This is a genomic window from Paraburkholderia sp. MM5482-R2 (assembly GCF_050436125.1).
Classification (GTDB): Bacteria; Pseudomonadota; Gammaproteobacteria; order Burkholderiales; family Burkholderiaceae; genus Paraburkholderia; species Paraburkholderia tuberum.
The window spans coordinates 3,387,297-3,444,967 of the sequence record NZ_JBNDLP010000002.1 but is presented as its reverse complement, the minus strand read 5'-3'; the positions used below and the strand labels follow the sequence as shown (position 1 = coordinate 3,444,967).

General features: G+C 64.6%; 48 protein-coding genes, 1 other RNA gene and 2 pseudogenes (2 of these 51 cut by a window edge). 34 read left to right on the top strand and 17 right to left on the bottom strand.

Going from position 1 to position 57,671, the window contains the following annotated elements:
• From OKW37_RS18655 to OKW37_RS18645, 3 genes are all read left to right on the top strand, one after another.
• Positions 1-1,646: the 3' portion of a cation:proton antiporter gene (locus OKW37_RS18655; RefSeq protein ID WP_429404811.1), read on the top strand. It extends 112 nt beyond the left edge of the window; the window shows 1,646 of its 1,758 coding nt (coding positions 113-1,758); its start codon lies beyond the left edge, outside the window; its stop codon occupies positions 1,644-1,646.
• A gap of 128 nt (positions 1,647-1,774) precedes the next feature.
• The gene (locus OKW37_RS18650; protein ID WP_429404813.1) at positions 1,775-3,226 is read left to right on the top strand and encodes a gamma-glutamyl-gamma-aminobutyrate hydrolase family protein; all 1,452 of its coding nucleotides are present in this window, start codon (positions 1,775-1,777) and stop codon (positions 3,224-3,226) included.
• Positions 3,227-3,571: 345 nt separating this feature from the next.
• A complete protein-coding gene (locus tag OKW37_RS18645; protein WP_429404815.1) occupies positions 3,572-4,285 on the top strand; it encodes a DUF2968 domain-containing protein in 714 nt (237 codons plus the stop codon).
• 9 nt (positions 4,286-4,294) lie between these two features.
• Here the strand turns inward: OKW37_RS18645 and OKW37_RS18640 are convergent, their stop codons facing one another.
• Positions 4,295-5,320, bottom strand: a complete 1,026-nt coding sequence (locus tag OKW37_RS18640; protein WP_429404817.1) for a hypothetical protein — start codon at positions 5,318-5,320, stop codon at positions 4,295-4,297.
• A 201-nt stretch (positions 5,321-5,521) separates the two neighbouring features.
• Complete coding sequence (locus OKW37_RS18635; protein WP_018421404.1) at positions 5,522-6,046, bottom strand: GNAT family N-acetyltransferase; 525 nt, start codon at positions 6,044-6,046, stop codon at positions 5,522-5,524.
• 322 nt (positions 6,047-6,368) lie between these two features.
• On the opposite strand from OKW37_RS18635, the gene OKW37_RS18630 reads away from it, so the two are divergent.
• On the top strand, positions 6,369-7,670 hold the full coding sequence (locus tag OKW37_RS18630; RefSeq protein WP_184061321.1) for an MFS transporter: 1,302 nt from the start codon (positions 6,369-6,371) through the stop codon (positions 7,668-7,670).
• Positions 7,671-7,744: 74 nt separating this feature from the next.
• On the opposite strand, the gene OKW37_RS18625 is transcribed toward OKW37_RS18630, so the two are convergent.
• Positions 7,745-9,592, bottom strand: a complete 1,848-nt coding sequence (locus OKW37_RS18625) for a tetratricopeptide repeat protein (protein WP_429404819.1) — start codon at positions 9,590-9,592, stop codon at positions 7,745-7,747.
• 231 nt (positions 9,593-9,823) lie between these two features.
• Between OKW37_RS18625 and OKW37_RS18620 the strand changes: the two genes are divergently transcribed.
• Positions 9,824-11,548, top strand: coding sequence for an FAD-dependent monooxygenase (locus OKW37_RS18620; protein ID WP_429404821.1), 1,725 nt, complete (start codon positions 9,824-9,826; stop codon positions 11,546-11,548).
• Between the two features lie 86 nt (positions 11,549-11,634).
• Here the strand turns inward: OKW37_RS18620 and OKW37_RS18615 are convergent, their stop codons facing one another.
• The 4 genes and pseudogenes from OKW37_RS18615 to OKW37_RS18600 form a co-directional block, all read right to left on the bottom strand.
• Positions 11,635-11,895, bottom strand: coding sequence for a formate dehydrogenase subunit delta (locus tag OKW37_RS18615; RefSeq protein ID WP_184027626.1), 261 nt, complete (start codon positions 11,893-11,895; stop codon positions 11,635-11,637).
• Positions 11,896-11,903: 8 nt separating this feature from the next.
• On the bottom strand, positions 11,904-14,888 hold the full coding sequence (gene fdhF, locus OKW37_RS18610) for a formate dehydrogenase subunit alpha (RefSeq protein WP_429404823.1): 2,985 nt from the start codon (positions 14,886-14,888) through the stop codon (positions 11,904-11,906).
• A gap of 15 nt (positions 14,889-14,903) precedes the next feature.
• Positions 14,904-16,480, bottom strand: a pseudogene (locus OKW37_RS18605) (formate dehydrogenase beta subunit).
• The gene (locus OKW37_RS18600; RefSeq protein ID WP_184011028.1) at positions 16,477-16,962 is read right to left on the bottom strand and encodes an NAD(P)H-dependent oxidoreductase subunit E; all 486 of its coding nucleotides are present in this window, start codon (positions 16,960-16,962) and stop codon (positions 16,477-16,479) included. The pseudogene OKW37_RS18605 and the gene OKW37_RS18600 overlap by 4 nt, the downstream one beginning before the upstream one ends.
• A gap of 133 nt (positions 16,963-17,095) precedes the next feature.
• Here OKW37_RS18600 and OKW37_RS18595 point away from each other — a divergent pair, with 133 nt between their 5' ends.
• Positions 17,096-18,175: a substrate-binding domain-containing protein gene (locus tag OKW37_RS18595; protein ID WP_429404827.1), complete on the top strand. Its 1,080-nt coding sequence runs from the start codon at positions 17,096-17,098 to the stop codon at positions 18,173-18,175.
• 130 nt (positions 18,176-18,305) lie between these two features.
• Entirely contained in the window at positions 18,306-18,572 is a 267-nt protein-coding gene (locus OKW37_RS18590; RefSeq protein WP_018421395.1) for a hypothetical protein, read from the top strand.
• A 115-nt stretch (positions 18,573-18,687) separates the two neighbouring features.
• Here the strand turns inward: OKW37_RS18590 and OKW37_RS18585 are convergent, their stop codons facing one another.
• From OKW37_RS18585 to ompA, 5 genes are all read right to left on the bottom strand, one after another.
• Positions 18,688-19,056, bottom strand: a complete 369-nt coding sequence (locus OKW37_RS18585; protein WP_429404829.1) for a COG4315 family predicted lipoprotein — start codon at positions 19,054-19,056, stop codon at positions 18,688-18,690.
• A gap of 232 nt (positions 19,057-19,288) precedes the next feature.
• Positions 19,289-19,658: a transfer-messenger RNA gene (gene ssrA / locus OKW37_RS18580) on the bottom strand.
• Between the two features lie 137 nt (positions 19,659-19,795).
• Entirely contained in the window at positions 19,796-20,509 is a 714-nt protein-coding gene (gene gph, locus OKW37_RS18575) for a phosphoglycolate phosphatase (RefSeq protein WP_429404831.1), read from the bottom strand.
• Between the two features lie 41 nt (positions 20,510-20,550).
• Entirely contained in the window at positions 20,551-21,249 is a 699-nt protein-coding gene (ubiG, locus tag OKW37_RS18570; protein ID WP_429404833.1) for a bifunctional 2-polyprenyl-6-hydroxyphenol methylase/3-demethylubiquinol 3-O-methyltransferase UbiG, read from the bottom strand.
• A 235-nt stretch (positions 21,250-21,484) separates the two neighbouring features.
• Complete coding sequence (ompA, locus tag OKW37_RS18565) at positions 21,485-22,132, bottom strand: outer membrane protein OmpA (protein ID WP_090801331.1); 648 nt, start codon at positions 22,130-22,132, stop codon at positions 21,485-21,487.
• 475 nt (positions 22,133-22,607) lie between these two features.
• Between ompA and gyrA the strand changes: the two genes are divergently transcribed.
• The 17 genes from gyrA to cysM all read left to right on the top strand — a co-directional run bounded on the left by gyrA (position 22,608) and on the right by cysM (position 41,919).
• Positions 22,608-25,238 (top strand): DNA gyrase subunit A, encoded by a 2,631-nt coding sequence (gyrA, locus tag OKW37_RS18560; RefSeq protein ID WP_429404835.1) that lies wholly within the window; start codon positions 22,608-22,610, stop codon positions 25,236-25,238.
• Positions 25,239-25,363: 125 nt separating this feature from the next.
• Positions 25,364-25,969, top strand: a complete 606-nt coding sequence (locus OKW37_RS18555) for a DUF2059 domain-containing protein (protein WP_184027684.1) — start codon at positions 25,364-25,366, stop codon at positions 25,967-25,969.
• Between the two features lie 206 nt (positions 25,970-26,175).
• Positions 26,176-27,258, top strand: a complete 1,083-nt coding sequence (gene serC, locus OKW37_RS18550; RefSeq protein WP_184070725.1) for a 3-phosphoserine/phosphohydroxythreonine transaminase — start codon at positions 26,176-26,178, stop codon at positions 27,256-27,258.
• Between the two features lie 63 nt (positions 27,259-27,321).
• Positions 27,322-28,401, top strand: a complete 1,080-nt coding sequence (gene pheA / locus OKW37_RS18545; RefSeq protein ID WP_018421374.1) for a prephenate dehydratase — start codon at positions 27,322-27,324, stop codon at positions 28,399-28,401.
• A gap of 81 nt (positions 28,402-28,482) precedes the next feature.
• Complete coding sequence (gene hisC / locus OKW37_RS18540; protein ID WP_429404837.1) at positions 28,483-29,604, top strand: histidinol-phosphate transaminase; 1,122 nt, start codon at positions 28,483-28,485, stop codon at positions 29,602-29,604.
• A gap of 63 nt (positions 29,605-29,667) precedes the next feature.
• Complete coding sequence (locus OKW37_RS18535) at positions 29,668-30,609, top strand: prephenate dehydrogenase (RefSeq protein ID WP_184028740.1); 942 nt, start codon at positions 29,668-29,670, stop codon at positions 30,607-30,609.
• Between the two features lie 18 nt (positions 30,610-30,627).
• The gene (aroA, locus tag OKW37_RS18530) at positions 30,628-31,932 is read left to right on the top strand and encodes a 3-phosphoshikimate 1-carboxyvinyltransferase (protein ID WP_184061345.1); all 1,305 of its coding nucleotides are present in this window, start codon (positions 30,628-30,630) and stop codon (positions 31,930-31,932) included.
• A gap of 47 nt (positions 31,933-31,979) precedes the next feature.
• Entirely contained in the window at positions 31,980-32,666 is a 687-nt protein-coding gene (gene cmk / locus OKW37_RS18525) for a (d)CMP kinase (protein ID WP_184061346.1), read from the top strand.
• Positions 32,667-32,830: 164 nt separating this feature from the next.
• Positions 32,831-34,564, top strand: a complete 1,734-nt coding sequence (gene rpsA / locus OKW37_RS18520; protein ID WP_008921410.1) for a 30S ribosomal protein S1 — start codon at positions 32,831-32,833, stop codon at positions 34,562-34,564.
• A gap of 21 nt (positions 34,565-34,585) precedes the next feature.
• The gene (locus OKW37_RS18515; protein ID WP_006050255.1) at positions 34,586-34,909 is read left to right on the top strand and encodes an integration host factor subunit beta; all 324 of its coding nucleotides are present in this window, start codon (positions 34,586-34,588) and stop codon (positions 34,907-34,909) included.
• A gap of 298 nt (positions 34,910-35,207) precedes the next feature.
• Positions 35,208-35,501, top strand: coding sequence for a LapA family protein (locus tag OKW37_RS18510; protein ID WP_184027701.1), 294 nt, complete (start codon positions 35,208-35,210; stop codon positions 35,499-35,501).
• 69 nt (positions 35,502-35,570) lie between these two features.
• Entirely contained in the window at positions 35,571-36,746 is a 1,176-nt protein-coding gene (gene lapB / locus OKW37_RS18505; protein WP_184061347.1) for a lipopolysaccharide assembly protein LapB, read from the top strand.
• 126 nt (positions 36,747-36,872) lie between these two features.
• Complete coding sequence (locus tag OKW37_RS18500; RefSeq protein ID WP_429404840.1) at positions 36,873-38,276, top strand: UDP-glucose dehydrogenase family protein; 1,404 nt, start codon at positions 36,873-36,875, stop codon at positions 38,274-38,276.
• The gene (rfaE1, locus tag OKW37_RS18495) at positions 38,242-39,249 is read left to right on the top strand and encodes a D-glycero-beta-D-manno-heptose-7-phosphate kinase (RefSeq protein WP_311734769.1); all 1,008 of its coding nucleotides are present in this window, start codon (positions 38,242-38,244) and stop codon (positions 39,247-39,249) included. The genes OKW37_RS18500 and rfaE1 overlap by 35 nt, the downstream gene beginning before the upstream one ends.
• 85 nt (positions 39,250-39,334) lie before the next feature.
• Positions 39,335-40,327, top strand: coding sequence for an ADP-glyceromanno-heptose 6-epimerase (gene rfaD, locus OKW37_RS18490; RefSeq protein WP_187612423.1), 993 nt, complete (start codon positions 39,335-39,337; stop codon positions 40,325-40,327).
• A 78-nt stretch (positions 40,328-40,405) separates the two neighbouring features.
• Entirely contained in the window at positions 40,406-40,780 is a 375-nt protein-coding gene (locus OKW37_RS18485; protein ID WP_090805416.1) for a ComEA family DNA-binding protein, read from the top strand.
• 236 nt (positions 40,781-41,016) lie between these two features.
• On the top strand, positions 41,017-41,919 hold the full coding sequence (cysM, locus tag OKW37_RS18480; protein ID WP_090801307.1) for a cysteine synthase CysM: 903 nt from the start codon (positions 41,017-41,019) through the stop codon (positions 41,917-41,919).
• Between the two features lie 111 nt (positions 41,920-42,030).
• Here the strand turns inward: cysM and mltB are convergent, their stop codons facing one another.
• The gene (mltB, locus tag OKW37_RS18475) at positions 42,031-43,209 is read right to left on the bottom strand and encodes a lytic murein transglycosylase B (RefSeq protein WP_429404843.1); all 1,179 of its coding nucleotides are present in this window, start codon (positions 43,207-43,209) and stop codon (positions 42,031-42,033) included.
• 334 nt (positions 43,210-43,543) lie between these two features.
• On the opposite strand from mltB, the gene OKW37_RS18470 reads away from it, so the two are divergent.
• Together OKW37_RS18470 and OKW37_RS18465 are read left to right on the top strand one after the other, a co-directional pair.
• On the top strand, positions 43,544-44,467 hold the full coding sequence (locus OKW37_RS18470) for a histone deacetylase family protein (protein WP_429404845.1): 924 nt from the start codon (positions 43,544-43,546) through the stop codon (positions 44,465-44,467).
• 79 nt (positions 44,468-44,546) lie between these two features.
• Positions 44,547-45,356, top strand: a complete 810-nt coding sequence (locus OKW37_RS18465; RefSeq protein ID WP_429404847.1) for an enoyl-CoA hydratase — start codon at positions 44,547-44,549, stop codon at positions 45,354-45,356.
• Between the two features lie 27 nt (positions 45,357-45,383).
• Here OKW37_RS18465 and OKW37_RS18460 read toward each other — a convergent pair whose 3' ends face one another.
• Complete coding sequence (locus tag OKW37_RS18460) at positions 45,384-46,289, bottom strand: lysophospholipase (protein WP_429404849.1); 906 nt, start codon at positions 46,287-46,289, stop codon at positions 45,384-45,386.
• 239 nt (positions 46,290-46,528) lie between these two features.
• Here OKW37_RS18460 and OKW37_RS18455 point away from each other — a divergent pair, with 239 nt between their 5' ends.
• The 6 genes from OKW37_RS18455 (at position 46,529) to OKW37_RS18430 (ending at position 52,887) form a co-directional block, all read left to right on the top strand.
• A complete protein-coding gene (locus OKW37_RS18455; RefSeq protein WP_429404851.1) occupies positions 46,529-47,563 on the top strand; it encodes a methionine ABC transporter ATP-binding protein in 1,035 nt (344 codons plus the stop codon).
• Positions 47,553-48,206 (top strand): methionine ABC transporter permease, encoded by a 654-nt coding sequence (locus OKW37_RS18450; protein ID WP_187612419.1) that lies wholly within the window; start codon positions 47,553-47,555, stop codon positions 48,204-48,206. Before OKW37_RS18455 ends, OKW37_RS18450 begins: the two co-directional genes overlap by 11 nt.
• Before the next feature lie 48 nt (positions 48,207-48,254).
• Complete coding sequence (locus OKW37_RS18445) at positions 48,255-49,052, top strand: MetQ/NlpA family ABC transporter substrate-binding protein (RefSeq protein ID WP_429404853.1); 798 nt, start codon at positions 48,255-48,257, stop codon at positions 49,050-49,052.
• Between the two features lie 235 nt (positions 49,053-49,287).
• Positions 49,288-50,037, top strand: coding sequence for an electron transfer flavoprotein subunit beta/FixA family protein (locus tag OKW37_RS18440; RefSeq protein WP_184061355.1), 750 nt, complete (start codon positions 49,288-49,290; stop codon positions 50,035-50,037).
• Between the two features lie 13 nt (positions 50,038-50,050).
• Positions 50,051-50,998 (top strand): electron transfer flavoprotein subunit alpha/FixB family protein, encoded by a 948-nt coding sequence (locus OKW37_RS18435; RefSeq protein ID WP_429404856.1) that lies wholly within the window; start codon positions 50,051-50,053, stop codon positions 50,996-50,998.
• Between the two features lie 98 nt (positions 50,999-51,096).
• A complete protein-coding gene (locus OKW37_RS18430) occupies positions 51,097-52,887 on the top strand; it encodes an acyl-CoA dehydrogenase (RefSeq protein ID WP_429404858.1) in 1,791 nt (596 codons plus the stop codon).
• A gap of 139 nt (positions 52,888-53,026) precedes the next feature.
• Here the strand turns inward: OKW37_RS18430 and OKW37_RS18425 are convergent.
• A pseudogene (locus tag OKW37_RS18425) lies at positions 53,027-54,436 on the bottom strand (D-amino acid dehydrogenase); the annotation flags it as partial.
• 56 nt (positions 54,437-54,492) lie between these two features.
• Between OKW37_RS18425 and OKW37_RS18420 the strand changes: the two are divergent.
• Both OKW37_RS18420 and OKW37_RS18415 read left to right on the top strand, forming a co-directional pair.
• On the top strand, positions 54,493-54,981 hold the full coding sequence (locus OKW37_RS18420) for an Lrp/AsnC ligand binding domain-containing protein (RefSeq protein ID WP_090801287.1): 489 nt from the start codon (positions 54,493-54,495) through the stop codon (positions 54,979-54,981).
• A 145-nt stretch (positions 54,982-55,126) separates the two neighbouring features.
• Positions 55,127-56,278 carry a PA0069 family radical SAM protein gene (locus OKW37_RS18415; protein ID WP_184027770.1) on the top strand — a complete coding sequence of 384 codons (1,152 nt, stop codon included), beginning with the start codon at positions 55,127-55,129 and terminating at the stop codon, positions 56,276-56,278.
• Positions 56,279-56,314: 36 nt separating this feature from the next.
• On the opposite strand, the gene OKW37_RS18410 is transcribed toward OKW37_RS18415, so the two are convergent.
• Both OKW37_RS18410 and OKW37_RS18405 read right to left on the bottom strand, forming a co-directional pair.
• Positions 56,315-56,782 (bottom strand): NINE protein, encoded by a 468-nt coding sequence (locus OKW37_RS18410; RefSeq protein WP_090801282.1) that lies wholly within the window; start codon positions 56,780-56,782, stop codon positions 56,315-56,317.
• 191 nt (positions 56,783-56,973) lie between these two features.
• Positions 56,974-57,671, bottom strand: the 3' portion of a protein-coding gene (locus tag OKW37_RS18405; protein ID WP_429357139.1) for a PQQ-dependent sugar dehydrogenase. The gene runs 397 nt beyond the window's last position; the window shows 698 of its 1,095 coding nt (coding positions 398-1,095); the start codon falls outside the window, past its right edge — the gene reads right to left on this strand; the stop codon is at positions 56,974-56,976.

Genomic DNA, 57,671 nt, shown 5'->3' with positions numbered 1-57,671 from the left:
CGGCCGGCGTGATCATCGGACCGTACACGCCGCCGTTCCAATTGATCCACGACGAACAGACGATCCAGACGCTCGGCGAGCTGGGCGTCGTGTTCCTGATGTTTTCGCTGGGCCTCGAATTCAGCCTGCGCAAGCTGTTCGAGGTCGGCGCGACGGCGATCGTCGCCGCGCTGTCCGAAATCGTGCTGATGCTGTGGATCGGCTACGAGATCGGCAGCGCGTTCGGCTGGACTCCGATGGACTCGCTGTTCCTCGGCGCGATCCTCGCGATCTCGTCGACGACGATCATCGTGAAGGCGCTGTCCGATCTCGGACTCAAACGCGAAAGCTTCGCGCAGCTCGTGTTCGGCATTCTGATCGTCGAGGACATTCTCGGTATCGCGATGCTCGTGCTGCTGACCGGCATCGCGCAGACCGGGCAGCTGTCGGCCGGGCTCGCGGCCGTCACGCTCGGCAAGCTGCTGCTGTTCATGACGGTGTCGCTGCTGGTCGGCGTGCTGCTCGTGCCGCGCGCGCTGAACTACGTCGCGCGCACGGGCAGCGACGAGATGATGCTCGTGTCCGTGCTCGGCTTCTGCTTCGGCTTCTGTCTGCTGGTCGTCAAGCTCGATTACAGCATCGCGCTCGGCGCGTTCCTGATCGGCGCGATCATGGCCGAGTCGCGTCATCTGCATCGGATCGAGCATCTGATCGCGCCGCTGCGCGACGCGTTTTCCGCGATCTTCTTCGTGACGATCGGACTGATGCTGAACCCGGCCGTGATGCTCGACTACGCGTGGCCGATCGCCGTCATCACGCTCGCGGTGATCGTCGGCAAGATCGTGTCGTGCGGGCTCGGCACGTTTCTGTCGGGGCAGGACGCGCGCACCTCGATGCGCGTCGGCATGACCGTGTCGCAGATCGGCGAGTTCTCGTTCATCATCGCGACGCTCGGTCTGACGTTGAAGGTGACGAGCGGGTTTCTGTATCCGATCGCGGTCGCCGTGTCGGCATTGACGACGCTGACGACGCCATATCTGATCCGCGTCGCCGATCCGCTCACGCGCCGCATCGGGCAGGCGATGCCCGCCACGTTGTCCAACGTGTTCGGCATGTACGGGCAATGGCTGCGCAGTTTGGTCACGGCGCGCGGCGAGCCGACGCTCATCAGCATGACGCGGCGGATCGTATTGCAGATCGCGGTGAATCTCGCGCTCGTCGTGGCCATTTTCCTCGCCGTGTCGTATAGCGCGCCGCATAGCGGCCGGCTGCTCGCGCACTGGCTCGACGACGAGCCGCTGCAACGCGTCGTGCAGTGGAGCGTCGCGCTCGTCGTTTCGCTGCCGTTTCTCGTGGCCGTGTATCGCAAGACCAAGTCGCTCGCGCTGCTGCTTGCCGAAGTCGGCGTGCAGCCGACCACCGCGGGACGCTTCACGAGCGCGCTGCGTCACGCGATCGCCGATCTCGTGCCGATCGTGTCGATGATCGGCGTGTTTGTGCTGGTGGCGGCGCTGTCGGGCAGCATCCTGCCGCCGACTGGCCTGCTCGTCGCCGTGCTCGTGTGCGCCGCGCTGCTGCTCGCGCTCGTGTGGCGCTGGTGCGTGAAGATTCATGCGTCGATGCAGATCGCGTTGCGGGAAACCTTCGAAGAGCGGCCGGATCCTTGACTCATCGGGGTCGGTGTAACGCTTCGCAACAATGTGAGCAATTGTGTGCGGGTTTGCGGGGCCTGCAGCACTGACGGATAATCAGGGCATATTCATTCGTTCGCGTGTAAGGCGCCCGTCCGACAGTCATGAGCGAAAACAAACCCGAAAACGCCGGCACGACCGGCAGTCCGCAGCCGGCCTCCCCCGCGCCGAGCAGCGCGCCGGCCGAACCGGCCGCCTCGCTTCCTCCGTCGCGTGAAGATGCCACCCAGTCGGCCGCCAAAGACACGAGCCCGACGGCCGAGGAGGCGACCGCGAGGTCGTCGACCGACGATCCGCTCAGCGCATCGTCGGTCACGCCCGAAGATCCGCGCACGGCGCGGCTGCGCGACGCGGCCGAGGCGCGCAGCGCCGCCGCCGAATCGACCGCGCGGCAGGAAGCCAAGGTGCACGAGCGCGAAGCGCAGCGCGCTGGTACGTACGCCGGCGGCGCGACCATGGTGAAACCCGAGCCGCTCGCGAAACCGACGGTGGCCGCCGGCGAGCCGCGCGCGGCTGGCGGCAGCGCCGCGGACCTCGCCACCGAAGACGAAATCGCCAGCGAGGCAGCCGCCGCACCCGCGGCGCGTGCGCCCGGCTCGCCGCCGCCCGGTTTCGGCGCGGCACCCGATTTCAGCGCCACGAACCCGCCGCCACCCAACGCGCTGCCGCCGTCGCCACCGCGTTATCTGAAGCAGAGCGACTCCGCGTGGAGCGTGTTCGGCCGCATCATCGCGGCGCGCGCGCGGCAGCTGTTCGATCGCGCGGGGCAGCGGATCACGCAGCGCACGCTGCGCATCGGCGTGTCGGCGCGCATCTTCCATCCGGAACCGGGCGCGAAGGGCTTGCGCGGCAAGACGCTGCAGTATCTGGAGGAGTCGGTCGCGCACTGGGTGATGTCGCGCGACGTGCTGGTGTTCATGATCCCGACCGTTGGTCATCAGGGCATGCTGCACCCGAGCAACATCCGCCTGCGCGACTATGCGAAGCATCTCGATGGCCTGCTGCTGCAAGGCGGCGCCGACGTGTCGCCGCAGACGTATGCGGAATCGGCGACCAGCCACGAATGGCCCGGTGACCGCGTGCGCGACATGTACGAGCTCGAACTGCTGCACGAGTTCGTCGAATCGGGCAAGCCGGTGCTCGGCGTGTGCCGCGGCTGTCAGCTGATCAATGTCGCGTTCGGCGGCACGCTATATCAGGACATCGCGACCGAAGTGCCCACCGCGAACGTCCACGTCAACGAAAACTACGATCAGCACCGGCACGGCGTGCATTTTCCGGATGGCTCGACGCTGGTGAACATGTTCCCCGGACGGCGCGACGCGATCGTCAACTCGATCCACCATCAGGCGGTAAAGACGCTGGGCCGCGATCTGAATATCGAGGCGGTGTCGGCGTCGGACGGCATCATCGAGGCCGTGCGCTACCGGCGCGCGCCGTTCGTGATGGGCGTGCAGTGGCACCCGGAGTTTCATCGCGCGGGCGGCCCGGAGCTGCTCGATTGCACGCCGTTGCTCGATACGTTCCTGCGGGTCGCGCGGGAGACGCGGTTTTAAGCAAGGCGGGTTTGCGTTGGCGCGGCGTGCGCGGTCGAGGTTGAGTCCGCGGCGTGGTTGCGCATCGGTCCCGCGCTTTCGCTGTTTTCCGCAGCCCGACGGAGCCATTCCATCCATCTGACGCACTGTCACGTTATGTGGCAGTGCGTTTTCTTCTCTCGAAATAATCAGGAGTGCGAGCTGGGTGGCGTCTTTATTTTGCGACTGTGATTTTGGATGGAGTGGTTCGCTGCGCCAACCGTCTATCTCGATTTCGAGCGTGTCCATACAGTGCCCACGAGCTTCGCGTCGCGATAAATCCGCGCGATAATCCAACGTCATTCTCGATCGGCGTGGAGCAGGCATATGAAGTACTCCTTGGTTATCCGGCGCGCTATGTTGCTCGCCGGTGTCTATGCGTTGTGGCATACGGGTGTTGCGGTGGCTCAGCAGGACAGCGTGAGCGCGCCGCTGGCGGGCACGCGGCCGGCTCCAGGGGAGTTGGCGCCGCGAGAGGCTGGCCCCCAGTCCGTCGCTGAGCCCGAGGTGTCCGCGAATACCCCCGCCGCCGCGCGCGGCGACGTCGCCGATTTGATCCAGTTGATCCAGGACGCGAACCTCAGCGAACTGCGCACGACCTACAACGGCAGCTATGGTGCGAGCCTGTTCTTCCATCCGCCGCGGATGACGTACTACGTCGCGTTGTTTCAGAACAAGCATTTCTGGCGCGTGATCAGGAGCGATTCGGCAGAGCGCGCGGAAGCGATCTACGCCGGTTTCGCGCAGCAGACGCAGCAACTCGCGGACGTCGAGATTCATCGCACGCGGTTGCAGGCGCAGAATGCGTATCTGCAGGGCAGCATCGCGATATCGCAGCAGCAGGCGCAACGGCTGCAGACCGATCTCGACGTCGCCCGCACGCAGCAGGCGAAGGTCGACGACCGGCAGCGGCAGACGCGCGACGAGGCGCTCGCGCTGCGCGCGGAGCGCGACAACGCGCAGGCGCAATTGCGTCAGCTTCAGAGCGCGGTCACGCGCTTGCAGCAGCAGACGGAAGCGGGTTTGCCTGCGTCGAAGTAACGGCGGCGCTCATTGCGCGAATTGTTCCGGGATTTCGGTGACGCGACGCTGCGATATGTGGTTCATCCACTCGGTGCTATTTACCGGCAGATTGTTCGACACGGTGGAGCGCGGCAGCGGCGCGACGTCGCGCAAAGACATCATGGCGAACGTCGTTACATCAGCGTATCCGTCTTCGCCGAACCGGGTACGAACGCGCGCTTCATGCGATGGGTCATTCGCGGCAGGGCGATTTACCGGAAGCGGATGCGTTTGCACGCGAAGCGCACGACGCGGAGGCGACGAGCGAATCGCGTCACGCGGGGTGGGCGCATGTCGCGTGGCGGTGCCCTGAGGCAAAGCCACGATGCGCGCGGGTGCGGCGGCGGCCACGTCGACAGGTAATGGCGGAAGGACAGGAGCCGGTGTGACGGCCTCCGCAATCACCGGTGCCTCGGGACTCGCAACCAGATGCTGCGCACGACGCTTTTCTACCGGCGCCGGCGCATCGCGACGGGGCATCAGAGCTTGCGCCGATTTCAGCATGTCGGAGGCCATATGCCGCGGCGCCAGAGGCTGATCGACGATCCACCACGCCAGCACCGCGACGCAGCCGATTACGACGGCACTCGCCGCGACCGTTCGCCGATGCCGCACAGTGCGCCGCTGCGCGATTCGCGGCGAGCGGGCCTTGAGCGCGATTCGCATTGGACCCTGAGGCACCTTCCGTTGCATAGCGGGATGCGCCGCCGTCGCGGTATTCGACGGTTCCCCGGCAGGCTGCGTGGCGTTCGCGACGGGCGTCTCTGCCGGCCGCTTCATGTCAGTTAGCACGCCGGTCAGCACGCCGTCGATCGACACCCACTGCCCATACGACAGCAACTGCTGTTCTCTGACGCACACGGTGCGCAGCAGCGCGGCATACAGCGAATCGAGCCCGGTTCGCCAGGACAGCAACGCCCAGTCGCGGCCGAACGGTTCGGGCAGGTGGTCGAGCGTACGGAGAGGGGGAAGCGCGAATGCGCCTTCAATCAGGATGAGCGGCGTGCTGGTCATCGGTTTCTTCCGGTGTCTCGGACAGGCTCACCGGTGGGGCAGTGACAAAATCTGTAGGGGGCCGATGAAGCCATCGGCAACAGAAAATCATGCCTCGAAACTACGTCGTCCACCGTTCAGATGACTCCGAAAAACAGGGACGCGGCCGGCGCGCGCCGTCCCCGCGACGCCACGCGCTTCACGCACGCTCAACCACGGCGTTCAAGCCTTCAACCGGTACACGTAGCGCAACGCGGTGATATCCACGCCGCCCATCTGATCGGGCTCCGCGCCGACCAACTGCCAGCCGTGTCGCTCGTAAAAGCCGATCGCCGCCGTATTGCCCTCGAGCACGTACAGATACAGCTGTGCCTCGCCTTGCGCGCGCGTCCAGTCTACGGCTGCGTGCATCAATGTTTTGCCGACGCCGATGCCCTGATAACCGGGCAGCGCATGCAGGTTGTCGAGCAGCACGCCCCACGCGGACTCGGGCTGGCGCTCGACACACACGAAGCCGGCCGGCTCGCCGGCCAACTCGGCGATCAGCACGATGCGGCGCTCGCCGCCCGGCGCGCCGAGACGTGCTTCCCAATAGGCGGCGCGTTCGCGCGTGACTTCGCCGTCGAGGAACGCGTCGGGCAACAGACCGCGATAGGTCGCCTGCCAACTGGCGCTGTGGATCGACGCAATCAGCGCGGCGTCCTCGAGCGTGGCGGGGCGCAGGGAAAGAGCAGGGGTGGTTCGCATCGGCGTAATCGACTGAATGGCCTCGCGCGGACAGTCTGCGGCCGCCCGCGGGTGTCGCGCGTAAGCAAACTGTATGCGTTTCGCGTCGACCCTATCAGCAGTAACATTACGTGGCATCAGCCCGGCATCGAGCTCAGCGTTTACCCTCATATCGAATGAGCGCCGTGAGCAGCAAAATGCGGCGCCCCCGGGCGCACTTGCTTATACCTGTGCGTCCGCCTGCGGCATCCGCTTGCCAAACGCAGTGGATCGTTCCAACTGCCCGCTCGTCACCGTCCGCGTCGATCCGTCCGACAGGGCGACGGGCTTATCCGAGAGTGTCATGTCTACAGCGACCCACGCCGCTTCCACCACCCAAGAATCCAAGGTCAAGACAGTGTTCCGCGTTGTCAGCGGCAACTTTCTTGAAATGTACGACTTCATGGTCTATGGCTACTACGCTTCCGCGATCGCCAAGACCTACTTTCCTGGCGGCAGCGATTTCGCATCGCTGATGCTGTCGCTGTCCGTGTTCGGCGCGGGCTTCCTGATGCGTCCGCTCGGCGCGATCGTGCTCGGCGCCTACATCGACCATCACGGCCGTCGCAAAGGCCTGATCCTCACACTGAGCCTGATGGCGCTCGGCACGCTGACGGTCGCGACGATACCGGGCTACGCGACCATCGGGCTCGTGGCGCCCGTGCTGGTGCTGCTCGGCCGGCTGCTGCAAGGCTTCTCCGCCGGCGCTGAGCTCGGCGGCGTGTCGGTGTATCTGTCGGAGATCGCGACGAAGGGCAACAAGGGCTTCTATTGCTCGTGGCAGTCGGGCAGCCAGCAGGTCGCGGTGGTATTCGCCGCGCTGATCGGCGTGGGGCTCAACAAGATTCTGCCCGCCGACCAGATGTTCGCGTGGGGCTGGCGCGTGCCGTTCCTGATCGGCTGTCTGATCGTGCCGTTCCTGTTCATCATCCGCCGCTCGCTGCAGGAAACCGAGGAGTTCACGGCGCGCAAGCATCGTCCGAGCGTGGGCGAGATCCTGAAGTCGATGCTCGCGAACTACCCGATCGTGCTGGGCGGCATGGGCATGGTCGTCATGACGACCGTGTCGTTCTACATGATCACCGCTTACACGCCGACCTTCGGCAGGGAAGTGCTGAAGCTGTCGGCGATCGACGCGCTCGTCGTCACCGTCTGCGTCGGTATCTCGAATCTGATCTGGCTGCCGTTGTCCGGCGCGTTGTCGGACCGCGTCGGCCGCCGTCCGGTGCTGCTCGCGTTCACGATCCTGACGATCCTCACCGCGTATCCGGCGCTGCAATGGCTCGTCGCCGAACCGTCGTTCGCGCGTCTGCTCGCCGTGCAGCTGTGGTTGTCGTTCCTGTACGGCTGCTACAACGGCGCGATGGTCGTCGCGCTGACCGAAGTGATGCCGGTCGAAGTGCGAACCGCTGGCTTCTCGCTCGCGTACAGTCTCGCGACGACGATCGGCGGCTTCACGCCGGCCATCGCCACGCTGCTGATCCACGTGACCAGCAACAAGGCGGCGCCGGGCCTGGTCCTCGGCGTGGCGGCAATCTGCGGTCTGCTCGCGACGCTGTTCCTGTATCGCACGCCGGAGTCACGCAATCAGTATCGGGCGGCCTGACGGTTCACTTCGTGTTCTGAAAACAAAAGACCCCGCGCTAGCGGGGTCTTTTGTTTGCGGCGCGTGGTCTGTGGCTACCCGTGCCGCAATTCGCTAGCGACCACCTCGACGACTTCATCCCACGCGCCCGGCCGCGGCTGACGCACGAGCGTCGCGCCGGGATACCACGGGCTGGGCGTGTCGCCGTCGAACCAGCGCCAGTCGGCGGCGCACGGCAGCATCAGCCACAGCGGCTTGCGCAGCGCGCCCGCGAGGTGCGCGATCGACGTGTCGATCGACACCACCGCGTCGAGCCGCTCGACGATCGCCGCGGTATCCGCGAAGTCGCCGATGCGGTGGTCGAAGCGATGGATCGCGGCCGCGCGCGGATGCGCGTCGAGCGCCGCGCGGTCGTCCTCGGACAGATCGGGCTGCAACACGATCCAGTCGATGCCATCCAGTGCAAACAGCGGCTCCAGCGCGGCGAGCGGCATCGTGCGGGTTTCGTTGCGCTGGATGCGCCCCGACCATGCGAGCCCGATCTTGCGCTTCGCCTGACCGCCGAGCGAGCCGCGCCATTTGCGGCCATAGGCCGGCGGCACGCTCAGATAGGGCGTGCGCGCGTCAATCGTGTCGTAGCGCGTGCCGAGCGCTAGCGGCAGGCTCAAGAGCGGAATCTGCAGATCGGCGGCGGGGCGCGGCTGGCCCTGCGCGATCAGCGAGACACGCCATGCCTGCGCGACGGGCGCGAAGAGCGGCACCAACTGCGGCTGCACTTCCAGCACGACGCGCGCGGCGCGAAGCGCTGCGAGCGGTACGAAGCGCACGAACTGCAGCGTGTCGCCGAAACCCTGTTCGGCATGGATCAGCAGCGTGTATTTTTCGATCGACTCGCCGTGCCAGCGCGGCAACGTCTGGATCACCGGTTGCGCGACGGTTTGCAAGCGCCATTCGTATTCGGGCAGCCCGCGCTCGAAGTCGCGCATCGCGAGCCACGCGAGCGCACGGTTCATATGCGCGGACGCGAGATCCGGGCGCAGCCGCAACGCCTGATCGAGCGCGCGCACCGCGGCCGCGTGCGCGCCGAGCGCCTGGTGCGCGGTGCCGAGCGCAAGCCACGCGAGCGCGAATTGCGGATCGAGCCCGACCGCGCGCTCCAGATACGGCAGCGCCTGTTCGGCACGGCCGAGCGCCGCGAGCGCGTTGCCCATGCCATAGATCGCCGGCGGCAGGTTCGGCTGCAGACGCAGCGCCGCTTCAAATGACGCGACTGCCCGCGCATGGCGGCCGGTCGCATCGAACGTATTCGCGAGATTGAAGTGCGCGGCGACGAAGCGCGGCTCGGCGGCGAGCGCGGCCTCGAAGCAGGGCACCGCCTCGTTCGGTCGATCGAGCGCGTTCAGCGACATGCCCATGTTGTTCAGCGCGCCCGCGTGACCGGGGCGCAGCTCGAGCGCGCGCCGGAACGACGCGATCGCGTCCGCGTGACGGCCGAGCGCGTGCAGCGCGTTGCCGAGATTGTTGTGCGACGACGCGTCGTTCGGCTGCAGGCGCAGCGAACGTTCGAACGCATCGGCGGCGTCTTCGTGACGGCCTTGCGACGCGTACGCGTTGCCGAGGTTGTAGTGCGCCATCGGGAAGCTCGGCGCGAGCGTCAGCGCGTTGCGGAACTGCTCGATCGCGGCGTCGATCTGGCCGAGCGCCCTCAGCGCATTGCCGAGGTTCAGCTGCAGCGCCGCGTCTTCGGGGCGCAGATCGACCGCGCGCCGCACCAGCGCCGCGGCTTCGGCGTGCTGGCCCTGCTGGTGGCGCAGCACGCCGAGCAGATGCAGCGCGTCGACGTGGCTGGGGTCGTGGTCGAGCGTGGCGCGGTAGCCGCGTTCGGCGTCGTCGAGGCGGCCGTCACGATGCGCCGCGAACGCGCGGTCAAATACAGGTTGCATGACGGGGAGGGCATTTGGATCAATCAGACTGAGGGCGCATTTTCCCATACTTGCGCAAGCGGCCCGGATTTGCGCGGAGCGTGAGTTCATGGGCAACGACGGATGGACCCCCCGCGCGACCCGTCTTGCCGACGCGCGATTGATGCAGCGCACCCGTGTGCGCAAGAGCGGCGGCGTACACTAGGGTCTGTTTACATATGGAACGCACGTGCGTTGCCTCCGGAGTTCCGCATGGACGCTGCCGCCTACGACGCGTCGCCGGTGCTGATCGTCGGGGCCGGTCCCACCGGACTTGCCGCAGCGATGAGTCTCGCGCGCGCCCACGTCCCCGTGCGCCTGATCGACAAGGCGCCGCAGCCGAACCCTTACTCGCGCGCGATCGGCATTCAGGCACGTACGCTCGAACTGCTCGAGCAGCATCGGCTGGTCGAACCGTTTCTCGAGCTCGGCCATCGCGCGCGCGTGGCGAATCTGTTTTCGAACGGCATGCGGCTTGCGCAGCTCGATTTCGACCCGTTGCACACGCGCTATCCCTATCTGCTGTTTCTCGACCAGTCGGTGACCGAGCGGCTCCTGACCGAGCATCTGGCGACGCTCGGCGTGAAGGTCGAGCGCGGCGTCGAGCTCGTGGCGTTCATGCAAGGCTCCGCGAGCGTTCAGGCGACCTTGCGCCGCGCGGACGGCCGCACGGAAGCCATGCGCCCGTCGTATCTGATCGCGGCCGATGGCGCGCACAGTTCGATTCGCCATCGCCTCGACCTGAACTTCGAGGGCAAGACCTTCGACCAGACCTTTCTGCTCGCCGACCTGCACGCCGAAACCGACTGGCCCGACGACGAGTTCCATATCTTCGCGTCGGGCGACGGTCTCGTCGCGCTGTTTCCGATGGGCCACGGCCGCCATCGTCTGATCGCCGATCATGCGGTCGAGCCGTCCGGCAGCGCCGCGCCGCCGGCCCCCGCGGTGCTCGGCGAGCCGCCGCTGGAGCGGGCGCCGGCGCCGTCGCTCGAACAATGCAAGGCGCTGATCGCGCGACGCGTGCGCGAGCGCGTCGACGTGTCGGATCTGGCGTGGTCGGCGTACTTCCACGTGAACAGCCGGATGGTCGATCGGCTGCGCGTGGGCCGCATCTTCCTCGCCGGCGATGCCGCGCACGTACACAGCCCCGCGGCCGCACAAGGCATGAACACCGGCATCCAGGAAGCGCTCAATCTCGGCTGGAAGCTCGCGCGCGTGATCGGCGGCGCGGCGCCGGATCGCCTGCTCGACACGTATCACGCCGAGCGACATCCGATCGAGCGCGAGGTGCTGCGGCAGACCGGTTTCATCACGCAGATGGCCGAGGCCGATCACGGACCAATGAAGCTGCTGCGCGAGCGCGTGATGCCGGTGCTGGCCGCGTTCGGTCCGCTGCGCGATGCCGCACGCGCGACGATCAGCGAGCTGTCGATCCAGTACCGGCGCAGTCCGCTGACGCTCGAACGCGTGCTCGACGGCGGCCCGCGCGCGGGCGAGCGCGCACCCGATGCGCTCGTGCACGTCGTCGACGGTCCGCTGGGACGCGCGCCGGGCGTCGGCTGCATTTTCGATCTGCACGATCCGGCGTTCTTCTCGCTGTTTCTGCTGTTGCCGCCGCTGCCCGTCGATGGCACGCCGCTCGATCCCGCCGCCAAACATGCACCGCCGCCGGACCCCGAAGTAGAAAAGCTCGCCGCCGAGGTCGAGCGGCTGCTGCCGAACGCGGTGCGAATCTGGCGCGTCACCGATACGAGCGGCGACGGCGGCCCGGCGTTGTCCGAATCGTATGGGCGCACGCGGCCGTCGTTTTATCTGGTGCGGCCCGACGGCTACATCAGCGCGCGCGGACGCACCGGCTCGGACCTGCACGGTCTCGTACGGCACTGCGAAGCGTGGTTTACGGTTGGGGGAGAGATATCGGAACAGGCGACGTTGTGATTGGCGCCGCCCGTTGCGTGGCATGGGCACGCACGCGGCAGCGGATCGCGCCACCGCGCCTGGTTGATTGGGGAAACCGCCCGAGCCTAAGCCGCCGGCGCCTGGGCCGGCGCCGGCGTCAACTTCTCGCGATACCTGACGATCGCCTCGCGCGTGAAGTCCGATAGCGCGATGTCATACGTGTCCGGCGCTTCGTCGAGCGTCGCGAGCAGCGCGCGCCGCATGCGCGGCTCCCAGAAGCGGCGGATGTGTTCGGCGACGCCGGTCAGCGCTTCCTCGTGGTCGGGCATCGACTCGAAGAAGTCGCCGATCCGGTTCGCCATGTCGATCAGATTCCGATTGTCCATGGCTCGCCTCACTTGCCCGCGGTGACGGCCGCAGCCGCATTGGCCAGCTCGCGCTGCTTCAGCAGTTCGAGCTGTTCGCTATTGAAGCGCGAATAGTCCTTCTGCCATTGCGACGGCTGCTCGACCGGCATGACCTGCACCGCGGTCACCTTGTATTCGGGGCAGTTGGTCGCCCAGTCGGAGCTGTCGGTCGTGATCACGTTCGCGCCCGATTCGGGGAAGTGGAACGTCGTATAGACGACGCCCGGCTGCATCCGCTCCGTCACCTTCGCGCGCAACACGGTCTGCCCCGCGCGCGATTCGATGCCGACCCAGGCGCCGGTTTTGATGCCGCGTTCCTCGGCATCGTGCGGATGCAGTTCGAGCCGGTCTTCGTCATGCCAGCGCGAGTTCTCGGTGCGGCGCGTCTGCGCGCCGACGTTGTACTGCGACAGAATGCGCCCGGTCGTCAGCAGCAACGGATACTTGCGCGTGACCTTCTCCGGCGATGCGATGAACTTCGTGATCACGAACCTGCCCTTGCCGCGCACGAAGGTGTCGACGTGCATCGTCGGCGTGCCGTCGGGCGCGTCCTCGTTGCATGGCCACTGGATGCTGCCCATTTCGTCGATCTTCTGGTACGACACGCCGTGGAAGGTCGGTGTGAGCCGCGCGATTTCGTCCATGATCTCGGACGGATGCGTGTAGTCCATCTCGTAGCCGAGCGCGCGCGACAGCAGCAGCGTGACTTCCCAGTCCGCGTAGCCGGCGAGCGGCGGCATCACCTTGCGCACGCGCGAGATGCGGCGCTCGGCATTGGTGAACGTGCCGTCCTTTTCGAGGAACGACGAGCCGGGCAGCAGCACGTGTGCATACTTGGCGGTCTCGTTCAGGAAGATGTCCTGCACGACGATGCATTCCATCGACGACAGCGCCGCCGCCACATGATGCGTGTTCGGGTCCGACTGCACGATGTCCTCGCCCTGGCAGTACAGACCTTTGAAACTGCCGTGCAGCGCGGCGTCGAACATGTTCGGAATGCGCAGGCCAGGTTCCGGTTGCAGTGTGACGGCCCAGGCGTTTTCGAACTGCGTGCGCACGAGCGGATCGCCGATGTGACGATAGCCGGGCAGCTCGTGCGGGAACGAGCCCATGTCGCACGAACCCTGCACGTTGTTCTGGCCGCGCAGCGGATTCACGCCGACACCTTCGCGGCCGATGTTGCCGGTCGCCATCGCCAGGTTCGCGATGCCGATCACCATCGTCGAGCCTTGCGCGTGTTCGGTGACGCCGAGGCCGTAGTAGATCGCGGCGTTGCCGGCGCTCGCGTAGATGCGCGCGGCTTCGCGTACCTGTTGCGCGGGCACGCCGGTCGCCGCTTCGGTCGCTTCCGGCGAGTTCTCCGGCAGCGCGACGAAATCGCGCCACTGTTCGAACGCGCGGGTTTCACAGCGCTCGGCCACAAACGCTGCGTCGAGCAGGCCTTCGGTGACGATCACGTGCGCGAGCGCGTTGACGATCGCGACGTTGGTGCCGGGCCGCAATTGCAGATGGTGCGACGCCTTCACGTGCGGCGTATCGACGATATCGATCCGGCGCGGATCGACGACGATCAGCTTCGCGCCCTCGCGCACGCGTCGCTTCAGACGCGAGGCGAACACCGGGTGGCCATCGGTCGGATTCGCGCCGATCACCATGATGACGTCGGCCTTATCGACCGATGCGAACGTCTGCGTGCCAGCCGATTCGCCGAGCGTCGTCTTCAGACCATAGCCGGTCGGCGAGTGGCACACGCGCGCGCAGGTGTCGACGTTGTTGTTGCCGAACGCGGCGCGCACGAGCTTCTGCACGAGGTAGGTTTCCTCGTTCGTACAGCGCGACGACGTGATGCCGCCGATCGAATCGCGCCCATGCTTCGCCTGGATGCGACGGAATTCGGATGCCGCGTATGAGATCGCTTCGTCCCAGCTGACTTCGCGCCACGGGTCGGTGATCTTCGCGCGGATCATCGGCTTTTTGATGCGGTCCTTGTGCGTCGCGTAGCCCCACGCGAAGCGGCCCTTCACGCATGCATGGCCTTCGTTGGCCTGGCCGTTCTTGTGCGGCACCATCCGCACGACCTGGTTGCCCTTCATCTCTGCCTTGAACGAGCAGCCGACGCCGCAATAGGCACAGGTGGTGACGACCGAGTGCTCGGGCTGGCCGAGCATCACGACGGACTTTTCCTGCAAGGTCGCGGTCGGGCACGCGGCCACGCAGGCGCCGCACGACACGCACTCCGATTCCATGAACGGCTGGTTCTCGCTGGCCGCGACGCGAGATTCGAAGCCGCGTCCGGTGATCGTCAGCGCGTACGTGCCCTGGGTTTCCTCGCACGCGCGCACGCAGCGATTGCAGACGATGCACTTCGCCGGGTCGTACGTGAAGTACGGATTCGATTCGTCCTTCTGGTCCTTCAGATGATTCGCGCCGTCGAAGCCGTAGCGCACTTCGCGCAGGCCGGTCACGCCCGCCATGTCCTGCAGTTCGCAGTCGCCGTTGGCGGGGCAGGTCAGGCAATCGAGCGGATGGTCGGAGATGTACAGCTCCATCACGTTGCGACGCAGCGACTGCAGACGGTCGGTCTGCGTGCGCACCTTCATGCCGGCTTCGACCGGCGTCGTGCACGAGGCCGGATAGCCGCGCCGTCCTTCGATTTCGACGAGACACAGGCGGCATGAGCCGAACGGTTCGAGCGAATCGGTCGCACACAGCTTCGGCACGTTGACGCCAGCTTCAGCCGCCGCGCGCATCACCGACGTGCCCGCCGGTACGGTCACCGCCTGGCCGTCGATTTCGAGCGTCACGTCGACGTCCGAGTGGCGGGCGGGGGTGCCGTAGTCGGTGTCGTCGGCGAACGCGTTGGCGGCGCGTGCCTGGGCTTGCGACTTGCACGCGCAGTTGCCTGAGCCGCAGCCGCCCCCCAGGGGGACTTCCTTCGGGGCGCCGGCAGGGGAGTTGAACTGGTCGGACATGGTGAACTCCTGGAGTCAGGCCGCGGCCGCTTTGGTGGCGTGGTCGGCAGTGGGATCGGCGGCGAGACCGAAGTCTTCAGGGAAATGATCGAGCGCGGACAGCACCGGATACGGCGTCATGCCGCCCATCGCGCACAGCGAGCCGGCTACCATCGTGTCGCACAGATCGCGCAGCAATTGCACCTGACGCGTCGACGTGTCGCCGCTGCGAATCCGCGCGATCACCTCGACGCCGCGCGTCGAGCCGATCCGGCACGGTGTGCATTTGCCGCACGATTCGAGCGCGCAGAAGTGCATCGCGTATTGCGCGAGCTCGGCGAGGTTCGAGGTGTCGTCATGCACGACGAGACCGCCGTGGCCGATCACCGCGCCGACTGCCGCATACGCCTCGTAGTCCATCGGAATGTCCCACTGGCTTGGCGGCAGATAGGTGCCGAGCGGACCGCCGACCTGCACCGCGCGCGCCGGCCGGCCGCTCGCGGTGCCGCCGCCGAAGTCGTCGAGCAGTTGGCGCAAGGTCACGCCGAACGCGAGTTCGACGAGGCCGCCTCGCTTGATGTTGCCGGCCAGTTGGAACGGCAGCGTGCCACGCGAGCGGCCCATGCCGAAGTCTTTATAGAACGCGGCGCCGCGCGCGAAGATGATCGGCACGGTGGCGAGCGTGATCGCGTTGTTGATCACGGTGGGCTGGCCATAGAGACCCACGAGTGCGGGCACCGGCGGCTTTGCGCGGACGATGCCGCGCTTGCCTTCGAGCGATTCCAGCATCGCGGTTTCCTCGCCGCACACATACGAGCCCGCGCCTTTCGCGACGAACAGCTCGAAACGCTGCCCGCTCGAGAGCACGCTGTCGCCGAGCCAGCCGGCTGTGCGCGCACGGGCGATGGCAGCTTCGAGCGTCGCGATCGAGTGCGGGTATTCGCTGCGCACATAGATGTAGCCGACGGTCGCGCCGGTCACGACGCCGGCGATGATCATGCCTTCGATGAGCACGTACGGATCGCTTTCCATCACGAGACGATCGGAGAAGGTGCCGGAATCGCCTTCGTCGGCATTGCAGACGACGTACTTCTGCGCGCGGCTTTCGCGCCGCGCACCGTTCGCCACTTGATGCCGGCCGGGAAGGCCGCGCCGCCGCGGCCGCGCAGACCGGATTCGATCAGCGCTTCGCAGGCGGCATCGCCGTCGGTTTGCAGGGCGTTGCGTAGGCCTTCGAGGCCGCCGTGCGTGACGTAATCGTCGATGGACAGCGGGTCGGTGATGCCGATCCGCGCGAAGGTCAGGCGCTGCTGCTTCTTCAGATACGGAATCTCGTCGACCACGCCGACGCGCCGCGCATGCTCGCCGCCGTCGACGAAGCCCGCGGCGAACAACGCGGCGACGTCTTCCACGTCGACATTCGCATAGCCGATGCGGCCTTCGGGCGTCGCAACTTCGACGAGCGGTTCGAGCCACAGCAACCCGCGCGAACCGTTGCGGATCAGTTCGATCGCAATGCCGCGGCGCGCGGCTTCGCTGGCGATGGCTTCGGCCAGCGCATCGGCGCCGAGCGCGAGCGCCGACGAATCTCGCGGAACATAGATGCGCGTCATGCCGGCACCTCCACGCATTTGCGGGCAGCGGCGAACAGCGCGTCGAATTTTTGCGGCGACACGCGCGCGTGCAGCGTGCCGTTGAGCATCATCGCCGGCGACAGCGCGCATTGGCCGAGGCAGTACACCGATTCGAGTTCCACCGTTGCGCCGTCATGGTGACCGGCGTCGAAGCGGCAACCGGTGTGCGCCTCGATGTGCTGGGCCAGCGCCTCGGTGCCCATGCTGCGGCACGCTTCGGCGCGGCACAGCTGCACCGTGACGGGCGCGGCCGGCGAGGTGCGAAAGTGATGGTAGTAAGTGATGACGCCGTGCACTTCCGCTCGCGACAGGTTCAGCGCGCGGGCGAGCGGTCCGACCGCCGCGGGTGGCACAAAGCCGAGTTCGTCCTGGATCGCGTGCAGGATCGTGATGAGTGTGCGGCCCGGCTGCGCGTGACGTTGCACGAGCTGATCCGGCGCCGTGGCGAGAGAATCGTCCAAAGGGGGCTCCTCCAAAGCGATATATGCACTTGTTATTCATAATACGCGCACGTATGCTTCGCTTATTCGACATGGTATAGCCGAAAGATAGGCGGGCCGACCGGCGCGCGCAATAGGAAACGGTCAAGCATATATGGTCAGGATCGAATGTCAGGTCGAGCTGGTGGTGAAGGGCGCGGACGGCCGCGAGGCCAGCCTGTCTGACGTGGTGCCGCTGCTCGCGCTCGTCGATGAATCTGGCAGCATTGCGCAGGCCGCGGCGCTTAAGGGTTTGTCCTATCGGCACGCATGGGGCTTGCTGCGCAGCATCGAGGAGCGGTTTGGTGGTCCTCTGATCGCGAAAGAGCGTGGGCGCGGCTCGGTGTTGTCCGAGCTCGGTCACGCGGTGCTGCGCGGGCAGCGGCTCTGCGGCGAGCGGCTCGACGGCAATTTGCAGGCGCTCGCGAGCGAAGTGGCGAGCGATCTGAACCGCTGGCTTGCGCCCCCCGCCGATGACGTGCGCATCCACGCGTCGCACGGTTACGCGGTGGCCGCGCTTGTTACGGCGCTGGTCGCCAACGATCTGCCGGTCGAGATCAAGTACCGCGACAGCGCCGAGGCGGTCAGTGCGCTCGCGCGCGGCGAGTGCGATCTGGCGGGCTTTCATCTGCCGCTCGGCGAGTTCCGCGCGGTGTGCGCCGATACCTACCGGCGCTGGCTCGATCCGCAACGCCATGTGCTCGTGCATCTGACCCGACGCAAGCAGGGTCTGTTCATCGGCAAGGGCAATCCGAAGCGGATCGGCGGGCTCGGCGATCTGGCGCGCGACGACATCCGTTTCGTCAACCGCCAGCCGGGCTCGGGTACGCGGATGCTGCTCGATCTCGCGCTGCGACAGGTCGGTGTGGACCCGGACCGCGTCAACGGCTATGCGTCGACCGAGCTGACGCACTCGGCGATCGCGGCGTTCGTCGCGAGCGGCATGGCGGACATAGGCTTCGGCGTCGAGCCGGCCGCGCATCATTTCGGGCTCGACTTCATTCCGATCGTCGACGAGGACTATTACTTCGCGTGCGATCGCGCGCACCTCTCTCGCGCGCCGCTCGCGACGGTGATCAACCTGTTGCGCGGCAGCGCGTTTCATCAACGCGTCGAGCAGCTCGCCGGCTACGATCCGTGCGACTGCGGCAGGCTCGTCGATCTGGACGAGGGGCTCGGCGGCGCGCTCGCGTAACGGCGGAGTAAGAGCCTGTAACCAGAAAAGCGGTGGCGCTCGGCGTGCGCGGCTGCGCAGCGCGCCGGTTTCGGCTACTCTCTTGGCTTCGTATCCGCCTCTACCGCGCGCCAAGCCGCGCTGAACCGACATGAAAGCTCTTCTCCATGCATGTGCCGCCGCTGCCGCGGCTGGTGTGCTCTGTGCCACCGTCTCCGTCGCTTACGCGCAAAATTCGCCTGGCGTGCCGGGTGGCATCCTGACCGACGAATTCCGCATTAACGAGCATCCGCAGATGCCATTCGCCGCGTCCGCCCCGTCGGACAAGTATCAGCACGGCCGACGTTCGCAAGCGCGCAAGCGCGGCGACATGGGAGACCCGAATGGCTGCAATCTGCAGTGCCCGAAAGACGAATAAGAATTGGCTCGGGCTTCGCTCGAGCTTCGAGGTTTGACGTAACGCCGGCCCTTGGGTCGGCGTTGTGCTTTGTGGCGGGGGCGATGGCGGCCCAGTTGCCGGCCGGAGTGGCTTCTTATGGCCTGGCGATGTGCCAGATTTCCTTGAAACCGTCCCCCTTTGCATCGCCCACCTGCTTGTCGGCCGCATAGTGATACAGCGGATGGTCCTTGTACGTCCATTGTTGCTTACCGTCTGCGCTCGGGATCAGCGTCCAGTCGCCAGACGGCTTGTCGGTCGGCGCCGCCGTGGCCGCCGGCCAGTTGCTCATGCAGCCGCCGGTGCAGGCGCTGACGCCGGGCGTGGTGTCCTTGTCGAACGTGTAGAGCGTCATGCCGTCAGCGGTGACGAAGCGGCCGTCGGATAGTTTGGGCGGATCGGCGAAGGCACCGGCGTGTAGCACGGCGAGTGCGAGCGGGGCCAGCAGAGCGATGGTCTTGCGCATGACGCAGGCTCCTGTTTTGGCGACGTGGTTGACGAGTGACGACTCGCTTCGAGCTACGAGTATAGGCAGCGGCCGCGGATTTACCGGGGCGTGTTGTGCGTCCCCGCTGAGTGAAGGGGAGACGTGTGGCCGGCCCGCAAAGCGTCGCGGACGGTGCCGAAAATAAAAAACCCCGGCAGCGTTACGCTACCGGGGTTTTTTGGGGCCGTTCATCGCGAACGTTCCAGGTATTTGGTGGAGGCGGCGGGAATCGAACCCGCGTCCAGAAGTCCTCTACGACCAGTTCTACATGTTTAGTTCTGTCTTTTGATTTAACCGCAGCGACGCGGACGAACACGCTGCGCTACGGCGATTCACTAAATTTTCGACCCGGACGTCGTGACGCCGCCAAGGCTTAACTGACGTATATGACCTCTGTCGGTATTGCTACCGGTCTTGCGACACTAGCCCGTCAGTGAACTAGGCAGAGGACGGCGGCCCTTAGGCTGCCAGTGCGAACGTATCGTCGTTTGCAGTTACGTTTTTCCCATTGATTAACGAGGTGACGGGTCCTCGACATGCCCTAGCCGCTTCGCAACCCCTGTCGAAACCAGGTCGCCCCCGCGGTTCGTTGCTCACATATGTGAGCCAACGGAGATTTTACAATAGATCGAGGGGCCGCGTCGTGCGTCTTTGGTGCCTGCTGAATGTGGTTAACAAGAGTGCGGGACGGGACCTTCAGCCGATCTGTCTGACTTTGTCAGCCCATGTCGCGCAGCAGGGTTTGCAACTCGGCCGTCGATTCTACGACGTGTTGCGCGTGCCACCGTGTCGGCGGAATGTCGTTGCCGCAATAGCCGTACGCCGCGGCGACGGTCTTCATGCCGGCGGCAAAACCGGCCTGCACGTCGCGCAGATCGTCGCCGATATAGACGACGCGCTCCGGCGCGATGTCCAGCTCACGCGCCGCGTGCAGCAACGGCGCGGGGTGCGGCTTCGAATGCGGGGTCGTGTCGCCGCTCACCACGCAGCCGGCGCGCTCCTCGAGCCCGAGTTGCGCGACGAGCGGCTCGGTGAGCCGCGCGACCTTGTTCGTGACGATGCCCCAGCGCACGCCGCGCGCGTCGAGTTCGTCGAGCACTTCCGCGATACCCGGAAAGAGCGTCGTCTCGATGCACAGATCTGCTTCGTAGTTCGCGAGAAACTCCTCGCGCATCGATGCGAATTCGTGATGATCGGGCCCGATGCCGAACGCCCCGCAGATCAGTCCGCGCGCTCCGGCTGAAGCCAGCGGGCGCAGCTTCTCGAGCGGCACCATCTCGAGCCCCCGGTCGTGGCGCATCTTGTTGACGGCGGCCGCGAGGTCGGGCGCCGTGTCGGCAAGCGTGCCGTCGAGGTCGAAAAGCACGGCGAGGCAAAAGCCGAGCGTGTCGTCGTTGTGTTCGCGTTGCGGCAGGGGAGTCGGGTCGCTCATTGTTCGTTTCGGATACGGCGGATCGGGGCGGTTCGGGCAATTCAGGCGTCGCGGCGACAGGCGAGCATATAGTTGACGCTCGTGTCGGACGACAGCGCGAAAAGCTTGCTGAGCGGGTTGTACACGATGCCCTTGATGTCCGCCGTGCGCAGCTCGGCGGCGCGCACGAAGCCGGCGAGCTCCGACGGGCGGATGAAGCGCGCGTAGTCGTGCGTGCCCATCGGCAGCATTCGCGCGATATATTCGGCGCCGATCACCGCGAACAGATACGACTTGACATTGCGGTTCAGCGTGGAGAAAAACACCCAGCCGCCCGGCTTCACGAGATTCTTGCAGGCCTCGACGATCGCGGCCGGCCTGGGCACGTGCTCGAGCATTTCCATGCAGGTGATCACGTCATAGGTGCCCGGTTCGCGTGCGGCCAGCGCCTCAGCCGCGATTTCTTCGTAATCGACGGTTACACCGCTTTCAAGACTGTGAAGATCGGCGACACCGAGTGCCTGCGTCGACAGATCGATGCCCTTCACATGAGCGCCCAAACCTGCCATCGATTCCGACAGGATGCCGCCGCCGCAGCCGATATCGAGCACCTTTTTGCCGGCGAGATGGGCGTGGGCGTCGATCCAGCCTAGACGAATCGGATTCAGTTCGTGCAGCGGCTTGAATTCGGCGTTCGGGTCCCACCAACGATGCGCGAGGTCGCTGAATTTCTGTAGTTCGTGAGGATCGGCGTTGGTCATGGTGAAGGCTGCCTCGATGAAAGCGGTGAGCGGACGCTCGAGGATAAACCCTAAGTATATAGGGCGAGAGAAAGAGCGGCAAAAGCGCGTCGGGTAGCGGGCGCTGATGCAAGCTGCGAGCCGCTGGTAGCTGAGCGGGACCCTCCTGCGTCGCGCATCACGCCAGGCCGCGGTACCCGCGCATAAAAAAAGCCCCGCCGAAGCGGGGCTTTCGATACTGCGGTAATTTTCCAGCTTACTGCTTCGGCGTACCGACAACTTCGACTTCCACGCGGCGGTCCGGTGCGAGGCAGGCGATGAGTTGCTTGCGGTTCTTCTGGTTGCAACCGGTGGTAACCGGGTTGCGCGGACCCTTGCCTTCCGTGTAGATACGGTTGGCTTCGACGCCCTTGCTGACCAGGAAGGCCTTCACAGCTTGAGCACGACGCAGCGACAGACGGTCGTTGTAGGCGACGGAACCGATACGGTCGGTGTGGCCCGTAGCGACGACGACTTCGAGGTTGATGCCCTGGATCTTCGATGCCAGTTCGCTCAGACGTTCCTTGCCGGCCGGCTTCAGGATTGCCTTGTCGAAGTCGAACAGCGCATCAGCTTGATACGTAATCTTTTCGCTGGAGATAGCCGGAGGCGGAGGGACCGGTGCCGGCGGGGTCGGAGCCTGAGCAACCAGAGCGCCGTCGCACTTGGCGTTAGCCGTTGCGGGCGTCCAGAATGCATCGCGCCAGCAAAGCTCGTTCGTGCCGTTCATCCACACGTATTCGCCAGTACCATTCACCCAGTTGTCGTTGGTAGCTTGTCGCGACGCCGGCACCGACTGCGCCATGGCGGATGCAGCCATAACTGCGGTAGCTGCAATGAACGCGAGCTTTGAAAGTTTATTCATATTTCTCCTCTCGAAATTGAGATTACCGCAGGTTTACTGCGAGCCTGTTGACGAAGACCAGTCATACATTGCTCGAAGTATAACATTGGTGCGGAACAAAAACCGTTTGTGTAGACTTCGAGCAGTGTCTGACTCTTTGTGCGTTGGCATTTTGCCATATCGTTCCCTTCCGACGAAAAAAAAATCCGCCCCCGATCAAATCCCCCTCCAATTGTGGTGCATGCGCAACAAATGTTTTCGTCTGAGCGGTCCGCCGGCTCTGGCTGAGCGGCGGATTGGTCCCACGCAGGAATCGAGCCTGACGAGACTGAAATTGTGCGATCGGCGAGGTGTTGGCGGGTGCCCCTCTAATATGTATACGTACCTTCGTCGGGCGTGGATTCGTGGCATGTTAGAATCGCGTGATGCGTTGCGCCTGCAATGCTTACGCGAAGAAGCGGCGAAACCCCGCCTTCGCACGTAAAAGATACGGATAATGGATCAATTCGCCAAAGAGACTCTGCCAATCTCCCTTGAGGAGGAAATGCGCCGTTCGTATCTCGATTACGCGATGAGCGTGATCGTAGGGCGAGCGCTTCCCGATGTCCGCGATGGCCTGAAGCCGGTGCACCGGCGCGTGCTGTTCGCGATGCACGAGCTGAACAACGACTGGAACCGCGCCTACAAGAAGTCGGCGCGTATCGTCGGCGACGTCATCGGTAAATACCATCCGCACGGCGACACCGCTGTCTACGACACGATCGTACGGATGGCGCAGGACTTCTCGCTGCGCTACATGCTCGTCGACGGCCAGGGGAACTTCGGTTCCGTCGACGGCGACAACGCCGCGGCGATGCGTTACACCGAAATCCGCATGGCGAAGATCGGCCACGAACTGCTGGCCGACATCGACAAGGAAACGGTCGACTTCGCGCCGAACTACGACGGCAGCGAGAACGAGCCGGCCATCCTGCCCGCGCGCATCCCTAATCTGCTGATCAATGGCTCGTCCGGCATCGCGGTCGGCATGGCGACCAATATCCCGCCGCACAACCTCAATGAAGTCGTCGACGCGTGTCAGCATCTGCTGAAGAACCCGGAAGCGACGATCGACGAGCTGATCGAGATCGTCCCCGCGCCCGACTTCCCGACCGCCGGCATCATCTACGGCGTGGCCGGCGTGCGCGACGGCTATCGCACCGGCCGCGGCCGCGTCGTGATGCGCGCGCTGACGCACTTCGAGGAAATCGACCGTGGCCAGCGCATGGCGATCATTGTCGACGAGCTGCCCTATCAGGTGAACAAGCGCTCGCTGCTCGAGCGCATCGCCGAGCTCGTCAACGAGAAGAAGCTCGAAGGCATTTCCGATATCCGCGACGAATCCGACAAGAGCGGCATGCGCGTCGCGATCGAGCTGAAGCGCGGCGAAGTGCCCGAGGTCGTGCTGAACAATCTGTACAAGGCGACCCAGCTTCAGGACACGTTCGGTATGAACATGGTCGCGCTCGTCGACGGCCAGCCGAAGCTCCTGAATCTGAAGGAAATGCTGACGTGCTTCCTGTCGCATCGCCGGGAAGTGCTGACGCGGCGCACCGTCTACGAACTGCGCAAGGCGCGCGAACGTGGTCACGTGCTCGAAGGTCTCGCGGTTGCGCTCGCGAACATCGACGAATTCATCGCGCTCATCAAGGCCGCGCCGACACCGCCGATCGCCAAGCAGGAGCTGATGTCGCGCGCGTGGGATTCGTCGCTCGTGCGCGAAATGCTGTCACGCGCCGAGTCGGAAAACGCGTCGGCGGGCGGTCGCGAAGCTTATCGTCCGGAGGGACTGAACCCGTCGTTCGGCATGCAGACCGACGGCCTTTACCGTCTGTCCGATACGCAGGCGCAGGAAATCCTGCAGATGCGCCTGCAGCGACTGACCGGCCTCGAGCAAGACAAGATCATCGGCGAATACCGCGACGTGATGGCGCAGATCGCTGACCTGCTGGACATTCTGGCTCGCCCGGAACGCATTTCGGCGATCATCGTCGACGAACTCGCGTCCATCAAGGCCGAATTCGGCGATGCGCGTCGCTCGAAGATCGAGTTGAACGCGACCGAGCTGAACACCGAAGACTTGATCACGCCGCAGGAAATGGTCGTGACGATGTCGCACGCGGGCTACGTGAAATCGCAACCGTTGTCCGAATATCGAGCCCAGAAGCGCGGTGGTCGTGGCAAGCAGGCCACTTCCATGAAGGAAGACGACTGGATCGACACGCTGTTCATTGCCAATACGCACGACCACATCCTGTGCTTCTCGAACCGCGGCCGTGTGTACTGGGTCAAGGTCTACGAAGTGCCGCAGGGTTCGCGCAATTCGCGCGGCCGGCCGATCGTCAATATGTTCCCGCTGCAAGAAGGCGAAAAGATCACGGTCGTGCTGCCGGTCAAGGAGTTCTCGGCCGACAAGTTCGTGTTCATGGCGACCGCGTTGGGAACGGTAAAAAAGACGCCGCTGGAAGCATTTAGCCGGCCGTTGCGCAAGGGTATTATTGCGGTCGGTCTCGATGAGGGCGATTACCTGATCGGCGCCGCGATCACCGACGGCCAGCACGACGTGATGCTGTTCTCGGATTCGGGCAAGGCAGTGCGCTTCGACGAAAACGACGTGCGTCCGATGGGCCGCGAGGCGCGTGGCGTGCGCGGCATGCAACTCGAGGACGGCCAGAACGTGATCGCGTTGCTGGTGGCCGACGACGAGCAGCAGTCGGTGCTCACCGCAACCGAGAACGGCTACGGCAAGCGCACCCCAATCACCGAGTACACGCGTCACGGCCGCGGCACGAAGGGCATGATCGCAATCCAGACGTCGGAGCGTAACGGCAAGGTCGTTGCCGCGACGCTGGTGGACCCGGAAGCGCAGATCATGCTGATTACCACGACGGGCGTGCTGATTCGCACGCGCGTGTCGGAAATTCGCGAAATGGGACGCGCAACGCAAGGTGTTACACTCATCAGCCTTGACGAAGGGACCAAGCTGTCCGGTCTGCAACAGGTAGCGGAGGCCGAGGGCGAGTCGGAAAGCGATTCCGACGGCTCCGCTGAAGGTGATAACGGCGGTGAGGGCGGCGGCGCGGCTTGATCCGTGCCAGCCGGCTTTCAGTCTCAGTTAATACGTTGAAGCTACGCTGCGGGTCACCGCGTATCGGGCCGGTACGCTTTCCCGTGTGGCGTGCAGTTCAAGTTAATTTCTCTTAGGGAGTAGTGATGCAAAAACGATTCAAACAACTGATGTTGCTGGCTGCCATCGTGCCGACCTTCGCCATGGCTCAAGCGCTGCAGAACCAGGCGCCTGCGGCTCCGGCTGCCGCAGCAGCACCGGTTGATCCGGCCAAGCAAGCTGCCATCAAGGAGCTGCTCGACGCCATCGATGCGCAGAAGCTGGTTGGCGCAATCGGCAACAGCGCGCAGATGCAGGCCAAGCAGCTCGTTCCGGCAATCCTGTCGGACGCGCTGACCGAGAACAAGACGATGACGGACAAGCAGAAGCAGGCCGCCGTGCCGACGCTGCAAAAGAACGCGGTACCGAAGCTGGTGGACAGCGCGGGCCAGGTGTTCGCGACCGACTCTTTCCGTCAGGACGCGATGCAATCTCAGTACGACGCGTACGCGAAGTACTACAGCACGTCGGAAATCAAGGATCTGACCACGTTCTACAAGAGCCCGACCGGTCGCAAGTTCATCCAGGTGCAAGACCAGGTTGGTCGCGACGTCGTGAACGGTCTGATGCAGAAGTACATGCCGGAATCGATCAAGGCAACGCGTGACCAGGCCGACAAGGAAGTCGCATCGGTCAAGCCGGCTGCCAAGTAAATTCCGCGCGCAGGCTGCGCTGATCAGCCGGCCTGTCGTCGCGCCCGCAGGGCCACCCGGCGTGGCGGGTTGGCGGCGACAATGCGATAATGGTCGTTTGCGCACTGGCGCAGACGGCCATTTTCTTTTTCGGCGAGCCATTTCGCAGTTCTTTTCGCCGATTCCCGCGCGACTTCGTTATTTCGCGCCCGCTTCCAGGACCTCACATGCGCGTCTTTAATTTCTCCGCCGGCCCGGCGGCCATGCCCGAAGAAGTGCTGCGCCAGGCAGCCGACGAGATGCTGAATTGGCAAGGCAGTGGTATGAGCGTGATGGAAATGAGCCATCGCGGCAAGGAATTCATGTTGATCCACGAGGAAGCGCTGACCGATCTGCGCGAGTTGCTGCAGGTGCCGGCAAGCCACCGCATCCTGTTTCTGCAGGGCGGCGGACTCGGCGAAAACGCGATCGTGCCGATGAACCTGCTCGGCTCGAAACCGCGCGCGGATTTCGTCATCACCGGCTCGTGGTCGGAGAAATCGTTCAAGGAAGCGCAGAAATACGGCAGCGTGCATCTCGCCGCGACCGGCAAGACAGCCGAGGGCTTCACCCGCGCGCCGGCGCGCTCGGAATGGCAACTGTCGGACGATCCGGCTTACGTGCACTTGTGCACCAACGAGACCATTCACGGCGTCGAAACCTTCGAGATTCCCGACCTCGGCGATACTCCGCTCGTCGCGGACGCGTCGTCGCATATCCTGTCGCGCCCGATGGACATCGCCAAATACGGCGTGCTATTCGGCGGTGCGCAGAAGAACATCGGCATGGCCGGCGTGACGGTCGTGATCGTGCGTGAGGACATGCTCGATCGCGCGATGCCGATCTGCCCGTCGGCGTTCGAATGGAAGACCGTCGCCGAGAACAATTCGATGTACAACACTCCGCCCACCTACGCGATCTATATCGCCGGGCTCGTGTTCAAGTGGTTGAAGAAGCAGGGCGGCCTCCTGGCGATGGAGGCACGCAACCTCGAAAAATCGAAGCTGCTGTACGACACGATCGACTCGAGCAGCTTCTATCTGAACAAGGTCGAGCGTGGCTCGCGCTCCCGGATGAACGTACCGTTCTTCCTCGCCGACGAGTCGCGCAACGAAGATTTCCTGTCCGGCGCGAAGGCGCGGGGATTGGTGCAGCTAAAGGGCCACAAGTCCGTCGGCGGCATGCGGGCGTCGATTTATAACGCCGTCCCGCTCGAAGGCGTCAAAGCGCTTGTCGAATACATGAAGGAATTCGAACAGCGCAGTGCCTGAGCCACACTGACCGGCAGGCGTGCGCATCTTTTCCAGCATTTACCCGGCAAAGCCGTTTTACGCATGGACGACGAACTCAATACACGACTCAAACCTCTGCGCGATCGCATCGACGCGCTCGACGCGCAGTTGATCGCGCTCCTGAACCAGCGCGCGTCGGTCGCGCTCGAAGTCGGGGAGGTCAAGAAGCATTTCAACGCACCGGTGTTCCGACCCGAGCGCGAGATGCAGGTGATCGCGCGCCTGCAGGAGATGAGCGCGGGGCCGCTTGCGGACGAACACATCAGCGCGATCTGGCGCGAGATCATGGCCGCAAGCCGCGCACTCGAAAAGACCATCAAGGCCGCGTACCTCGGGCCCGTCGGCACCTATAGCGAACAGGCGATGCATGAGTACTTCGGTCAGTCGATCGAAGGGCTGCCGTGCCCGTCGATCGATGAAGTGTTCCGCTCGGTCGAGGCGGGCGCCGCCGACTACGGCGTCGTGCCGGTCGAGAATTCGACCGAAGGCGCGGTGTCGCGCACGCTGGATCTGCTGCTGCAAACGCAGCTGACCATCGGCGGCGAACTCGCATTGCCGATTCATCACAACCTGCTCACGCAAAACGGGCTCGCCGGCGTCACGCGCGTGTGCGCGCACGCCCAGGCGCTCGCGCAGTGCCAGCGCTGGCTGTCGACCAACGCGCCGCATCTCGAGCGCCAGGCGGTGTCGAGCAACGCGGAAGCTGCACGGATGGCAGCCGAAGATCCGACCGTCGCGGCCATCGCCGGCGACCGCGCCGCGATCCACTACGGCCTGCAGGTCACCAACGCGCTGATCCAGGACGATCCGCACAACCGCACACGCTTCGTGATGATCGGCAAGCAGCCGACCGGTCCGAGCGGCTACGACCAGACCTCGCTGATTGTGTCGGTCGTGAACGAACCGGGTGCGATGGTCAAGCTGCTCGAGCCGCTGGCGCGCCACGGCGTGTCGATGACGCGTTTCGAATCGCGCCCGGCGCGCGTCGGCACGTGGGAGTACTACTTCTATATCGATGTCGAAGGCCATCGCGACGACCCGGCCGTGGCCGCCGCGCTCGCCGGGCTCGGCGAGAAGGCCGCGTTCCTGAAAATACTCGGCTCGTATCCGCGCGCCCGGTAAGGGCTGGCAGCGCAGTCCGGGCGGCGCCAAGTGCACTGCCCGAACGCATATTTCACTATCCATCGTCGTTCGGAGATTTTCATGACAGCGTCTTTCGGCCCTTCCTATGTGCGTGCGATCGCGCCGTACATCGCCGGCAAGCCGATTTCGGAAGTGGCCCGCGAGTTTGGTCTCGACGAGGCGAGCATCGTGAAGCTGGCATCGAACGAGAATCCGCTCGGCATGCCGGAATCCGCGCTGCGCGCGATGGCGCAGGCGATCGCCGACCTCGGCCGCTATCCGGACTCGAACGGTTTCGAACTGAAGGCGGCGCTCGCCGCGCGCTACGGCGTGCCGGCCGAGTGGATCACGCTCGGCAACGGCAGCAATGACATCCTCGAACTCGCCGCGCACGCGTTCGTCGAGAAGGGCCAGGCGGTAGTGTTCTCGGAGTATTCGTTCGCGGTCTATGCGCTCGCAACGCAAGGCGTCGGCGCGCGCGCGATCGTCGTGCCGGCCGTGCACTATGGTCACGACCTCGACGCGATGCTTGCCGCGATCGACGACGACACGCGTCTCGTGTTCGTCGCCAATCCGAACAATCCGACCGGTACGTTCGTCGACGGTCCGACGCTCGAGGCGTTTCTCGGCAAAGTGCCGCGCCATGTGGTCGTCGTGCTCGACGAGGCGTACACCGAGTATCTGTCGGCGGACAAGCGCTATAACTCGATCGACTGGGTGCGCCGCTATCCGAACCTGCTGGTGTCGCGTACTTTCTCGAAGGCGTTCGGCCTGGCGGGCCTGCGTATCGGCTTCGCGATCGCGCAGCCCGGCTTGACCGATCTGCTGAATCGACTGCGTCAGCCGTTTAACGTCAATACGCTCGCGCAGGCCGCGGCGATTGCGGCACTGAACGACAGCGCATTTCTGGAAAAGAGCGCGGCGCTGAACGCGCAGGGCTATAAGCTTCTGACCGAGGCGTTCGACAAGCTCGGTCTCGAATACGTGCCATCCGAAGGTAACTTCGTGCTCGTGCGCGTCGGCGGTGACGACGAAGCCGGCGCCCGGGTGAATCTCGCGCTGCTGAAACAGGCTGTGATCGTGCGACCGGTCGGCAACTACGGTTTGCCGCAATGGCTACGCATCACGATCGGCCTGCCGGAGGAAAACGGAGCGTTCCTCGCGGCGCTCGAAAAGACGCTTGCCGAGCCTGCCGCTGCGTAAGCATTGCTCCTTGATCCCGCGCGCGTCGGCCGGCAGGAGCGGCGCGCTTATTGTCCGTATTGTGTGAGCGACGTGGCCGCGTTTTCTTTTAACAAGCTGGTGATTTTCGGTGTCGGCCTGATCGGCGGATCGCTCGCGCGCGCGTTGCGTGAACGCGGCGAGGCCGGCGGGGCACGCACGGTGGTTGGGGTGGGACGGACGTCCGCGTCGAGCGAGCGCGCCTTGGCGCTCGGGGTGATCGACGGCGCCGCGGCGCTCACCGACGACGCCGCGCTGCGCGACGCGCTAGCGGGCGCGGACTTCGTGCTGCTCGCGGCGCCGGTCGCGCAGACACAGCCGCTGCTCGAACGCATCGCGCTGCATCTCGACGCCAACACGATCGTCACCGATGCGGGCAGCACCAAGTCCGACGTGGTCGCCGCCGCGCGCGCGGCGCTCGGTGCACGGATCGGCCAGTTCGTGCCGGGCCATCCGATCGCCGGCCGCGAGTCGAGCGGCGTCGACGCCGCGTTGCCCGATCTGTACGTGAACCGCAACGTCGTGCTGTGCCCGCTGCCGGAGAACGCGCCGGAAGCGGTCGAGCGCGTCGCGGCGATGTGGCGCGCCACCGGCGCCTTGGTGCGGGACATGACGCCACAGCAGCACGACCGCGTGTTCGCGTCGGTCAGTCATCTACCGCACGTGCTGTCGTTCGCGCTCGTCGAACAGATCCTCAGTTCGCCCGACGCCGCTTTGAAGTTTTCGTTCGCGGCGGGCGGATTCCGCGACTTCACGCGCATCGCCGCGTCGAGTCCGGAGATGTGGCGCGACGTCTGCGTCGCTAATCGCGCGGCGCTGCTCGACGAACTCGACGCGTATACCGCGGTGCTCGCGCGCCTGCGCACGGCGATCGAGGCCGGCGACGGCGCCGCGCTCGAAGCGGTGTTCGCGCGCTCGCGCGTCGCGCGCAGTCAGTGGCAGGAGCAGCGCGCGGCTGGCGTGGCCGCCAGCGACGCGTCCAAATAACCGGAAACTGGACACATCATGGAATTCCTCGATCTCGGACCTTTTTCCCGTGCGTCCGGCACGATTCGTCTGCCCGGCTCGAAGAGCATCTCGAACCGCGTGCTGCTGCTCGCCGCGCTCGCCGAAGGCGAGACGACGATCACGAACCTGCTCGATTCCGATGACACCCGCGTGATGCTCGCTGCGCTCGAAAAGCTTGGCGTACGTCTGAAGCGCGACGGTGACACCTGCGTCGTGACCGGCACGCGCGGCGCGTTCACCGCGCGAACGGCCGACCTGTTCCTCGGCAACGCGGGTACGGCGGTGCGTCCGCTGACCGCGGCCCTCTCCGTGAACGGCGGCGACTACCGGATCCACGGCGTGCCGCGCATGCACGAGCGGCCGATCGGCGATCTCGTCGACGGCCTGCGCCAGATCGGCGCGAAGATCGACTACGAACAGAACGAAGGCTATCCGCCGCTACGCATCCGTCCCGCCCAGATCACGGCCGACGCGCCGATCCGCGTGCGCGGCGATGTGTCGAGCCAGTTTCTGACCTCGCTGCTGATGACGCTGCCGCTCTTGCGCACCGCGAGCGGCGTCACCACCGTGCAGGTCGACGGCGAGCTGATCTCGAAGCCGTACATCGAGATCACGATCAAGCTGATGGCGCGCTTCGGCATCGACGTCGAGCGTCACGGCTGGCACCAGTTCGTGGTGCCGGCCGGGCAGCGTTATCAGTCGCCAGGCGCGATCATGGTGGAAGGGGATGCGTCGTCGGCGTCGTATTTCCTCGCCGCGGGAGCGCTCGGCGGCGGCCCGCTGAGAGTGGAAGGTGTGGGCCGCGCGAGCATCCAGGGCGACGTCGGCTTTGCCGATGCGCTGATCAGGATGGGCGCGAACCTGCAGATGGGCGAGGACTGGATCGAAGTGCGCGGCGTCGGCAACGACCATGGCAAGCTCGATCCGATCGACATGGACTTCAACCTGATCCCCGACGCGGCGATGACGATCGCGGTCGCCGCGCTGTTCGCGGACGGCACGACCACGCTGCGCAACATCGCAAGCTGGCGCGTCAAGGAAACCGACCGCATCGCCGCGATGGCGACCGAGCTGCGCAAGGTCGGCGCGAAGGTGCAGGAGGGCGAGGATTTCCTCGTCGTCACGCCGCCCGAAAAGCTCATCCCGAATGCCGCGATCGACACCTACGACGACCACCGTATGGCGATGTGCTTCTCGCTCGTGAGCTTGGGCGGTGTGCCGATCCGCATCAACGACCCGAGGTGCGTCGGCAAGACGTTCCCGGATTATTTCGAGCGCTTCACGGCGCTCGCGCAAGCCTGATGCAATCCAGATTCGCGTGCGAATCGCCCGATGTGCGACATTTTTAGATGAAACCGATCCGTCCCTTTCACCAGACGCCCGTCATTACAATCGACGGCCCCAGCGCCTCCGGCAAAGGCACTGTGGCCACGATGGTGGCCGCCAACCTCGGCTTTCACCTGCTCGACAGCGGCGCGCTCTACCGGCTCGCGGCACTCGCGAGCCTGCGCTACGGCATCGCGGCGGACGACGTCGACGCACTTGTCAAACTGATCGACGACCTCCATATCACGTTTCGCGAGGGGCTCGCGCAGCTCGACGGCGTCGATGTATCGACCGAAATTCGTGCGGAGGAAGTGGGCAGCCGCGCCTCGGCGATCGCCGTTCACGGGCCGGTGCGAACCGCGCTGGTGGCGCGTCAGCGGGCGTTTCGCAAGGAGCCGGGGCTCGTCGCCGACGGGCGCGACATGGGCACCGTGATCTTTCAGGATGCCGTGCTGAAGGTGTTCATGACGGCGAGCGTCGAGGCCCGCGCGACGCGCCGGCATAAGCAATTGATCCAAAAAGGATTTTCTGCTAATATAGATGACTTGCTCCGGGATTTGCGTGAGCGCGACGAGCGTGACAGTCAGCGCGCGGCCGCGCCGCTCAAGCCCGCGGCGGATGCAAAACTGCTTGATACCTCCGCATTGTCGGTCGACCAGGCGGTCGAGCAGGTGGTGCAATGGTATGAAGCGCTGGTCCCGCATGCGTAACTGAAACGGTCATGCGGTAGTGGCCAGACAGCGGCAGTCCTGTTGTTGGTAGGTGCTTCGCGATGGTCGCGAAGCGTTGTTTTTTTAACCCTTTAACCCCGCGTGGCGTTCGCGTATTTGCCGCAGTTGCTGACCAGTCCGGTGAGCCAGGCGTTGCGAAGACCATGCAAACTCTGATTTTTATGTCCGACCTGCAAACCTCTACCCCGAATACCGAATCTTTTGCGGCTCTGTTCGAAGAGTCGCTGACCAAGCAGGACATGCGCGCTGGCGAAGTGATCTCCGCGGAAGTCGTGCGTGTCGACCACAACTTCGTGGTCGTGAATGCTGGTCTGAAGTCCGAAGCCTACATCCCGCTCGAAGAGTTCCTGAACGACGCGGGCGAGGTAGAAGTGCAGGCGGGCGACTTCGTTTCCGTCGCGATCGACGCGCTGGAAAACGGCTATGGCGACACCATCCTGTCGCGTGACAAGGCGAAGCGTCTGGCTTCGTGGCTGTCGCTGGAAAAGGCGCTGGACAACAACGAACTCGTAACCGGCACGATCACGGGCAAGGTCAAGGGTGGTATGACCGTGATGGTCAACGGCATCCGCGCGTTCCTGCCGGGTTCGCTGGTTGATACGCGTCCGGTCAAGGACACCACCCCGTACGAAGGCAAGACGCTCGAATTCCGCGTCATCAAGCTCGACCGCAAGCGTAACAACGTCGTGCTGTCGCGCCGCGCTGTCATCGAGGCAACGCAAGGCGAAGAGCGCGCGAAGCTGCTCGAAACGCTGAAGGAAGGCGCGATCGTCGAAGGCGTGGTCAAGAACATCACCGACTACGGCGCGTTCGTGGACCTCGGCGGTATCGACGGCCTGCTGCACATCACGGACATCGCATGGCGTCGTGTGCGTCACCCGAGCGAAGTTCTGTCGGTTGGCCAGGAAGTCACCGCGAAGATCCTCAAGTTCGACCAGGAAAAGAACCGCGTTTCGCTCGGTATCAAGCAACTGGGCGACGATCCGTGGGAAGGCATCTCGCGCCGTTACCCGTCGGGCACGCGTCTGTTCGGTAAGGTCACCAACATCACCGACTACGGCGCATTCGTCGAAGTGGAATCGGGCATCGAAGGCCTCGTCCACGTGTCGGAAATGGACTGGACCAACAAGAACGTTGCTCCGTCGAAGGTTGTCCAATTGGGCGACGAAGTCGAAGTCATGGTTCTCGAAATCGACGAAGACCGCCGTCGTATCAGCCTCGGCATGAAGCAGTGCAAGCCGAACCCGTGGGACGACTTCAGCCGCAACTTCAAGAAGGGCGACAAGATCAGCGGCGCCATCAAGTCGATCACCGACTTCGGCGTGTTCATTGGTCTGCCGGGCGGCATCGACGGTCTGGTTCACCTGTCGGATCTGTCGTGGAGCGAAACCGGCGAGGAAGCCGTTCGCAAGTACAAGAAGGGCGACGAAGTGGAAGCGATCGTTCTCGGCATCGACGTCGAGAAGGAACGTATTTCGCTGGGTATCAAGCAGCTCGAAGGCGACCCGTTCAGCAACTACGTTGCAATGAACGACAAGGGTTCGGTCGTCGACGGTACTGTCAAGTCGGTGGACGCGAAGGGTGCTGTGGTCCAGCTGTCGGGTGAAGTCGAAGGCTACCTGCGTGCTTCGGAAATCGCCCAGGACCGCGTGGAAGACGCTCGCAACGTGCTGAAGGAAGGCGACAAGGTCAACGCGATGATCATCAACATCGATCGCAAGTCGCGTGGCATCAACCTGTCGATCAAGGCGAAGGATTCGGCTGAGCAGCAGGAAGCCATCCGCGGTCTCGCTGCTTCGGATTCGAGCGCAGCCGCTACCGGCACGACGAACCTCGGCGCGCTGCTGAAGGCCAAGCTCGACGGCCAGAACCAGTAAGCCTGAGAGGTCTGCTGCAGTATGACCAAATCGGAATTGGTCGCCCAGCTGGCTACGCGATTTCCGCAACTTGTTCTCAAGGATGCGGATTTCGCGGTGAAGACGATGCTCGATGCGATGTCGGAGGCACTTGCCAAAGGTCATCGCATCGAAATTCGAGGCTTCGGCAGTTTCGGGCTCAACCGCCGTCCCTCCCGCGTTGGACGCAATCCGAAGTCGGGCGAGAAGGTGCTGGTACCTGAGAAGTACGTACCGCACTTCAAGCCAGGCAAGGAATTGCGCGAGCGGGTGGATCGTCGCGCGGGCGAGCCGCTGAAGGCCGAAGAGCCGGATGACGACCTTTAATGACTCCGCTGTGCGTCTTGCAGCGTGGCATAGCTAGCGTCAGCGGCCAAAGCCAGTCGGCAAAAGACCAGGAAAAGCGCCTTCGGGCGCTTTTTTTTCGTCCATCGTTTGAGAAGAGGGCGCTTCCCGGTGCGGCCTTTGCATTTCGCGAATCACCCGTCAGTGCGCCATCCCGCCACTTGCTGTCCGGCCCCGAGGTCATCCATTACAATACGGGTCACTTCGGCGCGGGCAACACCTTGGCGCGACGCGTCATCGAGCCGGCGTCACCCCGCAACTGCCGTCAAGAGATCTATTCATGAAATTTATCGTCTGGCTGATCCGTGTGCTGGTGTTCGTGCTGCTGCTGGTGCTGGCGCTCTCCAACACGCAACCCGCTACGCTGAATTTCCTCGCCGGCTACGTCTGGTCGGCGCCTCTGATTCTGATCGGTCTCGCGTTTTTCGTGATCGGCTTGCTCGCGGGGCTCGTGTCGGCGGTGCCGGCCGTCGTACGTCTGCGCATGGAGAATGGCCGGCTCAGGCGCGAGTTGCGCGTGGCGCGCGAAACTCCAGCCGTCGTCGAGCAGCCGCCGATGCCGCCGCTGATCTGAACTCCGTTGCGCCGCGCGCTCTGCGCGCGGCTTTTCGTTTTCGCTTTCCCGCACATTTGCATTAATCGCATGGATCTAGACTTCTGGTGGCTGCTGGTCATACCCGTCGCATTCGCGTTCGGCTGGATGGCGGCGCGCTACGACCTCAAGACGCTGCTGTCCGAAAGCGCGAACCTGCCGCGGTCCTATTTTCGCGGCCTGAACTTCCTGCTCAACGAGCAGCCCGACCAGGCGATCGACGCATTCATCGAGGTCGTCAAGCTCGATCCTGAAACGGTCGAATTGCATTTCGCGCTCGGCAATCTGTTCCGCCGGCGCGGCGAAACGGATCGAGCGATCCGCGTGCATCAAAATCTGCTGAGCCGCGCGGACCTGCCTGTCAGTGAGCGCGATCACGCGCTGTACGAACTCGGCCAGGACTTCCTGAAAGCGGGTCTGCTCGACCGTGCCGAGGAAACCTTCCGCTCGCTGCAGGCGGGCGATTACGCACTCGGTGCTCAACGCGCGCTGTTGACGATCTACGAGATCGAGAAGGACTGGGTCAAGTCGATCGATACCGCGCGTCACCTCGAAACGATGGGCGCACCGTCGCTCGACAAGGAAATCGCGCAGTTCCATTGCGAACTTGCTCAGGAAGCGCTGCAGCAGAAGAAACCGGACGAAGCGCGTCATCAGCTCGGTCTCGCGCTGAAGGCGAACCCGACCAACGTGCGGGCGACGATCCTGTTCGGCGACGTCGACGCGGCCGGCGGCGCGTCCGAAGCGGCGATCGGTCAATGGCGCGGCGTCGAGGAGCAGAACCCCGCGTATCTGCCGCTCGTCGCCGAGAAAATCATGAAGGCGTATGAAGCGCTCGGCCGCGCGCAGGAGGGCGCCGATCTGCTGACCACGTGGGTCGACCATCATCCGAGCAACGATCTGCTCGACGTCGCGTATCAGCACGTCGCGTTGCTGCGCGGCGCCGATGCCGCGCATGCGCTCGCGCGCACGCAGATGCAGAAGTCGCCGAATCTGGCCGGCATGACGCGTCTGCTCGAAGCGCAGCAGGCCGTCGCCGAAGAGCCGCGGCGCAGCGAGCTCGAACTGATGCACACACTGATCCGCCAGCGCACCAAGAATCTGCCACGCTATACGTGCCAGAATTGTGGTTTCCGGGCGCGGCTTTTCTACTGGCAGTGCCCCGGATGCAGCGGTTGGGAAACCTATGCACCGCGCCGCGTCGAGCCGATTACCGCGCCGAGTTGACGCCGCACGCGCGGCTTTGGCCGCGTCGGCGTTCATTGCGACGCAACCGCTCCGCGAATTTCGCAACGAGTTTATCGCCGGCCTCATGAGCGGCATTCATTACCGGAACCTTCCACCGGAAAGCGTATGAAAATCACCATTATCGGCACCGGCTATGTGGGCCTTGTCACCGGCGCGTGTCTCGCCGAAATCGGCAATGACGTCTTCTGTCTCGACGTCGATCAGCGCAAGATCGACATCCTCAACAAAGGCGGCGTGCCGATTCACGAACCGGGCTTGCAGGAGATGATCGCCCGCACGCGCGCGGCTGGCCGCATCACGTTCTCGACCGATGTCGCCGCGAGCGTCGCGCACGGCGACGTGCAGTTCATCGCGGTCGGCACGCCGCCCGACGAAGACGGCTCCGCCGATCTGCAATATGTGCTCGAGGCCGCGCGCAACATCGGCCGCACGATGAATGGTTTCAAGGTGATCGTCGACAAATCGACGGTGCCGGTCGGCACCGCGCAGCGCGTGCGCGCGGTGATCAATGAAGAGCTCGCGAAACGCGGGCTCGCCGGCAGCGCGCAGCATCGCTTCTCGGTCGTGTCGAATCCCGAGTTCCTGAAGGAAGGTGCGGCCGTCGACGACTTCATGCGCCCCGACCGTATCGTGATCGGTATCGACGAAGACGAACCGGGCGTGCGGGCGCGCGAAATGATGAAGCGTCTGTACGCGCCGTTCAACCGCAATCACGAACGCACGCTGTACATGGACGTTCGCTCAGCCGAGTTCACCAAGTACGCGGCCAACGCGATGCTCGCGACGCGCATCTCGTTCATGAACGAGATGTCGAATCTCGCGGACAAGGTCGGCGCCGACATCGAAGCGGTGCGCCGCGGCATCGGTTCCGATCCGCGCATCGGCTATCACTTCCTGTATGCGGGCTGCGGCTATGGCGGCTCGTGCTTCCCGAAGGACGTGCAGGCGTTGATTCGCACCGCGAGCGAGAGCGGCCACAACCTGCGGATTCTCGAGGCGGTCGAGGAAGTGAACTACCAGCAGAAGGACGTGCTCGTGAACAAGATCACCGCGAAGCTCGGCGAGGATTTGAGCGGCCGCGCGTTCGCGGTGTGGGGTCTCGCGTTCAAGCCGAATACCGACGACATGCGCGAGGCGCCGAGCCGTCGCGTGATCGGCGAGTTGCTTGCGCGCGGCGCGAGCGTGCGTGCGTACGATCCGGTCGCCGTGACCGAGGCGCGTCGCGTATTCGCGATGGATCTGCACGCTGCGCCGGAGCAGCTGGCGCGTCTCACGTTCACGAGCACTCAGGACGAAACGCTGATCGGCGCCGACGCGCTCGTGATCGTGACCGAATGGAAGGAGTTCAAGAGTCCTGATTTCGTGCATCTGAAATCGGTGCTGAAGACACCGCTGATTTTCGACGGCCGCAACCTGTACGAACCGGACGCGATGACCGAGCTCGGTATCGACTACCACGCCATTGGACGCCCCTATGCCCAACCCTCTGAACTTCCGGTCGATGCCTGAGGCCATGCCCGCGGCGCCCGCGTCCACGACGGCGCAGAAGCTCACGGTCGTGCCGCGCGCGCAGCTCAACGCGGCGCGCGTGCTGGTGGTCGGCGACGTGATGCTCGACCGATACTGGTTCGGCGACGTCAACCGCATTTCCCCGGAAGCGCCCGTGCCGGTCGTGCACGTGCAGCGCCAGGAAGATCGGCTGGGCGGCGCGGCGAACGTCGCGCGCAACGCGGTCGCGCTCAGCGCGCAGGCGGGTCTTTTGTGCGTGGTCGGTCATGACGAGCCCGGCGAGCGCATCGTGCAGCTGCTCGGCGAAAGCGGCGTCACGCCGCATCTGGAACGCGATCCGGCCTTGCTGACGACGATCAAGCTGCGCGTGCTGTCGCGTCAGCAACAGTTGCTGCGCGTCGATTTCGAAAACTCGCCGGCACACGAGGTGCTGCTCGCGGGCCTCGCGCGTTTCGACGAGCTGCTGCCATCGTACGACGTGATCCTGATGTCCGACTACGCGAAGGGCGGCCTCACGCACGTCACGCAAATGATCGCGAAGGCGCACGCGGCCGGCAAACCGGTGCTCGTCGATCCGAAGGGCGACGACTGGGAGCGCTATCGCGGCGCGACGCTGATCACGCCGAATCGCGCGGAATTGCGCGAGGTCGTCGGACAGTGGAAGTCCGAGGAAGATCTGATCGCGCGCGTCACGAAGCTGCGCGCCGAGCTCCAGTTCGAGGCGCTGCTGCTGACGCGCTCGGAGGAGGGCATGACGCTGTTCTCCGACGATGGCATCCTGCACGCGTCGGCCGTTGCGCGCGAAGTGTATGATGTTTCGGGCGCGGGGGACACCGTGATCGCGACACTCGCCGCGATGCTCGGCGCGGGTCTTTCGCTCGTCGACGCGGTCGGACTCGCGAATCGCGCGGCCGGCATCGTGGTCGGCAAACTGGGCACCGCCACCGTCGACTACGACGAACTCTTTTCCTGATGCAGCCCGCGGGGCGCCGTCGTCCGACGGACCAGCGGACCCCGCGCGGCGTTGACTGAACGAAGCTCACTACCGCAGGATCACCATGACCGTCATCGTCACCGGCGCGGCCGGTTTTATCGGCAGCAATCTCGTGAAGGCGCTCAACGAGCGCGGCGAACAGCGCATCATCGCCGTCGATAACCTCACGCGTGCGGACAAGTTCAGGAATCTGGTCGACTGCGAAATCGACGACTATCTCGACAAAACCGAATTCGTCGAGCGCTTCAGGCGCGGCGACTTCGGCAAGGTGCGCGCGATATTCCACGAAGGCGCCTGCTCGGACACGATGGAAACCGACGGCCGCTACATGATGGACAACAACTACCGCTATAGCCGCGACGTGCTGGACATCTGCCTCGCGCAGAACGTCCAGTTCCTGTACGCGTCGTCGGCGGCGACGTATGGCGGCTCGAGCCGCTTCGTCGAGGAGCGCGAGGTCGAGCAGCCGCTGAACGTGTACGGCTATTCGAAGTTCCTGTTCGATCAGGTGATTCGCCGCGTGCTGCCCACCGCGAAGAGCCAGATCGTGGGCTTCCGTTATTTCAACGTCTACGGTCCGCGCGAAACGCACAAGGCGCGCATGGCGTCGGTCGCGTTTCACAACTTCAACCAGTTCCGCGCCGAGGGCAAGGTCAAGCTGTTCGGCGAGTACAACGGCTATGCGGCCGGCGAGCAGACGCGCGATTTCATCTCGGTCGAAGACGTCGTCAAGGTCAACCTGTTCTTCTTCGATCATCCGGAGAAGTCAGGCATTTTCAATCTCGGCACCGGCCGCGCGCAGCCGTTCAACGATATCGCGAGCACCGTGGTCAACACGCTGCGCGCGCTGAACAACGAGCCGGCGCTGTCGCTCGCGGATCAGGTGCAACGCGGGCTGATCGAATACATTCCGTTCCCCGACGCGCTGCGCGGCAAGTACCAGTGCTTCACGCAGGCCGATCAGTCGAAACTGCGCACGGCCGGCTACGACGAGCCGTTTCTGAGCGTGCAGGAAGGTGTCGATCGTTACGTGCGTTGGCTGTTCGGCCAGGTGTGATTCGTACGTCATCCTCTTTAAACTGGAATCTCCTGGCTGGTGATGGTCGCCGGCCAGTGGCAACAGGGAGATTCCAATATGTTTCGAAAAGTACTGGTTACCGCGGCGATGCTCGCCGCTTTCGGCCACGCATATGCGGCGGTCGACGTCAACACGGCTAACGAAGACGCGCTGCGCGGCATCAAGGGCATCGGTCCGGCAAAAGCCAAAGCGATTGTCGAGGAACGTAATGCGCACGGCCCGTTCAAGGACGCGGCGGATTTCGGCAAGCGCGTCAAGGGCATGGGCGGGCACACCATCGAGCGCCTGCAGGCGGAGGGTCTCGCTGTCGGACCGGCTGGCGCGGCTGCTAGCACGCAGGTTGCGGCAGCTGCGGCGGGCAAGGAGCCGGCCGCTACGGCCGCGTCCGCCGCCACGCAGAAGGGCGCCGCCGCAGTGGCGGTGAAGAAGTAAGCGGCCGCGAGCCTTGCGCGTGCCATGCTGACGAGCGGCTTGCGGCGCGCAGGGTTCGCGAACGTTCCATTGCATCGATTGGTACACACGTGTTCCCGCGGCTCGCAGCCGCGGGCTTTTGCGTGGCAACACCATGCATCCATGCGGGCAGAAGGGCTGCAGGGCAGCGCCGGAGATCGTGGTTTAGAATCGATGGATTGAAGACACTCTTTCACGCATCGATCGCTAGACCCCATATGGCATACCAAACGATTGAAGACACGGTCGGCAATACGCCGCTCGTACAACTCGTCCGGCTTCCCGACGACGAGATCCGTAGCCGCAACAATGTGATTCTCGCGAAGCTCGAGGGCAACAATCCTGCGGGGTCGGTGAAAGACCGGCCGGCGTTGTCCATGATCAAGAAGGCCGAAGCGCGCGGACGCATCAAGCCGGGCGACACGCTGATCGAATCGACGAGCGGCAACACCGGCATCGCGCTCGCGATGGCCGCCGCAGTCCGCGGCTACAAGATGGTGCTGATCATGCCGGAAGATCTGTCGGTCGAGCGCCGCCAGAGCATGGCCGCTTACGGCGCGGAAATCATCCTGACGCCTGTCAAAGGCGGCATGGAGTACGCGCGCGATCTCGCCGAGCAGATGCAGCGCGAAGGCAAGGGCATCATCCTCGATCAGTTCGCGAACCCGGACAATCCGGCCTCGCACATCGAAGGCACGGGCCCGGAAATCTGGCGCGACACGGAAGGGCGCATCACGCACTTCGTGTCGTCGATGGGCACGACCGGCACGATCATGGGCGTGTCGACGTATCTGAAAACGCAGAACCAGCAGATCGAAATCATCGGCGCGCAGCCGGAAGAGGGCTCGCGTATTCCGGGTATTCGCAAATGGCCGGAAGCGTATCTGCCGAAAATCTTCGACCGCAGCCGCGTCGACCGCGTGGAGAACGTCAGCCAATCCGCGGCCGAGGCGATGGCGCGCCGCCTGGCGTCGGTCGAAGGCATCTTCGCGGGCATTTCGTCGGGTGGCGCGTGCGAAGTCGCGCTGCGCATCGCGCGTCAGGTCGAGAACGCGACGATCGTGTTCATCGTCTGCGATCGCGGCGACCGTTACCTGTCCACGGGGGTATTTCCAGCGTAAGCGGGTCGCCGGCGCCTTCGCGGGCACACGAGCTAATGAAAAGCGCCGGTCGAGCCGGCGCTTTTTTTGCGTTTTTCAACGCGAGGCGCCCGCGGCGACTCGCGGCGTGACTCACTGCGAATCAGAGTTCGACTGATCCGCCTGGCCTTGCGACGCGCTGCCGTTGTTGGCCGCTTTTGCGGCATTCGCCGCGTCGATCGCTTGCATCTGCGCCTTGACCTTCTGACCCAGCTGATACACCGCGAGCGCATAGAAGAAGCTGCGGTTGTAGCGCGTGAGCACGTAGAAATTCTTCAGGCCGAGCACGAACTCGGTGCCGCGTCCCGGTGTCGGCAGATCGACCACCGTGACCGGGGTGCCCGCTTCGGAAGCAATGTCGACATTCGGCTCGTTCAGCACGAGGCCGGCACGCAGCAACTGGTCGAGCGGCCAGTGCGGCTCCGGCTGCCCATTGGCCGCGGCCTGCGCGACACCGAGGCTGCCCGCGTCCGAGCCGATTCGCCATACCACCGGCCGGCCGCTTTCCCAGCCGTTCTGGCGCAGATAATTCGCGACGCTGCCGATCGCATCCGCATCGCTCGTGCGCAGATCGATGCGCTTGTTGCCTTCGTAGTCGACCGCGTATTGGACGATGCTGCTCGGCAGGAACTGCGGAATGCCGATCGCGCCGGTGTACGAGCCGAGCACTGTGTTCGGGTCGATCTGCGCGTCGCGCGTCCACACCAGGTAGTCTTCGAGATTCTTGCGGAAGGTCGCCTGGCGGTCCGCGCGATTCGCGGTGTTCGGATAATCGAAGCTCAGCGTGGTCAGCGCATCGAGCACGCGGAAATTACCCATGTAGCGACCGTAGATCGTCTCGACGCCGATGATGCCGACGATCATCTCCGGCGGCACGCCGAACTCCTGATACGCGCGCTGCAGCGTGGCCCGGTTCTCGCGCCAGAACTGCACGCCGGCATTGACGCGCACCGGGTCGAGGAAGCGCGCCTGATACGAGCGCCAGTTCTTGACCGACGGCGTCGGTGACGGGGTGACCAGCTTCACCGCGGTCGCCGAGTAGCTGACGCCGGTGAACAGCGCGTGCAGCGACGCTTCGTCGAAATCGTAGCGCGCGACCATCTCGTTGATGAACGCATCGACGTTCGCGTTGTGCGCATAGCGCTGCGGAATGATCTCTTCCTCGAACGTCTGTCCTTGCGGTACCGGCTGCTGCGGCTGGCTCTGCGCGAGTTGCACCGGTGCTTTCCTCTTGGCGTTTTGCGCGCTCGCGGGACTTGCTGCGATGAACATGCACGATGCGACGATCAGTGAGGCGGCGTGGGTGCCGAGGCGAAGACGGTTGCGTGGGGATCCTGCGGACAGAGCAAGCTTGACGGTCATGGTGAGCAGTGAGCGCGATGCGTGAAAGGCTGGAAGCAGTCGGAAAGCTGCAGGAACGAAACGGCGAATAACGGGTCGGGGAAGTATATCCGACGACTTCCGCAAAACCGTGCTGAATCGGCGACAGCGGCGTCGTGTGGTAACTTGACGAATGGAGGCGCGCGGGGGCGCGCGCCGCTCGACGGAGACACGCCGCGCGCGCAGTTCATGCGTCGCGCCGTAGAAGAGACGCACAACACGAACTATGGCAACAGGCTTCTATTCCCACCCCGACTGTCTGCTGCACGACATGGGGCAGTGGCACCCCGAGTGTCCCGCGCGCCTGCAGGCGATCGAGGATCAACTGATCGCAAGCCGCATCGACGCGCTGATCGAGCGCGAATCGCCGCCGCTCGTCGACGAGGCCGCGCTGCTGCGAGTGCACACGCAGGCGCATGTCGACTACATCCGCGGTCGCTCGCCCGTCGAGGGCGTCGCCGAGATCGATCCCGACACGACGATGAATCCGCACACGTGGCAGGCCGCGCTGCGCGCGGCGGGCGCGGCGGTCGCCGCCACCGACGCGGTGATCGAAGGCCGCTACGACAACGCGTTCTGCAGCGTGCGGCCGCCGGGCCATCACGCGGAACCGGCGCGTGCGATGGGCTTCTGCTTTTTCAACAACATTGCGATCGCCGCGCGCCACGCGCTCGACGTGCATGGTCTCGCGCGCGTCGCCATCATCGACTTCGACGTGCATCACGGCAACGGCACCGAGGCCGCGTTCTCGGGCGACCCGCGCGTGCTGATGTGCAGCATCTTCCAGCATCCGTTCTATCCGTTCACGGGCGCCGACAACCAGGCGTCCAACATGTGCAACGTGCCGATGCCGGCGCGTTCGAACGGCATGGCCGTGCGCGAAGCGGTCGATATGCTGTGGTTGCCGCGCCTGCACGAATTCAGGCCGGAGATGCTGTTCATCTCGGCCGGCTTCGACGCGCATCGCGAGGACGACCTCGGCAACATGGGCCTCGTCGAAGACGATTACGCGTGGATCACTGACCAGATGCGCGAGATCGCGCGGCGTTATGCGGGTGGGCGCATCGTCAGTTGTCTCGAGGGCGGCTACAACCTGTCGGCGCTCGGGCGCAGCGTGGTCGCGCACGTGCGGTCGCTGGCGGAGATCTGAGGTTGCCCGACTGCACGCGGCGACAGTGGCTCGAAAGCCAGCGAGCGAAAATCGACATTCACGTACCGAGGAGCGAGCCATGAACGCCAGTCCCGCCAGCACCGGCGACGCGTCGCCGGTCACGATCGAACACGACGCGTATCGCGTAGCGGGCGTCGTGCGCGTGACGATGAACCGGCCCGACGCGTTCAACGCGCTGTCCGAAGCGTTGCTCGACGGACTGCAGCAGACGCTGACCGGGATCGCGAAGACCGATGCCCGCGTGGTCGTGATCGCCGGCGCTGGCCGCGCGTTCTGCGCGGGGCACGACCTGAAGGAAATGCGCGCGGCGCCATCGCTTGCTTATTACCAGCAGCTGTTCGCGCGCTGCACGAAGCTGATGCTGACGATCCAGCGCATGCCGCAGCCGGTGATCGCGCGCGTGCATGGCATCGCGACCGCCGCCGGCTGCCAGCTGGTCGCAATGTGCGATCTCGCGGTCGCCGCCGATACCGCGCGCTTCGCCGTATCGGGCGTGAACCTCGGATTGTTCTGCGCGACACCGTCGGTGCCGCTGTCGCGCAACCTGTCGCGCAAGGCCGCGCTCGAAATGCTGCTGACCGGCGATTTCATCGACGCCGCCGAAGCGCGCAAGCAGGGGCTCGTGAACCGCGTCGCCCCAGCCGATGCGCTCGACGACGAAGTCGCGCGGCTCGCCGCGAGCATCTGCGCGAAGCCGGTCGAAGCTGTCAGCGCGGGCAAGGACCTGTTCTACCGGCAGCTCGAAATGGGTATCGAAGCCGCGTACCAGCTCGCGGGGCAGACGATGGCCTGCAACATGATGGACGACTCGGCGCTCGAAGGCGTGCAGGCTTTCATCGACAAACGCGCGCCGGAGTGGAAGCGCTAGTCGACGGCCAGCAAGCGCCGCGTCTTGTCAACTCGGTCCCACCGCCCGCCTTTCGATCCACTCGACCAACGCCTCGATCACCCGATCGCGATCGAGGTCGTTCATCGTCTCGTGGTAGCTACCCTCGTGCAGCGTGAGCGTCTTGTCCGGCGAGCCCACGTGCTCGCCGAACGCACGGCTGCCGTCGGGCTCGGTCAGTTTGTCGTCGGTGCCATGAAACACGAGCAGCGGCATGCGCAGCCTCGCGCGTCCGCGTTCGATGCGCGCCATCGCGAGCAGCAGCTCGGCGCCCGTGCGCGCCGGAATCGCGTCGTGATGCACGAGCGGATCGTTGAGGTTGGCTTTGACCACCGCCTGAAGGCGCGAGAGCAGCGCAGGGTCGATCTTCATCGCCGGGAAGGTTGGGTAGACGCGGCTGATCACCTGGCTTAGCGCGAGCATCCACTTCGGCACGTCGCGGCCCGGCGCGAGCGCGGGGCTCGACAGGATCAGGCCGGCGAGGCGCCGCCCGCTCGCGTCGAGGCGCTCTATCGCATACAGCGCCGCCACCGCGCCACCCATGCTGTGACCCATCAGGAATAACGGCGCACAGCTTTGCGCGGCGGCGTCGAGCAGCGCCTGCGCATCGAGCAGGTAGTCGTCGAAGCGTTTCACATAGGCGCGCTTGCCGGGCGCGTGGCCGTGGCCGCGCAGATCGATCGCGACAAGCTCGATGCCCGCCGCGTTGAGCCGGCCCGCAACGGCGGCGTAACGGCCGGCGTGTTCGGCGAGGCCGTGCAGCAGCGCGACCGTCGCGCGTATGGGACCGTTCGGCCGCCAGCGATACAGCGGCAATTCGATGCCATCGCCGGTCGTCACCGACCCGCGCTGCGGCACATCTTTATTGAGACTGCCGGCGCTCGCGCGCACGGTGTGGCTCGGAGAAGTCTGCATGGCGGCGGCCTGTGCTGAGGAAGGGTGGCTCGATCATAGTCGTCGCGGCGCGAAGCGCGTGAGCTTCGTGCATAAGGTGCGGCTCTAATGCCCGCAGGTTATGAAAAGATCGAAATTGATTATTAAAGGGCATGTCGTCGCTGCGGTAGAATGACGACCTCAAATCCCAATAAAAGAAACGGCGGCCGCTTGTCGGGAGCACGATGCTCGCCGGCAGCCTCCGCCGTTTTCGTTTGTCCATGATCGAAATACGCAATGTTTCCCAGCGGTTTGCCGGGCCCCGGGGGTGGGTCGAGGCGCTGCACAACGTCAATCTGACGATTCCGGCGGGCGAGGTGTTCGGCATCATCGGCCGCAGCGGCGCGGGCAAGAGCACGCTCGTGCGCACGATCAACCTGCTGACGCGCCCATCCGAGGGCAACATCCTCGTCAACGGCCGCGATCTGACGACGCTGCCCGCCGCGCAACTGCGCGACGCGCGTCGCGAGATCGGCATGATCTTCCAGCACTTCAATCTGTTGTCGTCGCGCACCGTGTACGAGAACGTCGCGCTGCCGCTCGAACTGGCCGGCATGAAGCGCGACGAGATCGAGGCGAACGTGCTGCCGCTGCTCGAGCTCGTCGGTCTGTCGGCGCAGAAGGACCGCTATCCGGCGCAGATCAGCGGCGGGCAGAAGCAGCGCGTGGGCATCGCGCGTGCGCTCGCGAGCAAGCCGAAGGTACTGCTGTCGGACGAGGCGACCTCCGCGCTCGACCCCGAAACCACCCGCGCGATCCTCGATCTGCTCAAGCGCATCAACCGCGAACTGAACCTGACGATCGTGCTGATCACTCACCAGATGGACGTGATCAAGCAGGTCTGCGATCGCGTCGCGGTGCTCGACGCGGGCCGCGTCGTCGAAAAGGGCAAGGTGATCGACGTGTTCCTGCAGCCGCACCACGAAGTCACGCGCGCGCTGATCGGCGACGTGATCGCGCAGGAGCTGCCGCCCGCCCTGAAGGCGCGCGTCGCGCAGCGGTTGAAGACCGGCAGCGGCCATCTGCTGCGCCTCGCGTTCACCGGTTCGGGCGTTGATCAGCCGATCCTGTCGGAGACGATTCGCCGCTACGAGCTCGACTTCAACATCCTGCACGGCCAGATCGACGAAATCCAGGGGCAGGCGTTCGGCTCGCTCGCGGTACTCGCGGGCGGCGATCCGGCCAAGGTCGCGCAGGCGATCACGTTTCTGCGCGAGCAGGGTGTCGTCGTGGAGGAGCTCTCGCATGTTGAGTGAAATGTTCGATATGTTCGTCCAGTCGTTCTGGGAGACGCTCATCATGGTGGGTATCTCCGGACTGATTGGCGCTGTGGTCGGCTTGCCGCTCGGCGTGCTGCTGTATTTGACCAACCGCCAGGGCGTGCTCGAAAACGTCGCGTTGAATCGCGTGATGGGCGTGATCGTCAACGCGGTGCGCTCGACGCCGTTCATCATCCTGCTGGTCGCGGTGATTCCGTTTACGCGACTGGTCGTCGGTTCGTCAATCGGCACCGCGGCCGCGATCGTGCCGCTGACGATCGCCGCGGCGCCGTTCATCGCGCGTCTGGTCGAAACGGCGCTGCGCGAGGTCGATCGCGGGCTCATCGAGGCGGCCCAGGCGATGGGCGCGACCACCAGCCAGATCGTCTTCAAGGTGCTGTTGCCGGAATCGCTGCCGGGGGTGGTCGCCGGGTTGACGATCACGTTCGTGTCGCTGGTCGGCTATTCGGCGATGGCCGGCGCGATCGGCGGCGGCGGTCTTGGCGACCTCGGCATCCGCTACGGCTATCAGCGCTTCCTGCCAGAAGTGATGCTCGCGGTCGTGCTGATACTGATCGTGTTCGTGCAACTGGTGCAGTCGTTTGGGGATTGGCTCGTGCGTCGTCTGAGCCACAAATAAACAAGGGCGTTCGGAAGCCCGCTAATAAAGATTCGGAAAAGGTCGATCATGCAACGTCGCTTCATTCTCAAGCTGGCCGCCGCATTCGGCGCGGCAACGCTCTTCGCCACCACCGCGGCGCATGCCGAAGACACGATCAAGGTTGGTGTCACCGGCGGCCCGCACGCGCAGATCATGGACGTCGTGAAGATGGTCGCGGCGAAGAACGGCCTGAACATCAGGATCGTCGAATTCTCCGACTACGTGCAGCCGAACGCGGCGCTCGCGGGCGGCGATCTGGACGCGAACAGCTACCAGCACGACCCGTACCTGCAGGCGCAGGTGAAGGATCGCGGCTACAAGCTGATCCGTATCGCCGATACGGTCACGTACCCGATGGGTATCTACTCGAAGAAGGTGAAGTCGCTCGCCGAACTGCAGCCGGGCGCGAAGATCGCCGTGCCGAACGACCCGACCAACGGCGGCCGCGCGCTGCTGTTGCTGCAGAAGCAGGGCTTGCTGAAGCTGCGCGCCGAGGCGGGCCTGAAGGCGACGCCGCTCGACATCGTCGACAATCCGAAGAAACTAAAGATCGTCGAGCTTGACGCGGCGCAGATTCCGCGTTCGCTGGGCGATGTCGATGCCGCCGCGATCAACACCAACTTCGCGATGGAAGCGGGCCTCAAGCCAACGCAGGACGCTATCGCGATCGAGGACCGGAAAGGTCCCTACGTGAACGTGATCGCGATTCGCGAAGCGGACAAGAACAAGCCGTGGGTCGCGAAGCTCGTCGCGGCGTACCACTCGCCGGAAGTGAAGCAGTTCGTCGACAGCAAATTCGGCGGCTCGGTAATCACCTCCTGGTGATGCAACGCCCGCGGACCTCGCAGAACACGACGGCAATGCGAAATTAGAGGTCTGAGTCGGAACCCGGGGTTGTCTCCCGGGTTTTTTGGAGATTAAAATAGAACGATCGTTCGATATTGCCGTTACGCCGCTGAGGAGCGATATCCTCCCGCAAAGCGCCCGCGACACGGCTGTCATGAGGGCAGTCGCTATAATGTTCATCGGGTTGACGTATTCGTAACTTTGGAGCGTGTGCATGAAAATTCTGGTGCCAGTGAAAAGAGTGGTCGACTACAACGTGAAGGTCCGCGTGAAATCGGACGGTACGGGCGTCGATATCGCGAACGTGAAAATGTCGATGAACCCGTTCGACGAAATCGCGGTTGAAGAAGCGGTGCGTCTGAAGGAAGCGGGCGTCGCGACCGAAGTGATCGCCGTGTCGGCCGGTGTTGCGCAGGCGCAGGAAACGCTGCGCACCGCGCTCGCCATCGGCGCGGATCGCGCGATCCTGATCGAATCGAACGAAGACCTGCAGCCGCTCGCCGTCGCGAAGCTGCTCAAGGCGCTCGTCGACAGGGAGCAGCCGCAACTGGTGATCCTGGGCAAGCAGGCCATCGACGACGACTCCAACCAGACCGGCCAGATGCTCGCCGCGCTCGCGAATCTGCCGCAGGCGACGTTCGCGTCGAAGCTTGTCGTGGCGGACGGCAAGGCGACGGTGTCGCGTGAAGTGGACGGCGGCGCAGAAACACTGTCGCTGACGCTGCCGGCCGTGGTCACGACCGATCTGCGCCTGAACGAGCCGCGTTACGTAACGCTGCCGAACATCATGAAGGCGAAGAAAAAGCCGCTGGAAACGCTCAAGCCCGAAGACCTCGGCGTCGATGTCACGCCGCGTCTGAAGACGCTGAAAGTCGCCGAGCCGCCGAAGCGTTCCGCCGGTGTGAAGGTGCCGGACGTGAAGACGCTGGTCGAGAAGCTGAAGACCGAAGCGAAGGTGCTGTGAGGAGACCCGAGAAATGACGAACCTGGTAATTGCAGAACACGACAATGCGTCGATCAAGGCCGCGACGCTGAACACGATCGCAGCGGCACAGAAGATCGGCGGTGATATTCACGTGCTGGTCGCGGGACATAACGCGCAGGGCGCGGCCGATGCGGCCGCGAAGATCGCTGGTGTCAGCAAGGTGCTGCTCGCCGATGCGCCGCAACTGGCCGAAGGCCTCGCGGAAAACGTCGAAGCGACGGTGCTGACGCTTGTGCAAGATGCGGCGAAGCACTACACGCACATCCTCGCGCCGGCTACCGCCTACGGCAAGAACATCGCGCCGCGTATCGCCGCGAAGCTCGACGTCGCGCAGATCAGCGACATCACGGCAGTGGATAGCGCCGACACGTTCGAGCGTCCTATCTACGCGGGCAACGCGATCGCGATCGTGCAATCGGCTGATCCGATCAAGGTCATCACCGTGCGCTCGACCGGTTTTGATGCCGTCGCGGCCGAAGGCGGCAGCGCAGCGGTCGAGAAGATCGAAGCGGCAGCCGACGCAGGCCTCGCGCAGTTCGTGAGCCGCGAAGTGACGAAGCTCGATCGTCCGGAACTGACGAGCGCGAAGATCATCGTGTCGGGTGGCCGTGGTCTGGGCAATGGCGAGAACTACATGAAGGTGCTGGAACCGCTGGCCGACAAGCTCGGCGCGGCACTGGGCGCATCGCGTGCGGCGGTCGACGCGGGGTTCGTGCCGAACGATTATCAGGTCGGTCAGACCGGCAAGATCGTCGCGCCGCAACTGTACGTCGCGGTCGGCATCTCGGGGGCGATCCAGCACCTCGCCGGCATGAAGGACTCGAAAGTCATCGTCGCGATCAACAAGGACGAAGAAGCGCCGATTTTCAGCGTGGCCGATTACGGCTTGGTTGGCGATCTGTTCACCCTCGTGCCGGAACTCGTGCGCGAACTCGGCTAAGCGCCGCGGCGCCTGAAAGAGGCCGCCGAAAGCAAGCGAAGGGCGCAGGACCGACCAAGTCCCGCGCCCTTTTTTCATAGCAAGGGAGGAGAACCGAAATGAGCTATACGGCGCCCATCAAGGACATGCTGTTCGTGATGAAAGAACTGGCCGGACTCGAAGACATCGCGAAGCTGCCCGGCTTCGAGGACGCGAACCTCGACACCGCGCGGGCCGTGCTCGACGAGTCGGCGAAACTATGCGGCGAAGTGCTCGCGCCGCTGAACGTCGACGGCGATCGCAATCCGAGCAGCTGGAAGGATGGCGTGGTCACTGCGACGCCGGGTTTCAGGGAAGCCTTCCGCCAGTTTGCCGAAGGCGGTTGGCAGGGCGTGCAACATCCGCTCGACTACGAAGGCCAGGGCCTGCCGAAGCTGATCGCGACGCCTTGCATCGAAATGCTCAATGCGTCGAACCTCTCTTTTGCACTGTGTCCGTTGCTGACCGACGGCGCCATCGAAGCGCTGCTAACCGCTGGCAGCGAAGCGCAAAAACAGACCTATGTGCCCAAGCTGATTTCCGGCGAATGGACCGGTACGATGAACCTGACCGAACCGCAGGCCGGCTCCGATCTCGCGCTCGTACGCACGCGCGCCGAGCCGCAGGCCGACGGTTCGTTCAAGCTGTTCGGCACGAAGATTTTCATCACGTGGGGCGAGCACGACATGGCGAAGAACATCGTGCATCTGGTGCTCGCACGTACGCCGAACGCGCCCGATGGCGTGAAAGGCATTTCGCTGTTTCTTGTGCCGAAGTTTCTCGTCAACGAAGACGGTTCGCTCGGTGAGCGCAACGACGTTCACTGCGTATCGATCGAACACAAGCTCGGCATCAAGGCGAGCCCGACCGCGGTGCTGCAGTTCGGCGATCACGGCGGCGCGCTCGGTCAGCTGATCGGCGAAGAGAATCGTGGCCTCGAATACATGTTCATCATGATGAACGCCGCCCGTTTCGCGGTCGGCATGCAAGGTGTCGCGATCTCGGATCGCGCATATCAGAAGGCGGTCGCGTATGCGAAAGAGCGCGTGCAGAGCCGTCCCGTGGACGGCTCCGCGAAGCAGTCGGTCGCGATCATCCAGCACCCGGACGTGCGCCGCATGCTGTCGACGATGCGCAGCCTCACCGAGGCGTCGCGCGCGCTCGCCTACGTCGCGGCCTCGCACTGCGATCTCGCGCATCGTCATCCGGACGATGCGACGCGCGCGAAGCATCAGGCGATCTACGAATACCTCGTGCCGATCGTGAAGGGCTGGAGCACGGAGCTGTCGATCGACGTGACGAGCCTCGGCGTGCAGGTGCATGGCGGCATGGGCTTCATCGAGGAAACCGGCGCTGCCCAGTACTACCGCGACGCGCGCATTCTACCGATTTACGAAGGCACGACCGCGATCCAGGCCAACGACCTGATCGGTCGCAAGACGCTGCGCGACGGCGGCAAGGTCGCGAAGGAACTGCTCGCTGGCGTCGCCGAAACGGTTGAAGCGCTTGGCGCGCAGCAGGGTGCGGCGTTCGCATCGATGCGCACACAGCTCGCGCAGGGCCAGCGCGCGCTTGGCGCGGTCGTCGATTTCGTCGTCGCCAATGCGAAGGGCGATCCGAATGCGGTGTTCGCGGGCAGCGTGCCCTATCTGAAGCTCGCGGGCATCGTGCTGGGCGGCTGGCAGATGGCGCGTGCGCAGCTTGCCGCGGCGACGAAGCGCGACGAGGACCGAGCGTTTCATGACGCGAAGATCGCGACCGCGCGGTTCTACGCCGAGCACGTGTTGCCGCAGGCGGCGGCGCTCGAAGTGGCGATCGTCAGCGCGAAGGGGGGCGAGGGCGTGCTGGCTTTGTCGGAAGACCAGTTCTGAGCATGCCTCGATGCCGGCCGCGATCGCGGCAGCACATTGAAATGCAAACGGCGCCCCGCGAGGCGCCGTTTGTTTGTCCGGCTGCTGTTTGTTGCGGCCTGCGCCGCGGCCAGGGCCGCGTCAGCGCACGCACTCAAACTCACGCATACGCCGGCCGATGCTCGCCCGCGGTCTCGCCGAGATAGCGATGCACCGACAGATCGTCCGCGCGAATCGCGGGCTGCTTGCCCGACATCAAGTCGGCGAGCAGTTGGCCCGAGCCGCACGACATCGTCCAGCCAAGCGTGCCGTGGCCGGTGTTCAGGAACAGGTTCGGCACCGGCGTGCGGCCGACGATCGGCGTGCCGTCCGGCGTCATCGGCCGCAGACCGCTCCAGAACGTCGCCTTCGACGTGTCGCCGCCGCCCGGGAACAGGTCATTCACAGAAAGCTCGAGCGTCTCGCGGCGCGCCTGGCGCAGCGATTTGTCGAAGCCGACGATCTCGGCCATCCCGCCGACGCGAATTCGGTCGTCGAAGCGCGTGATCGCGATCTTGTAGGTCTCATCGAGCACGGTCGACACCGGCGCGGCAGCCGCGTCGACGATCGGCGCGGTGATCGAATAGCCCTTCAGCGGATAGACCGGAATCTTCACTATGCCATCGAGGAAGCGCGTCGAATACGAGCCGAGCGCGACCACGAACGAATCCGCGCGCACGAGTTCGCTGCCGCACTGCACGCCGGCGATGCGGCCGCCCGCCATCGCGAGCGCGTCGATCGACGTGTTGTAGCGGAACTTGACGCCCAGTTCCTCGGCGAGCGCCGCGAGGCGCGTCGTGAACATCTGGCAGTCGCCGGTTTCGTCGCCGGGCAGGCGCAGGCCGCCGGTGAGCTTGTGCGACACCGCGGCGAGGGCTGGTTCGGCCTTGGCGAGTTCGTCGGCCGTCAGCAGTTCGTATGGCACGTTGGCTTCCTGCAGCACGGCGATGTCTTTCGCGGCGCCGTCGAACTGCTGTTGCGTGCGAAATACCTGCAGCGTGCCGCCGGTGCGGCCTTCGTACTCGATGCCGGTGTCGGCGCGCAACGCCTGCAGGCAGTCGCGGCTGTATTCTGCCAGCCGCACCATACGGCCCTTGTTCACCGCATAGCGCGGCGCCGTGCAGTTCTGCAGCATCTGCCACATCCATTGCAGTTGGAACGCGGTGCCGTCGACGCGAATCGCTAGCGGCGCGTGCTTCTGGAACATCCACTTGACGGCCTTCAGCGGCACGCCCGGGGCGGCCCACGGCGAAGCGTAGCCCGGCGAGATCTGGCCCGCGTTGGCGAAACTGGTTTCGAGCGCCGGGCCGGCCTCGCGATCGATAACGGTCACTTCGTGACCGGCGCGCGCGAGGTAATACGCACTCGTCACGCCGACGACGCCACTGCCCAAAACGACGACTCGCATAGCTGCTCCAGATATCCAAAAATTGAGTGAAGGCAAGGCGCTCGTCGGAGCTTCGATCTGATTCGATTCGACGAGCTGCAATGTGAGGTGAAATGCCGTTTGCCCAGTGTTAACCGCTATACTATTAACTGTGAGACAGGTTTTGTTATTGTATTTTCATCATTTTTAGAAAAAACACCATGCGTACCCAGCGCCAGCCCGTGCGGGCTCTCGACAAGCTCGATCACAAGATCCTGCGGCTCCTGCAGCAGGACGGCCGTATGGCGATGAAGGACCTGGCGGAGCAGGTCGGTCTGTCGGTGACGCCGTGCATCGAGCGCGTCAAGCGGATGGAGCGCGACGGCGTGATCACCGGCTACTACGCCCGCGTGAACCCGGCCGAGCTGGGCGCGGCGCTGCTCGTGTTCGTCGAGATCACGCTCGATCACAAGAGTGGCAACATGTTCGATCTGTTCCGGCGCGAGGTGCAGAAGATCCCCGAGGTGCTCGAGTGCCACCTCGTGTCGGGCGATTTCGACTATCTGATCAAGGCGCGCATCGGCGAAATGGCCGATTACCGCAAGTTGCTCGGCGATATCCTGCTGCAGCTGCCGGGCGCGGTGCAGTCGAAGAGCTATGTGGTGATGGAGGAAATCAAGGAGACGCTGACGATCGCGGTGGGCGAGTAGGTGCCGGTTCACTGACGGGGTTGGACAAGCATCAAGCGACCAACGAAGTGCTCGACAAACGGCGTAAATACTGTATATTTATACAGGTATTTTGCGCCGCTTTCCTTTGGCGCTTCCCGTTTGTGTTTGCTTTGCGTGGCCCGCCGTGGATGACCCCGACACCCCTGACATTCCCGAATTTCCGATCGCGCCGCCGGCGCCTCGCAAGGGGCGCGGCGCGGTCACGAACCTGCAAGGCCGCTACGAAGTCGACCAGCGCGAAGCCGTCCACGACGGCTGGCAGACGGCCGACGAAGACGGGGAGCCGAAGGTCCTGCGCACGCAGGTGTTCGAGGAGCGCGCAAAAACCATCCTCACACGCAATGCGTCGCCGGACATTCCGTTCAATGTGTCGCTGAATCCTTACCGGGGCTGCGAACACGGCTGCATCTATTGCTTCGCGCGGCCCACGCACAGCTACCTGGGCTTGTCGCCCGGGCTCGATTTCGAAAGCCGCATCTACGCGAAGATCAACGCGCCCGAACTGCTCGAGCGGGAACTGTCGAAGAAGTCCTATGTACCCGAGCCGATCGCGCTCGGCGTCGCCACCGATGCATGGCAGCCGGCCGAACGTGACTTGCGTCTTACGCGTCGTGTGATCGAGGTGCTCAGCGAGCGCAACCACCCGTTCGCGGCGATCACCAAATCATCGCTGATCGAGCGCGACATCGACCTGCTTGCGCCGATGGCCGGGCGCGGGCAATTCATGGCGGCGATCACCATCACCACGCTGGACGCAGACATCGCGCGCACGCTCGAACCGCGCGCGGCCACGCCGTCGCGCCGGCTGCGCACGATCCGTACGCTCAGCGAGGCGGGCATTCCGGTCGGCGTCAGCATCGCGCCGGTGATCCCGTTCGTCACCGAACCGGATATGGAGCGCGTGCTCGAAGCATGCGCCGAAGCGGGCGCCAGCAATGCGAGCTATATCGTGCTGCGGCTGCCGTGGGAGGTCGCGCCGCTGTTCAAGGATTGGCTGGGCGCACATTTCCCGGATCGGGCCGAGCGCGTGATGAGCCGTGTGCGCGACATGCGAGGCGGCAAGGATTACGATTCTTCGTTCTCGACCCGCATGAAGGGAGAGGGCTTATGGGCGGATCTGCTCAGGCAGCGCTTTCACAAGGCCGTGCGCCGGTTAGGGTTGAACGGGCGCGACCGCGGCATTCTCGACATGTCGCATTTCCGCCGGATCGAGCCGCCGCGCGCCGAACAGGTGAGCGCACCGGCGCGCGACAATCCGCAACTGAGGCTTTTCTAGCGCGCAGGAACGTCTGCGGGTCCCGCCACGGGGGCATTACTGCGAAATCGCTTTGGCCGCTTCGACCTGACTTTCGAAGTAGGTCTGGAACGCGAGCGCGAGACCGGTCATCAGCAGAAACGCACCGATCAGCAGCGAAAAGATCACGACGAAAATGACCGTCCAGCCGGAGCGGCTTTTGCGTTGCGTGTGGGTGTTGAATTGCGCATCCCATTTCTGATCAGGACGCAGCCCGTAGACGAGCGCCGCCAGAAACGCGGCAAACAGCGAAACCGCGCCGATCGGCGCGAGCACCCAGCCCAGGATCGACGCGCGCTCGGTCGCGACCAGCAGCATCACGCCGGGAATGCCGATCAGCGTGCCGAGTAGATGCGCCCAGCCGTAGATGTCTCGGGTGCCATACAGATAGAAGCGGTGGGCGCCGAGGCTGCCGAACAGGAACGCCAACGCGGCGGTGAGCGTCTTGGATCTGAAGCGCGGGGAAGTCGAGGCAGCGGTGGGCATGAACGCGTGGGCAGAGTGACGGGCGGTCGAAAGGAGCGGCGCGCCGCGGGGGGCGCGGACCGACGCGCATTCTACGCCTGCGGCGCGCGGGTGGTCACGTGGAGGACGATCGCCCAGGCTGAAAGCGGGGCGGCGAGATGCGCCGGACCTGGCTCAGGGTGAGTTCAGCCGGGCATGCGTGCATCCGCGCGTTACGGCGCTGAATACGTGATGCGATAGATTGCGCCGGCGGTATCGTCGCTGATCAGTAGCGAACCGTCTGGCAGCGGCAACACGTCGGCGGGGCGGCCCCAGACCGATTCGCCGGGTTGCAGCCAGCCTTCGGCAAAGACCTGCTGGCGTGCGTGGCTGCCGTCAGGGTCGGTGATCACGCGCACGACGCGGTAGCCGACCTTCTTGCTGCGGTTCCACGAGCCGTGCTCGGCGATGAAGATATTGTTGCGGTAGTCGGCTGGAAACATCGGGCCGTCGTAGAAGCGCATGCCAAGCGCCGCCACGTGCGCGCCAAGCTTGACCACTGGCGGCGTGAATTCGCTGCACGGATGATCCTTACCGAACTCGGGGTCGGGCGTGTCGCCGCCGTGACAGTACGGAAAGCCGAAGTTCATGCCGACATGCGGCGCGCGGTTGAGCTTGTCGCTCGGAATATCGTCGCCGAGCAGGTCGCGACCGTTGTCGGTGAACCACAGTTCGTGGGTGACCGGATGCCACGCGAAGCCGACCGAATTGCGGATGCCGCGCGCGACGACCTCGTAGTGGCTGCCGTCCGGGTTCATGCGGCCAATCATCGCAAAGCGGTCCGGATCTCTCTGGCAAATGTTGCACGGCGCGCCTTGCGGCACGTACAGCTTGCCATCCGGGCCGAACGCGATGAATTTCCAGCCGTGAT

Excerpts from the sequence above, each read along its gene's own strand:
- OKW37_RS18585 (WP_429404829.1), bottom strand. The coding sequence starts at position 19,056 with ATGCGCAAGACCATCGCTCTGCTGGCCCCGCTCGCACTCGCCGTGCTA.
- pheA (WP_018421374.1), top strand. The coding sequence starts at position 27,322 with ATGGACGACGAACTCAATACACGACTCAAACCTCTGCGCGATCGCATC.
- OKW37_RS18515 (WP_006050255.1), top strand. The coding sequence starts at position 34,586 with ATGACCAAATCGGAATTGGTCGCCCAGCTGGCTACGCGATTTCCGCAA.
- rpsA (WP_008921410.1), top strand. The coding sequence starts at position 32,831 with ATGCAAACTCTGATTTTTATGTCCGACCTGCAAACCTCTACCCCGAAT.
- lapB (WP_184061347.1), top strand. The coding sequence starts at position 35,571 with ATGGATCTAGACTTCTGGTGGCTGCTGGTCATACCCGTCGCATTCGCG.
- gph (WP_429404831.1), bottom strand. The coding sequence starts at position 20,509 with ATGAGCGACCCGACTCCCCTGCCGCAACGCGAACACAACGACGACACG.
- OKW37_RS18620 (WP_429404821.1), top strand. The coding sequence starts at position 9,824 with ATGGACGCTGCCGCCTACGACGCGTCGCCGGTGCTGATCGTCGGGGCC.
- OKW37_RS18420 (WP_090801287.1), top strand. The coding sequence starts at position 54,493 with ATGCGTACCCAGCGCCAGCCCGTGCGGGCTCTCGACAAGCTCGATCAC.
- OKW37_RS18625 (WP_429404819.1), bottom strand. The coding sequence starts at position 9,592 with ATGCAACCTGTATTTGACCGCGCGTTCGCGGCGCATCGTGACGGCCGC.
- mltB (WP_429404843.1), bottom strand. The coding sequence starts at position 43,209 with ATGTTCATCGCAGCAAGTCCCGCGAGCGCGCAAAACGCCAAGAGGAAA.
- OKW37_RS18455 (WP_429404851.1), top strand. The coding sequence starts at position 46,529 with ATGATCGAAATACGCAATGTTTCCCAGCGGTTTGCCGGGCCCCGGGGG.
- OKW37_RS18595 (WP_429404827.1), top strand. The coding sequence starts at position 17,096 with ATGGTCAGGATCGAATGTCAGGTCGAGCTGGTGGTGAAGGGCGCGGAC.
- OKW37_RS18465 (WP_429404847.1), top strand. The coding sequence starts at position 44,547 with ATGAACGCCAGTCCCGCCAGCACCGGCGACGCGTCGCCGGTCACGATC.
- rfaE1 (WP_311734769.1), top strand. The coding sequence starts at position 38,242 with ATGCCCAACCCTCTGAACTTCCGGTCGATGCCTGAGGCCATGCCCGCG.
- OKW37_RS18500 (WP_429404840.1), top strand. The coding sequence starts at position 36,873 with ATGAAAATCACCATTATCGGCACCGGCTATGTGGGCCTTGTCACCGGC.
- fdhF (WP_429404823.1), bottom strand. The coding sequence starts at position 14,888 with ATGTCCGACCAGTTCAACTCCCCTGCCGGCGCCCCGAAGGAAGTCCCC.
- OKW37_RS18470 (WP_429404845.1), top strand. The coding sequence starts at position 43,544 with ATGGCAACAGGCTTCTATTCCCACCCCGACTGTCTGCTGCACGACATG.
- OKW37_RS18590 (WP_018421395.1), top strand. The coding sequence starts at position 18,306 with ATGAAAGCTCTTCTCCATGCATGTGCCGCCGCTGCCGCGGCTGGTGTG.
- rfaD (WP_187612423.1), top strand. The coding sequence starts at position 39,335 with ATGACCGTCATCGTCACCGGCGCGGCCGGTTTTATCGGCAGCAATCTC.
- cmk (WP_184061346.1), top strand. The coding sequence starts at position 31,980 with ATGAAACCGATCCGTCCCTTTCACCAGACGCCCGTCATTACAATCGAC.
- OKW37_RS18640 (WP_429404817.1), bottom strand. The coding sequence starts at position 5,320 with ATGACCAGCACGCCGCTCATCCTGATTGAAGGCGCATTCGCGCTTCCC.
- hisC (WP_429404837.1), top strand. The coding sequence starts at position 28,483 with ATGACAGCGTCTTTCGGCCCTTCCTATGTGCGTGCGATCGCGCCGTAC.
- OKW37_RS18440 (WP_184061355.1), top strand. The coding sequence starts at position 49,288 with ATGAAAATTCTGGTGCCAGTGAAAAGAGTGGTCGACTACAACGTGAAG.
- OKW37_RS18445 (WP_429404853.1), top strand. The coding sequence starts at position 48,255 with ATGCAACGTCGCTTCATTCTCAAGCTGGCCGCCGCATTCGGCGCGGCA.
- OKW37_RS18645 (WP_429404815.1), top strand. The coding sequence starts at position 3,572 with ATGAAGTACTCCTTGGTTATCCGGCGCGCTATGTTGCTCGCCGGTGTC.
- OKW37_RS18435 (WP_429404856.1), top strand. The coding sequence starts at position 50,051 with ATGACGAACCTGGTAATTGCAGAACACGACAATGCGTCGATCAAGGCC.
- OKW37_RS18635 (WP_018421404.1), bottom strand. The coding sequence starts at position 6,046 with ATGCGAACCACCCCTGCTCTTTCCCTGCGCCCCGCCACGCTCGAGGAC.
- OKW37_RS18630 (WP_184061321.1), top strand. The coding sequence starts at position 6,369 with ATGTCTACAGCGACCCACGCCGCTTCCACCACCCAAGAATCCAAGGTC.
- OKW37_RS18450 (WP_187612419.1), top strand. The coding sequence starts at position 47,553 with ATGTTGAGTGAAATGTTCGATATGTTCGTCCAGTCGTTCTGGGAGACG.
- OKW37_RS18410 (WP_090801282.1), bottom strand. The coding sequence starts at position 56,782 with ATGCCCACCGCTGCCTCGACTTCCCCGCGCTTCAGATCCAAGACGCTC.
- OKW37_RS18485 (WP_090805416.1), top strand. The coding sequence starts at position 40,406 with ATGTTTCGAAAAGTACTGGTTACCGCGGCGATGCTCGCCGCTTTCGGC.
- OKW37_RS18555 (WP_184027684.1), top strand. The coding sequence starts at position 25,364 with ATGCAAAAACGATTCAAACAACTGATGTTGCTGGCTGCCATCGTGCCG.
- OKW37_RS18510 (WP_184027701.1), top strand. The coding sequence starts at position 35,208 with ATGAAATTTATCGTCTGGCTGATCCGTGTGCTGGTGTTCGTGCTGCTG.
- ubiG (WP_429404833.1), bottom strand. The coding sequence starts at position 21,249 with ATGACCAACGCCGATCCTCACGAACTACAGAAATTCAGCGACCTCGCG.
- gyrA (WP_429404835.1), top strand. The coding sequence starts at position 22,608 with ATGGATCAATTCGCCAAAGAGACTCTGCCAATCTCCCTTGAGGAGGAA.
- serC (WP_184070725.1), top strand. The coding sequence starts at position 26,176 with ATGCGCGTCTTTAATTTCTCCGCCGGCCCGGCGGCCATGCCCGAAGAA.
- cysM (WP_090801307.1), top strand. The coding sequence starts at position 41,017 with ATGGCATACCAAACGATTGAAGACACGGTCGGCAATACGCCGCTCGTA.
- OKW37_RS18615 (WP_184027626.1), bottom strand. The coding sequence starts at position 11,895 with ATGGACAATCGGAATCTGATCGACATGGCGAACCGGATCGGCGACTTC.
- OKW37_RS18460 (WP_429404849.1), bottom strand. The coding sequence starts at position 46,289 with ATGCAGACTTCTCCGAGCCACACCGTGCGCGCGAGCGCCGGCAGTCTC.
- ompA (WP_090801331.1), bottom strand. The coding sequence starts at position 22,132 with ATGAATAAACTTTCAAAGCTCGCGTTCATTGCAGCTACCGCAGTTATG.
- OKW37_RS18650 (WP_429404813.1), top strand. The coding sequence starts at position 1,775 with ATGAGCGAAAACAAACCCGAAAACGCCGGCACGACCGGCAGTCCGCAG.
- aroA (WP_184061345.1), top strand. The coding sequence starts at position 30,628 with ATGGAATTCCTCGATCTCGGACCTTTTTCCCGTGCGTCCGGCACGATT.
- OKW37_RS18430 (WP_429404858.1), top strand. The coding sequence starts at position 51,097 with ATGAGCTATACGGCGCCCATCAAGGACATGCTGTTCGTGATGAAAGAA.